Source organism: Desulfatibacillum aliphaticivorans DSM 15576, from assembly GCF_000429905.1.
Classification (GTDB): domain Bacteria; phylum Desulfobacterota; class Desulfobacteria; order Desulfobacterales; family Desulfatibacillaceae; genus Desulfatibacillum; species Desulfatibacillum aliphaticivorans.
The window spans coordinates 115,344-173,014 of sequence record NZ_AUCT01000003.1; the positions used below are offsets into that span (position 1 = coordinate 115,344).

The window sequence follows — 57,671 nt, forward strand, 5'->3', positions numbered from 1 at the left end:
ATTCTGTGGCAGTGAGAATAAAGGGGGGCATGGAAAAAGTCAAGAATCTATTTAATGTTTTGATATTAAGAATAGACAAATACAATACAATCCCTTCCTTCCAAAAACGAATCTCAATACCGGATTTTCAACACGATCGTATAACTCGTCCTTGCAATCGAAAGGGCCTTGATATTATGATGCGGCTTGAAACGCATGGACAGGATGAACAACCTAATTTTGACGACTCAGGAGGAGACGCATGGCATTTATCGAGCCCACCGGGCGGCAGTTGAAGGAACTTTCCGAAATGAAGCACGAAGGCCCCATTGTGATGGTCAACCTGCTTAAGCTGAAGAAAGGCGGCGGCCAGGAGTCCTACGCCAAGTATTCCGACGCCTCGCTCAAGCTTGTGCAGAAGATCGGCGGCCGGGTCATTTATTTCGGCAAGTACATGATGCCGGTGATCGGGGACGGCGATTGGGACGGGGTTTTGCTGGTGGAGTATCCCTCCATCAAGGCTTTTTTCGAGATGGTGAACTCGCCCGAGTACAAGGCGACCGTGCATCACCGGAGCGAGGCTTTAGAGGACTCCCGTTTATGGGCCACCAAGCCCATAGCCTGATTGTTTTGATCAACGAGACACGTTCTTGGCGTTCAGAGCGCGTCCTTGGGCAGGCGCGGGGGGCCTGCAGAAAAGCGAAACCGATCCTTGAAACGGGTGGCCCAGGCAGCGTCGTTTGCTGCCTGGGTGCGACAGCACACAAGGTGCGGCCCGCAAAGAATCATGAGATCGGGGAAGGTCGGCGGGCGGAGATGGTTGATTAAGATCCTTTATTTGTTTGGTCTTGGATAGATCATCCGTCAACACGATGATTCCCAGCGTCAGATACTGAAAAGGTTTGAACAAAATGCGCTTGCGCGCCCCGGCAGGAAACTGCTCTGCCGCGGCCACCCATCATCTGCAAAGGATTAATTGCCCCATGGCGATGGATTCTCCCCGGCCAGCCTCCTTAGGGCCTGGGCGTATTGCTTTTAGGGTGGCACTGGCAGCGTCCTTTGCTGCCAGTGTTGCGAAGCAACAGTAGGCGCGGCCGGAGGAAATTGCAGGAATTAGGAACGGTCGGCGGGCGAACAGCGTTGGTTGAAATCCTGCCTTTATATCAGCCTTTAAACCGCTCCTTGTTTTCCATGAGGGCCTTGACCGGATCCAGGCCGTAGGGGGAACCTTCCTCAATGGCCTTCAAGACCGTGCCGCCGCCCGTGAAGAAATAATACTGGGCGCTGTCCATGGCGGCCAGGTACAGGCCGGGGCTGAGGTTTTTGAATTCCTGGAGGGTGTCGCCCCCGCCGTAAAACTTTTGGGCGCCTGTGTTGGCGTCGATGGTGGCGTCCAGTTTTTGGGAGCCTTCATAAAAATGAGGGGTCAGGCCCATGACTGCGTTGACGAAAATGGTCTTTGCGCCGGCGATGGCCTGGGCGACCTGGGGCGTGTCAAAGGATTCGGGCGCGATGTCCAGGAAGTACCCCCGCTCCTGGCCGGGGGCGAAGTCGGAAGCGGACACGGTCCGGTACTTGCCCTCCACCCGGCCTTCGATGGTGTCCGACTCCACCAGAAAGGGCAATTCCACGATTTTACCCGCTTCCTTGTCCTGCGCTACCAGCTCCCGGGCCGCCTTGACGTCCGTCTCGCTCACGCCGCCCACGGTGATCCCGTATTTGGCGCACAGGAAGGCGTTGTAGATGACGCCGCCCAAAATCAGGTGATCCACCTTTTTGTAAATCTCCTGCAGGGGGCCTATTTTCGTATCGTACTTGGCGCCGGCTACCACGGCCACAAAGGGCTTTTCCGGATCCAGAACATGGCGCAGATTGATCAATTCCTTTTGCATGAGAAAGCCCGCATAGGAAGGGAGATGCTCGGCCACGTCAAAGGTGGATGCGTCGGGCTGCCACGATCCGAACGCGTCGTTCACAAACACATCGGCCAACCCCGCAAGCTGCCTTGCCAGGCGCTCCCTGGCGTCGCCCTTGGCCGCCTCTCCGGAGAACCAGCGGGTGTTGGGCAGATAAATCCCGCCGATGCGATGTTCGTTTAAATCCCGGATGTGCCAGTTGATGGAGGTGTCTATCTGGCGGATGCCCTGGTCCCCGTCCACGGGAAACTCGGGAATGGCGAAGGTAGTGTACAGCTTGCGCTCCAGGTATTCCACGATGGGCTGGACCGATGTGCCTGCGTCCACCTTGATGGTCCCGGTCTTCTTGTCCTTGGGGCGGCCCACGTGGGTCATGAGGATGGGCCTGCCGCCGCGCTCCACGATATTGTACAGGGTGCCCAGGGTGGCGTCGATCCGGTAGGGATCGTGAATCACGCCCTTTTTGACCACGTTGTGGTCCACGCGGACCAAAACCACCTTGCCGGCCAGGTCGGCGTCCTGGATCAGGGGAAGCCTGGAATCAATGAGATGTCTGTTCATGACGCGCTCCTTTGAGTTGAAAACAGGGGTTGCCCAATAATGGCACAGGGCGCACGTAGTGTCAGCAAAAAATATGGGCCGAAGAAAATGGAAACTAAGTTAGCTTTAGGGCTTGCCCTGCTTTGGTTTTTGGGTGGCCCAGGCATGCAATGACTGGGGCCGAAGGCCAAAAGGCGCGACCGGAAAAATTGTAGGAATATAGAAAGGTCGGCGGGCGGAGGGAGTTGGTTGAACCCATACATTTGTTTGGTTTTGGATAGATCGTTCGGCCGCTTGAGAGACCAGGATTCTATCGTCGAGGAAGGTCGCACCTTTTGCGCTGACGCGCCCTGGCAAGATACTGCTTTGCCTGGGCCATCCATTTTCTGGCCTCGAGCGAGGTTAAAATATTATGGAAATGATTTGATTTCAGATAGTTCTATATGCATTCCCACGCGAAGCATGGGAACGAGAAGTCGGATGAGCAAGGGACGAAGTGTAGACTCAAGGCATGGGGACGGGCTTGAAATTTTTTAAGTAAAATGAAGAAACAGGTTATAAAATTTTGTCAGCGCGCTGCAGGTTTCGGCTTTAAAAATGAACCGTAAATCCCAGGGACATGGAGTAGCCGTCTTTGTCAAAGTTGTTGGGGCAGGATTCGTCCTTGCGCATGGTCATGCAGGGGTCTTCTTCGCTCAGGTCCATGCCGCGATACAAAAAATCCAGGCCGAAGCGGACCGGCGCGTCGGAAAAGGAAAATCCCACGCCCAGTTCGTAGCCGGATGCCGCCGGCAGGCTGGGGGATACGCGGCTTTCTGAGTCGCGGCCTCCATAGATGATGCCGCCGCCCAGGTAGGGCAGGAAGCGTTTGCTGACGTGAAATTGCAGCCTGGAGCCCATGCTCAGGAAACTGGTGTTCAGGGTGTCGGAGAGCATGCCTTCAAAGCCGGGGCTGTTTTCGCGACCGCTTCTGTCCAGAAGGCCCAGGAGGGCTTCGCCGTCGTCCAGCATGGAAAACAGGGAGCGTCTGTCGTTGTTTGCGGCTCCGTCCATGGAAAAACGATAGGTGGAATTGGCGCCGGGGTTGGATTGATAGCTGGATTGAGGGTCGATGGTGACGGGTACGGGAATAATGGCATGGCCTGTCTCGCGCAGGTCTTCCACCCAGTCCCAGGACCATTGGGGAACTTTGGCGGGGCGCGGGGAGGCCGTGACTTGGGGCGCAGGCGTCTCCTGCCCGCACAGGGCGGGCGTGCACAGGGCGCAAACCCACATGGCCGCAACAATAAATATCAATAAAGCCCTGTAAGAGCCTTTGGTGTTGTTGAAATGGTTGGAGCAGACAGGGGCCTTACGGTTGGCGGCATTTGTGGAATCTTTCATGGTTCATTCTCCCGGAGCCTGACGGCGGCCCCTTTTTATTGATTGAGAATCACAGCCCTATCAAATAGAACAAGCCCGATCCTGAGCCGAAAAAGCGCCTTGGAACCGGCGGAGCTGCAATCGCCCCCACCGTAAGTACACGTTGCGTGCCAAGCATTGCTTCTCGGCGAGAGATTTAGCAATTCCCCAAAAATAACAGCTAATTAAAGAGTCGGAAAAAACCTTGCTTGCATCCAGGGTCTGACAGGGAAAAACCCCATACAAACATCAATCCGCCTGTCCGGACGCCCCGGTCGGCGGAGGCCGAAACACGCTTCTTTAGCTGGAATAATAAATACTTGGGAAAAAGCAACCAGTCCCTGATCGGGACGAACCATTTGCCCTATTGAGCGCCATCCCCATGCAGCAGACTTTTCCTAGGCGGAAAAATCTTCCTGCCCCCTTTTGGTAATGGTTGACGGAGTATAACAAAAAGCAAGTCCTTTTGTCTTTAAAAAACCGCCAATAACAATCCTTTGTGCGGATAATGGAGGCGTGGCACGACATTTGCTTGATTTTGGGAGGTAACGGGCGCCCCGGATCCGGGGAATTTTTCATAGCGTCCGGTAATATGGAGGATCAGCATCATGAAAAAAATCTATGTTTTTTTGTTTATTCTGGGGGCCGTCGTGGCCTTGTCCGCATGCTCCCACGGAAAATCCAAGGATGTATCCGGGGCTTCCATGCCTGAAGAGATATACGCCTCGCCGGATTACAATATGTACAGAAACGCCAAGGTCGGGGTTTTTCCATTTATGTCGCCCGAATACGCCCGGGGCGCGGGAAGCAGCGCGGCTTCGGTCTTTTGCAGGCAGTTGGAGAAAAACCGCGTGTTTTCCGCCGTGCATCTGGAGGCGGACGTTCCTCCCCAGGCCATCGCGGAAATAGCCAAGGCCAAAAGGTACGATCTGGTCATCACCGGAGCGGTCTTGTACTGGTTTGAAGGCAGCACGTTGGAGCCCTCCCGGGTGGAGCAGGAAATCACGGTTTTCAAGCCCTCGTCCAAGGGAAATAGGGTTCTGTGGAGGGCCCGCCTGATGGAAACCGGTTGGCCGGTGCAGCCCAAAGATTACTTGCTGGGACAAACACATGCAGTTCCGGCGCCCTCGGCCATGACGCTGGTGCAGAAAAACGCAGGAAAATTTTGCAAGATGCTATTGGCCGGCAGGTAAAACGCCGGTTGGATTCATACTCAGGAGAATGTCCATGACTTCCACGAAAAGAAAACTTGCCGCAGCCGTGCTGGCGCTTGCCGCAGCCGGTCTGCTTTGGGCGTGCCGGTCCCAGGCGCCTTATCCGGTCACCTATTCCATTAACGCCCAGCAGAAAATGCAGGCCGTCCATCATTGGGACATTCTGGCGGAAGACGTGGCCAATCAGGTAATGATGACCATTGAGCAGCATCCGGGAATCGAAACCCAGCCTGTTTCCGTGGCGTCCCCGGACGAGACTACCGCCTTCTCCCTGATGTTCCACGATCTGCTGGTTTCTCATCTTGTAAACCGGGGTTTGGTGCTGACGCCCTCCAATGAAGGAAGCCTGATCCTTGGCTACAGCGCCCGCATCCTCCAGCATGAGGACCGGATCATCCGAAAAAACCCGGTCAAATGGACCATGTTGGCGGGCAGCATGCGCGTCGCCCGGGCCGCTTATGACTGGGCCACGGAAGACATTCTGAATATGGGCATCGGCGTGGGTATTTTGGGGGATCTGGCCCGGGGCTACACCACGGGGGACAAGCCGGCCAAGGAACTGTTCATTACAACGACCCTGGCGTACGGGGACCGGTATCTTATGCACGCCAACGACATTTACTATATCAACGACGGCGACTGGTGGCAGTACGACGCCAACCCCATCGCCATGGGAAGCTCTTTGGACGCGGGCGGCCCTGGGCAGGCAAAAACCTATCGCACTGTGTCTGAGTGATCGTTATTGCGAACCATTGGGAGGGCCGCATGCGTTGCCAACATCGGATCATCAAAAAAAATCTTTTCAGCGCCCGCGGGAAAGGCGCGCTTTTTCCGGCCGCCGCTTTGATTTTAGCGGCCGTCCTGGCTTTTGGGGGATGCAGCTCCAACAAAAGAAACAGGCCCGTCGACGACGGGGTAAACCCGCTAGTCATTCCCCATGAAAACCTTTTGGAGTCCAGCTATAACGCCGGCGACATTTTGGCCCAAGCCCTGAAAAGGCAAAGCCTGCCCATGAACCGGCCCATGCTGGCTTCCAGCCTGGTAAATATTGACAACCTTGAGGAGTCGTCCACGTTCGGACGCCTGGTTTCGGAGCAAATCGCGTCCCGGCTGGCCCAGCACGGATACCCCTTTGTGGAATTGAAATTGCGGCAGGACTCCGTGTTCATCAAGGAGGGCCAGGGGGAATTTCTCCTTTCCCGCGAATTGAGGCATTTGGGCGAAACCCACGACGCCGCCGCCGTGCTGGTGGGAACCTATGCGGTGACCGAAGATCTGGTTTTTGTGAGCGTCCGGCTGGTCAGGACCCAGGATAACACGGTGATTGCAGGGCATGACTATCAGCTTTACAACTCGGATATCGTAGAGTCGCTGCTGCGGTAACTTGATTGGAGCAAAAGGAAAAATTCCGCATTTCCGGCATTATTGGCTTGATTTTCCATTAGTTGGTATATTATGAAGAATTTTCACGATTGGCTAAGACGCCGGATCAAAGCCAAAGGGATTATTCATGCTGAAAAAAAAGCGGCTGGCTCAATATGTAATCGTCCAGGGCCTGAGCTCCGACGAGTTGGATGAAGTTATCCTGTGCTGCGACGTCCTGGACTTTAAGGACGGAGAGCCCATCATCAAGGAGCACTCCATCAACTCCTCCCTGTACATTCTGGAGGAAGGCAGGGTGAGCGTCCAGATAGAGGTTTGCCGGAAAGAAAAAGAGTCCATGGAGGAAATAGCAATCCTGGACTCGGGAGATGTGTTCGGAGAAATCGCCTTTTTGGAGGAATGGCGGAGATCCGCGTGCGTCATGGCCGTGGGAGACGTGACGGTGCTTAAGCTGGACGGAGACCGGCTGCATTGGCTGTTTGAAAGGAACAACCACATCGGCTACCTGATGATGCGCAACTTGGGTCTGGTGCTGGCCCGGCGGCTTATGGACACCAACTATTTGCGCAAGATTGATATAGAAGACGGCTCCGAATGCGTGGATCCGTCCCTCCACGCATAACTTGCCCGGTTTTTCAGGGCGCGGCAAATCCCTTTGCGCCGCCCTATCCTTCCCCTAATATCCTATTTATCCTGTCGATGATTTTTTGCGAAACCTGGTCCGCATTTTCCATCTGAGAGGCCGAAGTCACGGAATCCACTCCCGGCGCTTCGATGTTCAGGTCCGGATCTCCTGTCGTTGTCAACAGCACGATTTTTTGCTTGTCCGCCGTCTTTTTCACAAAGGCTTCGATTTCCGGCTCCACTCTCCAGGCCATGCAGGTATTGATCAAAACCACGGCGTCATAGCCTTCGGCGTCGATTTTGTCCAAAGCGGGAACGCTTTCCACCTGAATAAATACGTCCTGACCTTCATAGGCTTTCACCACGTTTTCCAGGATGACGCTTTTAAATGCCGTATCCTCCGTTGCGAACAGCACCTTGGTTTCAGCCGAAGGGCTGCCGTATTGGACCGAGGAGACTCTTTTGGGGCCGCAGCCGGCGGCGAGCAGGAGTAGGACGGCCAAAGCCGCATAAAACCGCATTAAACGCATGGCGAATTCCTTTCCCAAAGGATAAAAAAGGCGAGGCGCCCCGGCCGCACGCCGGATACGCCTCGCCTTTTTTTATAGCATAAAAGCCTATCAGTCCGTATTGTTAATGGTGAAAAACCTGCTGCCTATGCCGTCCGAGTTGCCAGCGTTGTCCCGGGCGGTCCACTGGATGGTGTGCACCCCGTTGGTATAAGCGGTGGTGTCCAGATAAAAATAACCGGCCGCGCCATCCGAGTTTGCATAGCCCGGGAATAGGTTTGCAATGTCCTCCCTGTACTGATCGTACGTGGGATGCCCTTGATACACTCCGTCCACGTACACGTTGAGGGTGGAGCCGTCCGTGGGTATGCTGTTGGGCTGGGGAGTCAGCGCCCAGCCCCAGTTTGCGTAGCTGGAACCCGAGGCGGTCCCGCCTTGGACCGGAGCGTCCAGAGCGCCAAAGGGCTTCACCGCATTGGCGTTGTCGCAGATAATGGTTTTCGACCCCAAGGAGGTCTGATTGCCCTCGTAATCCGTGGCCACGGCTTCGATGATGTAAGTCCCGTTGCCGCCGTTGGGCAGGAAATTCGTAAGCATCATGTAGCCCCAGCCGGCCTGGGAGTTCTGGGGATAATCCGGGTATTGATTCGCCACGTCCGGTCTGGCGCCTTCCACCATGACGGCGTCGCCGATGTAGATCTGGCCGCCGCCGGTGGTGTTGTATATCTTTACGCTGTCCACGCCCACGTCGTCCAAGGCCCAACCGGTGACCGGGATGGAGCTTCGGACCGTTGAGTTGTCCAAGGGCGTATCAAAGGAGCCGAAGGGGGGATTCAGGTTTTCCGGGTCTCTTTTGTTGACTCCGACTTTTACGTTGCGCGTATCCCCCCCGGTGTCGCTGATGGGTACGTTGACCCATGTGGTTCCCAGGGAAGAGGAACTGTAGCAGACGTAAAAATGCATATACGCAGAGCCCGTTCCGCTTTCCGGCCAGACGCTCAGCCAATCGGGCAGTTGGCGCGTTTGCACATACCAGCCCACACGGGAGTTTGCCGTGTTAATCCAGGTATGGCCCACCCAGGGGCCGCCGCCCTTTCTGCTTAAATCGACTTCCGTGCCGCTGACCAGCATTTTATCCGGGTATACGGTGAAATGGGGAATTCCGTAATCAATCAGTCCGGGAGCGCCGGGGTCCAAAACTTCCCCGTTCTGAAGCGCATCCAGGTCGCCGTCGAGGCCGTCTGTCAAGGTTATGGTGACCTGATTGCCGGCAAACACGGCGTTGGCGTATAAAACCCAGCCGTCGTCCGTCACTTTATAGTACTGGCTTCCAGCCGGAAACTCGGACGGAAAGGTCAAGACGGCCGAGATTGTATCGCCCAAATTCAGGCCCGTAACCTTGAAGGTTATGAGGCCGTCTGGAAAGGAAAACCCCGGAGGAAATCCATTTTGGGTGACTTGGTTTACGTTCAGAATGTCTATGGAAGCCGGATCCAGGACGCCGCCCTGGCCCGTAATGTCGATTTGATAATGCCTGCCGTTGTATTCGATGTCGGCGATCTCTCCCGTTGCGTTCAACGTAACCTTCACCTGAATCTCGTCATCCCGGGGAGGATCCATGTCATCGTCGTCGTCAAAGGGGCAGCCCAAGACCGATAGGAAAAAAACCAGTAAAAGGGCCCATAAGGCCCAGCGTTTGCCTTGGAACTCGGGAACCTGGTTAGCCATGCCAATTCCTCCCTGCTAAGGATGAACAAAATTAATTTTATATACTTGATTTTATGAGATGAATTGCATCTCAAGACTACCCTGATTCCTGGGAAAGAGCAATAGAAAAGTAAGGGCGCCCCCCTTAGTTTTCCTCCCGAAATTCGGCCAAATGCTCCAGGAGTTCGTCCAACAACTCCCGGGGATACAGGACTCCGGCCATTTCGTCCCAGACCGGTCTGGTGCGCTCGGCGATCATCTTCATGTCGTCGTCCGAGGCCTGGGCGAGAATGAGGCCGTATTTCAGCATGGCGTCCAGGCATTTTTGATTGTCCACCCGAACCCGCTCCGTGAATTGCCTGACAAACTTGCTGCGCTCTTCCAGAATCGCCTCTTTATATGCCTTGACTTCCTCCGAGGCTTCGAAGTCCTCTTTCCGTTGAATCATCAGGGCCGGAGAATAGCGGATTTTGGAGGTGTTGACGTATTTGTACACCGAGTACATCTGGGAGCCCACCTGCCAGATGGCCGGGCCGATGTTGGCGTCAACCACGCCCTGACGCAGGGATGTGCTGATTTCGGGCACATTGACCGGCACGGCGGAAGCGCCCAGAGCCTTAAGCATATTGGCCTCCAGGTCTCCGTACCAGCAGGTGAATGTGGATTTCTCGAAATTCTCCAGCTTGTTCATGGGATATTTGACCGAGTAAATCTGGTCAAAATCCTGATCAATAAGACCTACGAGAAACAGCCCGTGCTTTTCGGCCAAGCTGTCGAATTCCGGCATCATCTGCTCGCGGATATAATCCACCTCGTCGTAATTCCGAAACAAAAACGGCAGTTCCAGCACCGTCATTTCTGGCACGGCCATGGTCACGCCCTGGCCGGACAAGCCCGCGCCGTTCAACTGGCCGATGCGCATTTTTTTCAGGGTGTCCTCGTCGTCCCCCATGACGCCGCCCCAGTATATCTTCACCCGCACCTCTCCGTTGGTGCGTTCCTGCACCATGGGCAGAAGCAGATCCTGTATGTGGACCGCCCACCCGATTCCATTGGGCGCCAGGGTGGCGTATTTCCAGACGTACTTGGGCTTTTCAGCGCCTGTTTCGGCGCGGCCCTGTCCTATCCCCCCCAGCAGCAGCATCGCCGCTGCAACAGACAACAAAAGTCTTTTGCAAAGCATGGCTTTTCCCTCCAAATTGATAGGGCTCAAAAGGAATTCCGGCCGGCTTGCATCTCTTCAGGACTATGCGGGCGCATAAGGAGCAGGGAGCAATCCGGGAAGCGATCAAGGCCAGGGCAAGTCCGGCGCGGAGCGATTTTTGAACTGACATGTCAGTCTTTTTTCCCCGTGAAATAACCAATTCTTCACCCGGTGTCAAGATCGAATTTCACCTCCCGCAAATTCGGAATAAACAATCCTTTCGGAGCCCTGTCCTTGCATGACGCCGAGTTTCCGGGTATATACTCCGGTACCCGGAGGTTGAACGGATTTTAATATTTGTTTAACTATTCAAGAATAGCTGATAGCTAAAGAATGTTGGATGCGTATTCCTATTAACTTGATTTGGCGAATATGACAAAAGAGACGTACAAACCCGGCAAGGAATGCATCAAGTGCGGATCGTGCATGACCGTGTGCCCGGTGTTCCAAAACACCCATATGGAGGCCGACGTGGCCCGGGGCAGGCTGGCGGTGCTCAAGCAGGGGGAAAAGGACGAGAAGCTGGCCCGTTCGGCGATCATGCGGGACGTCCTGACCCGGTGTCTGCTGTGCGGCGCCTGCGAAAACGTGTGCGCCAATAAAGTTCCTGCGCCCAGCCGGGTGATCCAGGGCCGGGAGATCGCCCGCAAGCGCTTCAACCTGCCCAAGCAGGTGCAGCTGGCGGCCCTGATGGATCAGGGCTTGAAAGGAGGCCTTTTGCGGACCGGCGGCAAGCTGGCCCAGGGGCTTTTGGGCGGAAAGATCGACAAATCCAGCGGCCTGTACCTGCGTTTTCCCGCTTCCTTTTTTACGGGCCGCAAGGTCATCCCCGCGTTTACATCCCCATCGTGGCTGGAACAAAAAAAGGGCGCGGACTTTTCCGGCCCGGGCCTGAGGATCGGCTTTTTCGTAGGATGCGGAACCGATCATCTGTTTCAGCAAAACGCCCAGGCTTTGGAACGCTTAGGTAAGGAAGCGGGGTTGAACATCATCACGGTTCCCGGCCAGGGATGCTGCGGCCTGCCCGCTTACGCCGGCGGAGACCGGGAAACGGCCATCGCCTGCGCCAAACGCAACCTGGACGCCTTTTCCGCCCTGGATTTGGACGCAGTGGCCACGGTATGCGCCTCTTGCGGCAGCCAGATTCAAAATCTGCCTCAACTGTTTGAGGACGATCCGGAATATTTGGCCAAGGCGGAAAAAATGGCGGCCATGCACCAGGACGCCGCCCAAATTCTTTTGGACGCCCCTGGCTTTCAGGATTTGCTGAAGCAAATCAATGCTGCGGCCCATGATGAAACACCGCGCATCTACTACCACACGCCCTGCCACCTTCGGTTCGGCAAAGGCGCCTCCTCAGCTCCTTTGGACTTGCTAAAGTCTCTTGATCAAAGAATCGACCTGATCCCCCCCGGCGGTCTGACCCAATGCTGCGGCCACGGCGGCGGCTTCAATATCGATCACCATGACCTGTCCCTGAAAATCCACCAATCCGGGCTCAATCCCATCCTGGAGCAATCGCCGGAAAAAATCGTGACCGGCTGCACCGGCTGCCTCATGCAGTTCATGGAAGGCGTGTTCACGGCGAAGCGCCCGCACGTGGAAATTTGCCATCCCCTGGTTCTGGTTGATACACTGCTGAAATAGCCGGACGCAATCCCGCGGACGATCATACTTTTTTCAAATAACGAGGCCTCGTGAAAGTTCTTCTCATTTATACGGTGACGGAAAACGTCAACATCCCGGTGTTGCCTTTGGGCCTGGGCTGTATTGCAGCGGCGGTTGAGTCCAAAGGGCATGAGTTTTCGCTCTTTAACGCCACGGACGCCCCCGACTCCCTGAAAGCCTTAAAAGAGCGCATCCGTGAATTCCAGCCTCAGGTCATGGGCCTGTGCGCCCGCAACGTGGACAACCAGGATCGCACCAAGCCCCTGTTTTTGATCGAGCCGGTGAAGGGAATTGTCGCCGCGTGCAAGGAGGCTTCGGCCGCGCCCGTGGTCATCGGCGGGGCCGGGTTCACCATGTTTCCCGACGAAATCCTTGCGTTCTCCGGCGGGGACTTGGGAATCGCCGGACAGGGCGAGGAAAGTTTTTGCGAGCTGCTGGATCGCCTGGAGCAAGAGGCAGCTTTGGACGGCATTCCCGGGTTGGTCGTCCCGGACAAACCCTTTGACGGCAGGCTGGCGGCCGTCCGCAACCTGGACGCTTGGCCCCTGCCCCTGCCGGAAAAGCACATGATCGTGCCCGAACACTGGGACCTGAAAAGCGTCATGGTCCCCATCCAGTCCAGGCGGGGCTGCGCCCTGGATTGCTCGTACTGCTCCACAAAAAACATCGAAGGCCGCATCCTGCTCAAGCGATCCCCCGAAACCGTTGCGGAGAACGTCCGCCAATTCATGGACAAAGGCTTCCGTTACTTCTTTATTGCGGACAACACCTTCAACCTGCCGCCCTCCTACGCCCGCGCGCTCTGCACGGCCCTGGAGGAAAGGGCGCCCGGCGCAAAATGGCAGGGCATCATATACCCCAACATGCTCGGCGACGACCTGGCCCAAGTTATGGCCAAGGCGGGGTGCAAGGCGGTGTCTCTGGGCTTCGAGCATGGAGACGAGGACATGCTGCGGACCTTCAATAAGAAATTCGGGCTGAAAAAGGTGCGTGAGGTCTCGAAAAGGCTCAAAGCCCACGACATAGGCCAAAGCGGATTTTTGTTGCTGGGAGGCCCCGGTGAAACCAAAGAAAGCGTGAAAAAGGCCTTTGCCTTTTTGGAATCCCTGAAACTGGACGCCGTGCGCATCACCCAGGGGGTGCGCATTTATCCCAAAACCGCCGTCTACGAACAGGCGGTCGCCAAAGGGATCATCAAGCGGGATCAAAATATCCTGCAACCTGCCTTTTACGTGGAGCCCGGTCTGGAGGAATGGTTGAAAAACGCCGTGGCGGAATTTCAGGCAAGCCATCCGGATTGGATGTTTTTATAATTTTGGAAAGGCGTTGGACAATAAGGGGGGCGGAGGGAGTTAGCTGGATTTCTGGTTTTGTTCGGTTTTGGAATGGCCGTTTGTCCGCCGGGGATATATGATTTCCTCCAACGAAAAGGGTCGCAAACCTAATGTTGGGTTTCGTTTGGGTCTTTTCGGGCTTCCAACATTCTTAAAAAGGGGATTTCATCCAAACGCCCTGTTTAACGCTGTGCAAACTCTACCCAACCTGCTATCTTTATAGCAAAAACTTAGGTTGGGTAGAGCATGGAAAGGGCATTTTAAAAGCCCATCATCTGCCTCTTGCCGGGTCGCTTTTTATTGGCTTTCCCTTTCCGCGAAACCCAACAAATAAATCACCAAATCCTCTCCAAAAATCCCGCGCCGGGGCTCAAACGTCAAACGTAGATTTGACCCCATTTCCCCGGGCTATTTCAGAGAGAACACTGCGCGGCAAAGGCTGGTTTTATCGTCCAGGCCGTCCAGGGCCGGAGGCTCCACAATGAAAACGCGGGCCGGATCGATCTGCTTTTCGATAAGCAAAACGTCCTTGGCCGCCTGAGCGCGCTGCCAGGCAATTTGCACCAACTCCTCGTCCGGCGGCGTAACCGATTTTATGAGCATGGCTTCCATGTCCGGGACTTCAATTTTCCTGACCAGACCCAGGGCGGTTTTCTCTTTTTCAAAATCCGCGTCTTTATAGGCTTTCCAGATAATATCCTGACGCTCTTCGTCCGCGATTTGAATCTGATCCAGCGGGGTTTCCTGGCCGGCCTTGCCCATGGAGGCTTTTTTGACGGAAGCCAGAAGAGCGGTGTACCGAGCCTGGGTGATGGCCTCCCTGTCCGCATCGGGATTGGTCAGCCCCTGGATGTCCAGCTTGAGCAGGGGACGCTCCTTAAGCGCCTTGGACAGCTTGTCCAGTTTATCCAAGTCATCCGGGGAAAGCGCGGCGGAGCCCGGCTGGTATTCCAAAAAGGCCAGTTCCTCGCCGCCGCCCACCAGGGCGCCCAAGGCGGCGAATGGAGACGTAATGACCTTGATGATCACGTTTGCCAGGGCCTTGCTGATGACTTTGCCCAACTTGAACTCAGGATTGTTGGGGTCGCCCGAAACCGGCACCGGCAGTTCGATCCTTCCCTGGGGATCTTTCAGCAGGGCCAGGGCCAACTCGATGGGCGCCTTGATGGCGTCCGGGCTGTCCACCTTTTCCCCCAGGGTGAGTTGGTCAATGACAATCAGGTTGTCGCCGTCGATCAGGCCTCCTTCGTAGAGGTATTCGTGGGCCAGGGTCAGCTTGCCTTTACTCAGGCGATATCCGATGTACTTCGCCGTGTATGGGGAAAGCGGCGCCATTTCGATATTTTTAAACCCGAACACCACCTTGCCCGAAGGGGGGATGGTCAGGGGCTTGGCCCAGCCGGTTATGTTCAACGGCGCATGATTATCCAGCTTGCCGGTCATTTCGATGGTTGCCTTGGCGTCGGGATTGCTGCTGACGCTGGTGATGGTTCCGTTCAGGGCGGCCAACTCCGTGGTAAAATGAGGTTTTATGCTTCGGTCTTGAAAATAGACCACGCCGTTTTCCAGGACGATGCTTTTCACCTGGATGTCCGGCAGCTCCAGGGGCTGGGCCTCTTCCTCGGACGGAGACTCTTCCCGGGCCTGCTCCTGGGGCTGGGCCTCCTCCGTCTCGGGGGCGGCCATCTCCTGAGCCACATCCTCGGGTTTTTTCATGAGATTGGCGTAGTTGATGCTGCCGTCCTCCTCCAGGATGACCCAGGATTTGAGGTCTTTCAGATGAATCTCCTCGACGCTGGCGCTAAGAGGCTCGGTCTGCACGGATATGCCTTTGATGGACAGGACGTCCCAGTCGGCCAGGTTGGATTCCTTGCGGGTTTCAAAATCAAAGCCCGAAACCATCACATCGCCCTGAAAGGTTGCAAGGGGAACGTCGTCCTGCATGGCGAAGGTCGTCTTGCCGGTCAGCGTAAAATCCGCTCCTTTAAGCAAAGCGTCCACGTATTCCTGGAGATAGGGCGTGAGAAAGACAAGCCCCGTGTTTTGGCAACGCACGTCCATTTCCGAAGCGATGGGATCCAGGCTGATCTCCCCGGTTCCGCTGATTACTCCCCGTTCGTTGACATTCATAAAAAAAGACACGCCGGTTTTGGCGCCGGGCGCCGTGGAAAAATCCCGCACCTTGACGGACATGCCGGCGACCTCCAGGCTGACCGGGTCCGCCAGGGAGAGATCCTTAAAGGTGAAGTTGTAGTCATCCAGGTTTAAAGCAGCCAGTTCCGCCGTCCAGACCGGGCCTTGTTTTACGGGCTCAGGAGCAGGGGCGGGCTCTTCCGCGGGGGTTTGATCCGGCGCGCCCTCCACAACAGGCTCCTGCGAGGCTTCCGCAACGGCTGTTTCGGCGGCGGCGCCCTCCTTGACTTCCTCCGCGGGAGGTTGGGAGGCATCCATTTGAACATCCTGCTGGACTTCCTCCGGGGCGGCGTCAGACGCCGCTGCAACGATTTCCTCCACCGCTTCCTTTGCCGAAAGCTCGATCATCCGGGTGATGTTTATCCGCTTGGTCGGCTCCAGGGCGGCGGCGAACCATCCGCCGTTGGTGTTTACCGCGCCCACGGAGGCTTTCAGGGCGGCCATGTCCGCGTTGGCGTCCTGGACGTCAAAATGTTCCACGCCCGCCAGCTTCAAAGCGCCGTTCTGGGCGAACAGCTGCAGGTTATCCAAGGAGACGTCTGCATCTTTCATCAGAACGTCCATGACCGCCGGGTCTTTAACCAGCACGTCCAGCCCCAGGGAAAACTTGCCCAGAGAAATCTGGTAAGGCCCGCGGATTTCCGGCTGTTCCGGGTCTTTAAAGGGATCCTTCCACGCCAGGAGCGTATCCGAAACCTTGAGATTGCGAACAGCCAGGTTATGGGCGCCCGACTCCTCCATGGAGTATTGGATCGCCGCATACACCCCGGTCTTGGCTGTGACCAGGGTTCTGCCCTCTATGGTTGGGATATACGCCTTGTAGGGCGCCGCGCTGATATCCCGGAAAGAAATGCCGGCCGAGGATTTCAGCTTAGGATCGAAAATAAGGCTTTCGGCCTCAACCGTCAGGGGGGCGCCGTTGATGCTGGCTTCCAGGTTGATTTCCACGGGATTGTCCAGATCGTCGGGCAGGCCGGACAGGCCCCGGACCGCTACAAACAAGTCGATAATCTTATGGGTGGCATCTTTTTGCTTATCCACAAAAACAATATTGCCGCCGCTGACGGAAAGGATGTCCAGGGAAAACCTGGGCGGCTTTTTTTCCTGCTCTTCGTTATTTTCTTCAGGGGCATTGGTTTCAGGATTGCTTGCGGGAATCAAGTCGGCAAAGTTAAACCCGCCGTCCTCATTCATGGTTATGCGGACCAGGGGGTTTTCCAGGTCCACTTCCCCCACCACAACAGCCATGCTTGTAATGGAATCCCAGACTTTGACGTCCACGGACAGGCCGCCGAAGGAGACAAAAGCGGTTTCGTCCGGGTCGAGAATGGTGAACCCGTCCACCCTCAGGGTCAGGCCATAGGGGTTGAAAGCGACGTCTTCAATGGAGGCTTTTCGGCCGTAATCCTTTTCTACAGTACGGACCACGCCCCACTTTATTATAGCAGGGACTAAAACAAAGCCTATAATCGTGTATGCGGTCACCAGTCCTAAAATGATAATAAAGATTTTTTTAAGTCGGGACAATTGTTTCCAGCGGGCAATGGGATTCATGGCATATACCTTTATTGGAATGGGAACCGATAGTTGCGGAAAAATGCTCCGGCTGGCGGCGAGCGCCGGCGCGTCATTGAAAAGAGAAAAGGGCAGGCTGCCCGCGGACGCGCAACCTGCCCTGAAATTATGCAACAAAAAGGTCTAATTAAAAAACGGGAGTCAGTTGGACCCTTCTGTTCCGGGCGCGTCCTTCTTCCGTATCATTGGAAGCCACGGGCTTGGAGAAGCCGTAACCCTTGGCGGATAGGCGTTCCGGCATGATGCCTTTGCCAACCATGCTGTCGATCACTGCATCGGCGCGATACAGGGAAAGCTGCTCGTTGTAGGCTTTGGAGCCCTTGTTGTCCGTATGGCCTTCCACAATCAGCTTAAGGCCGGGGTTGGCCCGGAGAATGGCAACGATCTTTTTGATGCAGGACTGGTATTCCTTTTTGATCTCATAGCTGTCGAAATCAAATTCCAGGTCTTTGATGATCCAGCAGCCCACTTTGTTGACGTCTGCGCCCTTGGGAGTGCCGGGGCATTTGTCAGCATTGTCGTACACGCCGTCGCCGTCGCTGTCCAGAGGCTGGTTGGATTCTTTCAGGAAGACCTTGGTCACGAAATCGCACATGGCGTCGCCGTCGGCAATGTCAGCGGCGTTGACGGAAAAGCCGCATCCGCCGGCCTTGACGATTTTGTCCAAAATGGCTTTGCCGGTAGGGTCGGAGCCGATCTGGATAGTGTAGATGCACACCTTATTCATATAGCGGCTTTTCAGCTCCTTAGCTGCAGCAACAGCCGCTGCAGCATCCATGGCGTTTTTGTAGCCGTCGCTGACCAGGATCACGGCGGTGGAGCCGTTGGTTCTGGCAAGGTCGTCCGCGGCGCCCGACAAAGCCAGATCCATGGGGCTGTCGCCGCTGGCTTTTTTCTGAGCCGCCAGAGCGCCGCACATTTCCTTGGTCACGTACTGGGTCATGCCGTATTCCAGCTTGCTGACCTGGGAAAAGGGGCAAATGCTTCCAAAGGTGCGCAGGCCGGCCTGCAGATCCAGGTCGGGAATGGTCTGGTTCATGTGCCGCAAGGTGTTAACGGCTGTTCCCAGCTTTCCGCCGCGCATGGATCCGGATTTATCCAGGATCACCAAAAAATTGTCCACTTTTTGCGTGTACTCGCCCATTTTGGCGTTCAGGTCGCACACCTTAAAAGGGGCGGGGGCTGGCTGTTTAACAGCGCAGCCGCTTACCATAGCCAGCACGACCAGGGCGATCAACGGCATCCACATCAGCTTCTTCATAATCGGTCCTCCTCTAAAAAACCGTTTTTGGGGGGTAGATAATTGCGTTTACACGCGTTTCTTGCTTCAAAAATATAAACGAGTTCGTCCGTTAATATTTCGTATCGCATCATTCAGCATAGCATCGTCTATTTTAGGCCCCAAAGACCTGAAAGGTCAAGGCACTCTTTTTAAGAAGGATTATTTTTTCCAAAATTGCAGGCAGTCCCCTATCACAAAAAAAAACGTGCAACCTCCCTTTACTTCACATAAAATCAGAAAAATTCTCACAAAACCATAATTGATGAAAATTCCATCAAATGTCAAATTTTATCAAATCGGGCCTTTTCATAACCCCGGTACTTGGCCTATATTAGGGCGAAGGCTCCCGCTAATAATTTTTTTTAGAAAGGATAACATACCATGGACATTGAAGTGATCCTCGCCAAGGCTCAGGAGTTGCTTACTTTATACGGCTTGAAGATTGTTGCTGCGCTGTTGATTTTCATCCTGGGGCGCTGGATTTCCAAATTCCTGCGCAAGGTGATCGTCAACCTCATGACAAAAGCCAAAGTGGACGCCACCCTGGTTTCCTTTGTCAGCAACATTTCATACATCGGGCTCCTGATTTTCGTCATTGTAGCGGCCCTCAACCAACTGGGCATCCAGACCACGTCCTTCATCGCCATATTAGGCGCCGCCGGCCTGGCTATCGGCCTGGCGCTTCAGGGGTCCTTGTCCAATTTCGCGGCCGGCGTGCTGATGATCATCTTCCGGCCATTTGAAGTGGGGCACAGGATTGATGGAGGCGGGGTTTCGGGCGTTGTGGAGGACATCCATATTTTCACCACCAAGCTGAAAACCGTGGACAACAAAACCGTCATCGTTCCCAACTCCGTCCTGACAGGCGATAACATCATCAATTATTCCGCCAAACCAACCATGCGGGTGGATTTTGTCATCGGCGTCAGCTACGACGCGGACGTGGATCATTGCAGGAAGGTCTTGACCGAGGAAATCCTCAAGGATGACAGGGTTTTGAAAAATCCAGAGTTGTTCGTGGGCGTCCTTGAACTTGCCGACAACAGCGTGAACTGGGTGGTTCGGCCGTGGGTGAAAACCGAAAACTACTGGCCGGTTTACTTTTCCTACATGGAAAACATCAAAAAGCGCCTGGACGCGGAAGGCATTGGCATTCCGTATCCCCAGAGGGATGTGCACCTGTATCAGCACGCGCCAGAATAAATCCATGCTGGTTCACGGGGAAAGGGGCTTGGGCTCCTTTCCCCCTATCTTAAGCGCTTTTCGGGTAATCCCGGTTTTTCCCGCCACCTCCAAACCTATGGGGTCTACGTTTGACCCCATTCCCCTAATTGACAGCACTTAACGCGGCGCCTATCTTTTCACGAAGAAGGGAGGACGACTATGAGCGACAATTCCGTTATTATATCGTGCAGTTCCTGCGGCGCAAAAAACAGGGTTCCGGTTTCCCGCCTGGAGGATCGCCCGGTCTGCGGAAAGTGCAAAACCCGGCTGCCCGCGCCCTCCGCAGCAAACCGCCCTGTGGATGTGACCGACGCGAGCTTTCAAAACGAGGTCCTTGCCAGTCCGATTCCGGTGCTCCTGGATTGCTGGGCGCCCTGGTGCGGCCCCTGCAAGATGGTGGCGCCCGTCCTGGATGAAATCGCCAGGGAATACGTCGGCACAATCAAGGTGGCGAAGCTGAACGTTGACAATAATCCGGCCACGGCGTCCCAGTTCAGAACCCAGAGCATCCCCACCATGATCCTGTTTAAGAACGGCCGGGAGGTCGACCGTTTGGTGGGGGCGGCGCCCAAACAGCAGATCATTAACTTTGTCCAGAATCAACTGTAGGGCGGCTGGAAACGTACTTTAGCATATTTTCCGCTCCCATGCCTGGCATGGGAGCGGACCTTAATAGATGCGCAGCCCGTTGCATTCCCATCATCAAATCCGATTTTCATTGACTTACCGGCCAATTAGGACCATACCGATCAGGACGATATAATTACGACCTCTCCACGGACAGGAAGAAAAGACTCTCGTCCCGCCGACCGCTCCGTCCAGGGGCCCAACCTTTACCCTGGCGGACTGTTATGCACCTTAAACCATATTTTGATCCTCACTCCCCTTTTATGAGCCAGTACACGCCCAGGTTCCTGGAGCGTTTTGACCTGTCCTTCCATGACGAAGGCTTGTGCACCGAGTATTTTATCGAAACCCTGGACGAGCATCAGACCATATCGTCCGCCCTGGTGCTTTCGCAGAACACCTTTGCCAACAACCTGCACGTCTCCCGGTTTTATCCGGAATTGGCCAAACGGACCAATTGCAAGTATATGTCCGCCGTGGCCTTTTATCTGATGATCCACCATTTTTCCCAAACCCACCATCTTAACAACCAATGCCGGATTTCCCTGGACACCACCAACAGGGTGTTTGATCAATTTTACTCCCATTTGCTGGATTTCAATTTTTGCATCCGCCGGCAAATGGCGGGGGGAAACGTGGCCTTGATCAGCGATTACTGCCACGATAAAATCAATCTGGCCATGATTCATCCCCACGCGGAGCAGGACGACGGGCCGGCCTTTTTGTATACCTGAACGCCTTGCCAGGGGAGTTGCGTTTGAGGATTGATTTGCAAACGAACGGCTCAAACGTCAAACGTAGACTTGACCCCATTCTGGGTTTATGGGGTGGAGCATAGCCCCGCCCCGGTCTGAATTACCGATTTCCGCCCCTAAGTTGAATCCCGCCTTGCAGCATGGCCTGAACCAGGTAGAGGCCTGCCAGGATGCGAAATCCCGCCGGACCTCCGGCTGATCCCAGGCAGGCGCCCAGGATAATGGGGCCGCCAAAATACCCCAATCCCCAAAACAGATAAAAGGCCCCGGAAGCCGTCCCTTTTAACGAATCCCCCACGGAGTTGTTCAGCCACGCCAGGGAGGAGACACAGAACATCCCCAGCCCCCAACTGGCTAAAAACAGCCAGGGGTAAACCATCCACCCGCTTTTTGCGGGAAAAATTACCAGGCCTGCGGCGGCTGCGGCCAGGCCGCAAAGCATGATTTTGCCGCTCCCGCACCGGTCTGACGCCTGGCCGGCGACGATCTGGGACAGGCTGATCGCCGCATAGAAAAACATAAAGAACCACCCCACCCCAGCTTGGGAAAAGCCCTTGTACTCCATCAAGAAGCCGGGCAGCACCGTCAAAAAGCTGCCGTATCCGGCGCCGTACAGGATGATCCCGCCGAATACGGCCAGGGTTGCGGGCTTTTTTAAGAGCAATAGGAACTCGGCGGAATCCATTTCGCCTTCGGGCGCCAGGGTCCTGGATTCCGGTTCTTGAACAAACGCGATGATCAGAACTGCTCCAAGGGCGCATAAGACGGCAAACAGCAAAAACGGCTCGTTATGCAGCCAGCGGGAGGAGATCACAATTCCGAAGCCGCTGCCCAGAGTGAGCCCCAGGTGCAGGGAGGCGTTGTATACGCCGATGGCCTTTCCCTTGGATTCGGGCCGCAGGGTGCAAAGCAAGGCCGGGGCCAGCGCCCACAAGGGCGCCTCACCCGCGCCTTGCAGCATGCGTCCGAAAAATACCGTTTCCTGGCTTTGGGAGAACCAATATAAAAGCCCGGAAAGCGAGCAAATCAGATATCCGCCCGCTAAAAAGCGCTTGAATCCGTAGCGGTCGGACAAGCGGCCGATGGGAAATTGCAGCAAGACAAACGAGACGGCGAAAAACGAGGCCAGCCAGCCCACGGTCTTAAAAGAGCCTGTCAGGGTGAAGATTTTTTGAGGCAGCAGGGAGACGATGAGCCCGACTCCGAACATGATTAAGAATACAGCTATATTGAGCGCAATAATGCACCGTTGATTTTCCATAACAAATCCGCCTGTAACATCTAAACCAAGTTGGCTTCATTCCAGTAAGTTCGGTGTATTTCCGGCAAAGGACGCAGCCGCCGCTTTGTTACTTGAGTAAAGCTGCTTGGGCGTTTGCCGCCGTGAGAGCAGTTCCTCCAAAGAAGGGCTGGGCGCAAAGACGCACCGGCGGCTTCTTTCGGACGCAACTCAAGGGAGCAATTTAGTATTGATTAAAAATGGCCTGGCAACGCTTAGACGTTACAGGGCGGAGGAGGCAGAATTTGTTGTAAGAAAATCATGATGAAAATCCTGATTTGAATTGTTTTTCCCGGCGAGGGGCGCCCGCCGAACTTCTTCTTGTTTATATAGGCCGCCGCCCTCCAAGTCAAACGCAAACAGGAGGGCTTCAGGTTGCGTTCAAGCATATGAGATCGAACGAAGGCCTTCTTTGATCGCACCGCGTATTGAAACTGATAGTCATTATTCTCCAATCTTTGTAATTTAATTATATTTTATCAATACCTTAAATCACTAATAGGAAAGAATAGCCTTTAAAAGGTTGCCAAGACCCCCTTCATGGAATATCTTTTATAAACTCGGCTTTGGAGATTATAAATTAACAACCTCGTACGCGGGGGGATGGAAGGTTTTATTTAATGAAGAAATGGCTGCAAAACGATCTGGCTTGTCCGGAATGTTTTTCCAATAAAAATCTTTTGGATTTAATAGTTAAAGAAGAAGTTGACGACGACGTCCTGGAGGGGAGGCTCGTCTGCACGGATTGCGGCGCGCAATTTGAGATTTCCGGCGGCGTGGCTATCCTGCTGCCCAAGAAAACCCGGCACATATTGTCCGAAACCTCGGGATACAATTCCCAGAGCATGCTGTCCGCGTACTTGTGGAGCCACTTTTCCGAATTTTTCAACGGCCCCAATGCAACCGAGGCCTACACTATCTGGTCCTCTTTGTTTGACGGCAAAAACGGCTACGCCGTGGACATCGGGTGCGCCGTGGGCAGGCTCTCCTTTGACCTAAGCAGGACCCATTCCCGCGTTATCGGCCTGGACACCTCCCTATCCTTTATTAAGCGGGCGCGGCGCATCATGAAGGAAAGAAGCCTGCATTTTGACATGATCCTGGAAGGCAACATCACGGAACGGCAGGTTTGCGAACTCAACCCGGATTGGAACTACGACCGGGTGGAGTTTGTCGTGGCCGACGCCCTGGCCCTGCCTTTTCACGAGGATTTGTTTTCCACGGCTTCGTCCATCAACATTTTGGAAAAGGTGCCTCACCCGATCCAGCACTTGCAAGACGTCAACCGGGTTCTTAAAAAGAAGGATTCCGTGTTTGTGTTTTCCGATCCCTTTTCCTGGGACGCTTCCGTCTCCACTCCGGACCTTTGGCTGGGAGGCCGCAACCAGGGGCCCTTCCAGGGCCGGGGGGTGGATAACATGGAACGCCTGCTCAGCAATGGGGACGGGGTCTTTACCCCTCCCTTTGAAGTGAGTAAAAAGGGGGACGTTTTGTGGAAGATCAGAAAGACGGAAAATTTGTGGGAGTATATTCACTCCCAATACCTCATTGGCGTGAGATAGCAACCCCCTGACAGGAAAGAGTTATGACGCAAACCAAACATGGCATTTGCGGCCTGTGCTTCCACAGCCCGGGCTGCGGCGTGATTGTCCATTTTGACGATGAAGGAAAGATCGACCATCTGGAGCCGGACCCGGACGTCCCCATGGGCGAGGTCCTGTGCCCCATATCAAAAAGCGCCCGGGATATTGTGTACTCGGACAAAAGGCTGTCCACGCCCCTTCGGCGCACCGGCCCCAAAGGGACCTACGAGTTTGAGCCCATCACCTGGGACGAGGCCTACGACGAGATCGCAGCCAAGCTGAACGAGTTAAAGGATAAACACGGCCCGGAATCCGTGGGCTTTTACGCCGGCACCGGAACCTACGAGCGCTCCTTTAAAGACGCGTACCAGTTGAAGGGCTCGGAGATTTACCTGGCCTCCAGCGTGTTGTTCCCGTTTGGGTCTCCCAACACCTTCGGCGTGGGCGCACCCTGCTACACGTCCTTAGGCGTATTGGCGCCCAAAGTCACCATGGGCTGCCTGCATATAGACATGTACTCCGACCTGGACAACGCGGACCTGATCCTGGTCTGGGGCACGGACCCTTCCACGTCCACCCCGCCGGCGGCTTTCAGCAAGCTGGAGCGGGCCGCGGAGGAAGGCGCGGAAATCGTCGTCATCGATCCCCGGCGCACCAAAAGCGCGGACCTGCCCGGCGCCGAATGGCTGCCCATCCGTCCCGGCACGGACGGCGCCCTGGCCCTGGCCCTGGCGCATGTGATCATCCGGGACGATCTGCACGATGTGGAATTTACGGAAAACTGGTGCCAGGGCTTTGAGGAATTCGCCGAATACGTAAAGGATTTCACCCCGGAATACGTCTCGGAATTGACCGGCATTGACGCGGATCGCATCGAGGAGCTGGCCGAAAGCATCGCCGAGGCCGACGGGGCCACCTACGTCATGTACACGGGCCTGGAATACACCAAAAGCGGCGTCCAGAACATTCGGGCGGTCATGGCTTTATGGGCGGTGGCCGGCCAATTGGACGTGGAAGGCGGCCGCAACTTTTTGCATCATGACGCCTTCATCTCCCTGAACAAGTCCATCCTGAAGGAATCTCCGGGGATGGATAAATCCATCGGCAAGGGCAAATTTCCGGTTTATGCGAAATATTGCGGGGGAGAGCCTCACGCCATCCTCCTGCCCAAGGCCATCATTGACGGCGCCCCCTATAAAATCCGGGGCCTGTTCATCCAGGGCGCTTCCATCCTCACGGCGTGGCCCGATCCCAAGGTCTGGCAAAAAGCCATGGAGGAGCTGGACTTTTTGGTCTGCATCGACCTGCAAATGACCAAGGACGCCGCATTTGCGGACATTGTGCTGCCTGCATCCACAGCCTTTGAGCAGGAATCCTATTGCTATTACGGCAACGCTATCCGCTACCGGGAGAAAATGATCGAACCCGTGGGCGAGGCCAAGCCCAATCACCAGATCCTTGCCGAACTGGCCGAACGCCTGGGCTACGGGGACTTGTACGCCAAAGATCCCAAGACCCTGCTGGGCTCCGTCCTGGAAGGCTCGGGCTACAGCCTGGACGACCTGTTGAGCGCGGAAAATTACGTCATTAAGAAGCCCGGCAAGCCCATGGAATACAAAAAATGGGAAAAAGGCCTGCTCCGAAAAGACGGCAAGCCCGGATTTGAAACCCCATCCGGAAAATTTGAAATCAAGTCCACCGTCCTGGAAAAGCACGGTTATGACGGCCTGCCCAAATACGAGGAATCCTTTGAAACTCCGGTGAGCGATCCGGACCGGTTCAAGAAGTTCCCCCTGATCCTGGGGACCGGACCCTTTAAGCCGGACATGAAGTCCTGCTTCCGGGCCATCCCGAGGTTCATGAAAAAATTCCCCTCCCCGGCCATCCAAATAAGCCCGGCGGACGCGGCGGAACGCAGGCTGGAAACCGGCGATCTGGCCACGCTCAAAACCGCCCGGGGTTCGGTGGTCATGCGGGTTTTCGTCACGGATAAAATCATGGAGGGATTCGTCTACGCTCCGGTGGGCGGCGGCGGCCCCCTGGGAACCGAGGAATGGCAGGCGGCGAACGTCAACATGCTCACCGACCTGGAGCAGTTCGACCCCATTTCCGGCTTTCCCGTGTACAAAACCCTGCTTTGCCAGATAAAGCGCAAACGGGACAAGCGCCATAAGATCGAAGTCCCGGACCCCACCCTGGGGTGCGTGGGATAAGATCCTTCCAACATCAAAAATCAGCTAACCATGATTCCAATGGGGCGGCCCGGAAAGTACGGGCCGCCCCTTTTTTGTGCATTGCGGGCGGCAGACGGATAGACTTGGTTGAATTCATGCTTTTTGTTTGGCGTTAGGTGGGGTATCCGTCCGTTGGATATGCCAGGATTCCATTATCGAGAAAGGTCGCACCTACTGCGCTAACGCGCCCAGGCAAGATACTGCTTTGCCTGGGCCACCCAACATTGGCAACGGCTTTCAGTTGCTCGGGCGGCGCTGGCAGCGTCGTACGCCGCCGTGCTGCAAAGCGACAGTAGGCGCGGCCGGGTCAGGTTGTTTTAATTGGGGATGGCCGGCGGGCGGATGGCAAAGGGAGACTCTGCAGTCTATAAAATGGGCTGCTCCTGCGGCAGGCCCTGCTGAGAACTCCGAATCTTTCTTTCAGCAAGGGTTCCCCTGACTCCATTCATTGCCAGGACTACGGCCAATATTTTTAAAAGAAACAAATCGGAGCCGGAATCCATGATTGTGAGGATAACCTCGCAGACCATATAGATCAGAATCAGAATGGCGCTTATGAAGCAATTTTCTTTCCATACTCTCCAGGTGAGGAAGCCAGGTATCACGATTATATAAACAAAGAGGCGGAACAGGATAAACTGCAGGACAATGCTCTCAATGTTGGCGGCTGGAATCTCTAAAGTAGACGAATTAATAAACAGGATGAAACAAAACGACAGCGTTATCCACAACCCGGCCCAGGCCCCTTGATCAACGGCCTTCTTTCTTTGTGTCGGATCGCTTGTGTCCGGCCAAAACCATTTATACTCTTTTGAGGCATCTTCTTTTCCCATGTGGTTTTACACCTTTTTTAATGCCGTCGATTTTAGCCGCCATAGGACAAAACAAACAGGGATGACTCCAATCCTCATGAATTGGCTTTACGATGGTTCTCGTATTCCTGCACCAGCTTTTGCACGGCCTGGGTGGGGGAGAGGTTTCCTTCCACCACGTCGGATTCAATGCCGGGAATCATGGCTTTCACCGTGGGATTACCATAGAAGGCCGTCCTCAGATAATCGTCCACCATGGAGTGGACCCACCGGACCGTCTGGGCGTTGCGGCGGCTTTGAAACACGCCGGAGGCCATGGTATTGGCCTTGAAATCCTCCACGGTTTTCCACACGTCGGGGATTTTATCGCCGGTCAGGGAAGATGCGGTCAGCGCTTGCGTGGTCCAACCTTCCGTCGCTGGCAGCAGATAGTGGATGATGCGTTCAAATTCGGACCGGGCCATCTCGGCGCGCTGCTTGTTGTCGCCGTCGGCCTTGTTGATGAGGATGGCGTCGGCAAGCTCCATGATGCCTTTTTTCATGCCCTGGAGTTCGTCGCCCGCCCCTGCTATCAGCACCAGCAAGAAGAAATCCACCATGGACCGGACTTCGGTTTCGCTCTGGCCTACGCCCACGGTTTCCACCAAAATCACGTCGAACCCGGCGGCTTCGCAGATCAGCATGGTTTCGCGGCTTTTCCGGGTGACGCCGCCCAGGACTCCGCTGGACGGGCTGGGGCGGATGAAGGCGTTTTTGTTGCGGGATAGGTTTTGCATGCGGGTTTTATCGCCCAGGATGCTGCCCCGGGTGAGGGAGGACGAAGGGTCCACGGCCAGAACCGCCACCTTGTGGCCCCGGTCGCACAAAAGGGAGCCCAGGGCTTCGATAAAGGTGCTTTTACCCGCGCCCGGCACGCCCGTAATGCCCACCCGGACGGAATTTCCGGTGTGGGGGATGAGTTCCTTGAGCATGCGCTGAGCCCGCTCCATGTGAGCGGGGACGTTGCTTTCCACCAGGGTGATGGCCCGGCCTAATACGGTCCTGTCCTGCGCCAGAACGCCTTGGACGAAATCCTGCACCCGCAGGTTTTTGCGGCGAACCACGGGCGCCGCGGCGGGTTTGGAGGAGGCGCCGGGCATGCCGTCGTGCCCGCCTTCCACGCCGTCTACAACCAGGGAAGCAAAGCCTTTGCCGTCACAATCTTGGGGCGCCCATTCCGGGCGTTTGCCTGAACTCATGCGCACTCTCTATGCAATGAAAAGGGGCGCAACCGGGTAAAACGGCCGCGCCCCTTCCGGTTATTAGTAGACTGGATTATTCAGCCAGCCGTTTGTTCAACTCCACCATGACCTTTTGGGCGGCCACGGGAATGACCGTGCCGGGGCCGAAAATCAGGGATGCTCCGTGCTCTCTGAGGAATTGGTAATCCTGAGCCGGGATAACCCCGCCCACGATGACCATAATATCCTCGCGGCCGTGTTTTTTCAACTCTTCAACCAATTTGGGCAAAAGGGTTTTATGACCGGCGGCCAGGCTGCTCATGCCAACAATGTGGACGTCGTTTTCCACAGCCTGGAGGGCTGCTTCCTCGGGCGTCTGGAACAGAGGCCCGATGTCCACGTCAAAACCCAGGTCGGCGAAGGCCGTGGAAATGACCTTGGCGCCCCGGTCGTGCCCGTCCTGGCCCATCTTGGCGACCATGATGCGGGGACGGCGGCCTTCGGCCTCCTCGAATTCGTCCGTCATCTTACGGACGGCGGCCACTTCTTCCTCTTCGCCGAATTCCGTGCTGTATACGCCGGATACGCTGCGCGTCACTGCTTTATGCCTCCCGGTGACCTTCTCGATTGCATAGGAAATTTCGCCCAGGCTGGCCCGGACCCGTGCGGCCTTGACGGCCAGATCCAGCAGGTTGCCGTTTTCGGTTTCCGCAGCCTTGGTAATGGCTTCCAATGCCTGGGATACGGCGGCTTCGTCCCGGCCGTCCTTCAACTGAGCCAGACGTTTGAGCTGGGATTCGCGTACGGCCGTGTTGTCCACTTCCAGGACTTCCATGGGATCTTCCGTCTCGGGGCGATACTTGTTGACGCCCACGATGACTTCCTTTTTGGAGTCGATGCGCGCCTGTCTGCGGGCCGCCGCTTCTTCAATTCGCATTTTGGGAAGCCCGGTGTCAATGGCTTTCGCCATGCCGCCCAGGGATTCGATCTCGCAAATATGGCCCCAGGCGCGATCCACGATCTGGGAGGTGAGGCTTTCCAGATAGTAAGACCCGGCCCAGGGATCCACCACCTTGCAGATTTTGGTTTCGTCCTGGAGAAACAACTGGGTGTTCCTGGCGATCCGGGCCGAAAAATCCGTGGGCAGTGCGATGGCTTCGTCCAGGGAGTTGGTGTGCAGGCTCTGGGTATGGCCCAAAGCGGCGGACATGGCCTCGATGCAGGTCCTGCAGACGTTGTTGTACGGATCCTGTTCGGTAAGGCTCCAACCCGAGGTCTGGGTGTGGGTGCGCAAGGCCAGGCTCTTGGGATTCTTGGGATCAAAGCCCTTGATGAGCTTGGCCCAAATCAAACGGCCTGCACGGAGCTTGGCCACTTCCATGAAGTGGTTCATGCCCGTGCCCCAGAAAAAGGACAGGCGGGGCGCGAAGGTGTCCACGCTCATGCCCGCGGCCACGCCGGTTTTGACATACTGATAGCCGTCGGCCAGGGTATAGCCCAGCTCGATGTCAGCCGTGGCGCCCGCTTCCTGCATATGGTAGCCCGAGATGCTGATGCTGTTGAACTTGGGCATGTTCTGGCTGGTGAACTCAAAGATGTCCGCGATGATCTTCATGGAAGGCGTGGGCGGATAAATATAGGTGTTCCGCACCATGTATTCCTTGAGGATGTCGTTCTGGATGGTTCCCGTAAGCTGCTCGTGGGATACGCCCTGCTCTTCGGCGGCCACGATATAATAGGCCAGGATGGGCAGAACTGCGCCGTTCATGGTCATGGACACGGACATCTGGTCCAGCGGAATGCCGTCAAACAGGATTTTCATGTCCAGGATGGAGTCCACAGCCACGCCGGCCTTGCCCACGTCGCCCACCACGCGTTCGTGGTCCGAGTCATAGCCGCGATGGGTGGCCAGGTCGAATGCAATGGACAGGCCCTTCTGGCCCATGGCCAGGTTGCGGCGGTAAAATGCGTTGGATTCCTCAGCCGTGGAAAAGCCCGCGTACTGACGGACGGTCCAGGGCCTGGTGACGAACATGGTGGGGTAAGGCCCGCGAAGATAAGGCGGAATGCCGGACACAAATCCGGTGTGCTCCAGATCGGCGACGTCTTCCCCTGTATACAGGGCCTTGACCGGAATCTGCTCGTTGGTCATCCATTCAAAATCTATAGCGTCGGCGGCAGCCTGATCCAGGGCTGCCTTCCATTCGGCCAGTCCCGCCTTGGATTTGGGCGGGTTGTAAGCCATGGCAGTAAAATCAGGTGTCTTATTCATGAGTCAGTCCGCTCCGTTTTTGAAGGTTTAACAGCAGGGTGTAGCAATCAGCCCCCATGAAGATGTAATCGTCCATGCCTGCGTCCCTGTAGGATTGCTCCAGGTCCTTGGCGGGCTTGCCGGCAAGGAGCACAAAGGCGTCGGAGACTTTTTCCTTGAGCAGCTTGGCCAGGGGCGGTACGATTTCGGGATAGGCTTTATCCGTGGAGCAGATAATGGCGATATTCGCGCCGGAATCGACGAACGCCTGGGCGCAGTCTTCGGGAGTCTGGAATCCGGTGTTTTCCACCATTTCAAACCCGCCGGGCTGAAAAAATCCGCCGGAGAAGTCGGCCCGGGCCTTGTGCTGCGGAACGGGGCCCATGTTGGCCAAAAAAATCTTGACCCGTTCGCCGGTTTCCTTCACATGCTTGTCCATGGCGGCGCGAAGGCTTTCAAAAGGCTCCGAGCCCCGGTGGATGGCCAAGGGCGTCACGCTTCCGGAACCGGCTTCCATGGCTCCAAAGATGGCGCTCAGGCTGGCGCCAGCCTGGGCTGCGGCCACGGCTTTGTCCATGGTTTCGGGCGCCGCCGGGCTGTCTTTCATGGCCTCTTCCAGGGCTTTCAGCATGTCGCCGCCGTTTCCGGCCGCCTTGCAGAATTCCTCCACCTGGGCCGCCCTTTTGGATTGCAGCGCGGCATGATCCACCGCCGGGACTTCCAGGGGCTTTTCCGCCAGGTTGGCGTACATGTTGGTTCCCACAAAGACATCTTTGCGCTTTTTGATGTTCTTGGCCTTTTGCTCGGCCACATCCACGCACATGCTTTGAGGCAGGCCTTGCTCCAGGGCTTTGGCCATGCCGCCGGCCTTTTCGATTTCCTGAAAAATTCCCCAGGCTTTTTCGGCCACCGTATTCGTGAGGGTTTCCACATACCAGGAGCCGCCCGAAGGATCCACGGGTTGGGTGAACCGGCTTTCCTCCTGCAAGACGATCTGCAAGTTGCGGGACACCCTGCGAGAGAACTCGTTGGGCTGACGGGCGACTTCGTCAAAAGGCGCCACGTAAATCATGTCCGCGCCGCCCATGGCGGCTGCAAAGCATTCGGTGGTGTTTCTCAGCATGTTCACGTAAGGATCGCACAGGGTCTTGGTCCAGGCCGAGGTGCGGGCGAACATAAACAGCTTTTGCGATTCTTCATTGCCGCCGAAAGCGTCGGCGATCTGGGTCCAAAGAATGCGCGCCGCCCTGAGCTTGGCGATTTCCATGAAAAAATGACCGCCCACGGAAAAGGAGAAGCAAACCTTGGGAGCGATTACGTCGAATTCCACCCCGCGGTCCTGCATGGCCCTGATGTATTCCACGGCCGTGGCCACGGCGAAAGCCAGTTCCTGAGTGGCGCTGGCGCCCGCGTCATGATAGGGCGAGCCGCTGGCGATGATGGTCCGCACATGGCGGGCGTTGGACTTGGCCCACATGAGCAAAGCGGTCATGGAGTCGTAAGCCGCATTCAATGAAATGGGGATGGCGCCCTTGGCGGCCAATTCCCCCAGAGGATCGGCGCCGACGCATCCGGCCAGGCTGGCGGCGAACTTGCCGCTCACCAACTGCCCGGCGGCCATGAGGCTGGCGATGGGAAGAGCCGTGGCCCCTGCATTGACGAACATGGGAATGTTGGCGGTGTCCACTCCGGCCAGGGCCTTGGCGAAATCGCCCGCACAGGCCGCGGAAAGGCCCATGGCCCCCACGTCTTCCGCCTTGGCCTGCCCCGGATCCTGACCCAGCTTGACTGCAGGGTCCAAAACCACCTGCAGGCCGGTCTGGCCCCTTTCCAGATCATGCACCGCCGCCTTGTTGAACTCCTCAGGCATGGAGCACGAAATAGCCTGGCAAATATTCCAGGGATTGATAAGGAAGCCGTCCGCCTTGGTTCCGCGCACAAAAGGGGCGCTTCCCGGCATGGTGTCAATGTGCGGCAAATCCTTGATTTCATGCTGCCAGTACATGGGCTGAAGATCAATGTCCTCATAGGTTTTGGTGATGACCTTCTTTTCAAAGGGCGCGCCTTTGAGGCTGGCCACCGCCGCATCGTACCATTCCTGATAGCTGGGGAAGGAAAACTCGGAAAAGAGCTTCTCTCCTTCACCCCTCGGGGTTAGGGTCGGTGCATTGTTTGACATGGTAGACATCCGCTCCGTTGGTTATGGGTAAAAATAAAAAAAGGGCCGCCCCTGAACAAAATTTATTCCAATCGATCAATTTTATGGTCGAACGGATTGGAACCAGGAGCGCGTCTCGCATCGCCAGGCAAAAAAAAATCAGGCCGCGCCCAAGCCATGAAAGTAAAAAGAACCAAGCAGCTTTCTATTATTTTCAAGAACTTGTAATTCTGCGCCGCATAGCGCGCCGGTTTTTTCCATCATGTTATTCCAGCGCTTGATGTAAATTTATCATAGCCCGAATAAATATGCCATATTTTTTTATAAAAGGAAAAGGGGGAATCGCCTGAAAATGGGCATTTTTTGAAGGGGGAATGGCAGAGGGACTCCCTCCGGCCCAAGAGCCGGGCCGGAGGAGGCTGAAAGCGAAGCGCGGCGGACCGCCGCACGAACTATGGGCCTCAGGAAAAGCCGCCGGGAGGCCCGCATGAGGACTTTGCAAAGGAACCGCCCCGCCGGCTGGAAAAGCAGGACATAAGGCGTTCGGTTTCCTTGGCGCCGCATTTGGGGCATGGGGGAGTTTCCTTGTCGGACATTCCCACGATTTCCTCAAAATCCCGGCCGCATTTTTTGCAGTTGAATTCGTAAATGGGCATAACTTCCTCCGTTTGATGAATTGCCATCCTTAATAAAAATAAGGCAAAGAATAAGGGACGTCAATACTTGGAGGAAAGAGGAGTGGGCGCCGCTGGGATATAAGCCCATGACATTGCATGTTTGAGCTGGTTTGGAGGTATCCACCGCCGCAGAAATTTATCCGCCATTGATGTTGGGCGCCCCAGGCAGAGCAGTATCCTGCCTGGGCGCGTTAGCGCAGCAGGTGCGACCTTGTTTGACAATAGAATCATGGCATCTCCAACGGCCAAAGGCTCCATCCAAAACCAAACAAAAAGCACGAATTCAGCCAAGTCCACCCGTCGGCCGACCTTTCCTGACTTTGACAATCTTTCCGGCCGCGTGAAAAGAAAGCAGGGCAAGCCCTGAAGTTACATTGCCTCTTTAAAACCGTGATGGCTAAATTCGGTGTGTAGCGACAGGCCCCCGGGGCCTGTCCTTGAACGCGCTTTGCGCGTTCCATAGGCGCCCACAGGGGGGCGCAACTACATTGCATATTAATCTGTAAGTTTGTATTCTTCGTCTGCGGCAGGGATTTCCCCGCCCAGAAGGACGCGGAGATACGGTAGTTGGGAGGCGGTGGAGGGCCCGATTTGCCGCCTAAATCACGGCCAGGACCATGGTGGCGTCGTCCGTGCTGCCGTCGTCGCGGACGTGTTTGAGGATGGCCTGGGCTTTGTGCTCCAGGCTTTCCGGGCCGGACAGGATGGCTGTCAGGGCCTTGGGGGTGATGTGATCGTGCACGCCGTCGGTGGTGAGCATGAACAAGGCGCCGGGGCTGAACTCCAAGGCGCCGGTCACGGGCTCGCAGTCCCCTGCTCCCACACACTGGTCCAGGAGCCGAAGCCCGGGATGCCTGCGGGCCTCTTCCGCCGTGATTTCGCCTTCGTCGTATAAAAACCAGGCCATGTTCTGGTCCTTGGTGACATAGCGCAGCCTGCCGTTTTCAAACAGCACCAGGCGGCTGTCCCCCACGTGAACCCATTGGGCGGAGGAGCCTCGCACCACAACGGCGGTCAGGGTGGCCCCCATGTCCTCAAAGCACGCATCCTCCGACGCCTTGCAAAAGATGGCCTGATCGGTCTGCTGCACCAGTTTTTCCATAATCCCGCCGGCTGTAAGATCATGATCCGGCATGGCGTCCAGGCCGTCCATGATCATTTGCGCGGCGATGCCTCCGCCGGCCGAGGAGCCCATGCCGTCGGCAATGGCCAGAAGCACGGCGCCGTCCGGGGTTTCCTTGACAAGGCGCCGGTCCTGGTTTTCGTTCCGTTTCAGGCCCATGTCGGATAAGGCGAATGATTCCACGTATTGTATTCCTTTTTCTATATGTCCGGAAAATTGGCGGCTTTGAGGGTTACACCCAGTTTTTTCATGGCTGAGGAAAACTCTTCGGTCAGGCGCCCCACTTCCTTTTGCTTGTCTTCTTCATAAATCAAAAACAACGAGGTCATCTTCCTAACCGGCGGTGCGCACTCCAGGGGTAGGTCGCACTGGGGCAATATCTCGGTCAGGGCCTCGATGATCTCCCCGGCCTTGTTAAACCGCTCGTCCGGCGCACGCTTCCCCGCCTTCATGATCACCTGGCGCAGGGCCGGAGGCAGGTCCGGGGCCTTCTCCGCCGGGTCCGGGACGTCCCGTTCCAGGTGGCCGTCCAACAAGGCCATGATATCGTTTCCGGGAAAGGCGCGCTCTCCGGTGACCATTTCGTAGGCGGCCAGACCCAGGGAGTATATGTCGGTTCTTTCGTCCACGGGATCTCCGTCGATCTGCTCGGGAGACATGAACGCCGCCGTGCCGGTCTCGCCGAAGTCTTCCGTGCCGATTTTGCAGGCGATGCCGAAATCCATGATTTTCAGCCGGTCTCCGGTTTGTATGAACAGGTTGGAGACGTTGATGTCGCGGTGGATGATTCCGAACTTATGGGCGTATTCCAGGCCGCGGCAGGCCTGGACCATAAAATCCGCAGCCAGGAGGGGCGAAAGCCTGCCCAGGCGCTTAATCATGTCGGACAAAAGCTCGCCTTCCAGATACTCCATGATAATGAAAACGGTCCGGTACAGCTCCTCGATGTCAAATACCCTGACGATGTTCTCGTGGTTGAATTTGGCGATGCTTTCGGCTTCGTTGCGGAAGGCGGCCAGAAAATCCGGGTCCAGGGCCTTGTCGTGATGGAGCATCTTGATGGCCACGGGCATTTCCAGGGCGGTGTGGATTCCCTTGTACACCATGGAAAACCCGCCCTTGCCCAGAACCTCCCTGGCCGTGTACCTGCCCACGGCCCGGTCCGCCATGGGGCGATCCGCGCTCAGGCGGTCAGCGACCAATTCGGTCAAAAACTCCATGAGGTCCCGGTCTTTTTCCACCATGGCCTCAAACTGATCCCGGCGGATCACCCACAGGCACATGGGCGTTTCAGCCTCCACGTGGGCGGAATACGGCGCGCCCGTAAGAAGGGCGGTGACGCCCACCACCTCGCCCAGGCCCCGGCGTCCAATGGCGACAAGCTCGCCGTCCTTCTCCACAAGAATTCTGCAGGAGCCTTTTTGGATGATGTATCCGGCCTCGCTGTTCGCATTCTGGATTATAAAACGCTCTCCTTGTGCGACGTGCTTGATTTCCAGGCCCTGCATCAGGGGCTTTTTTCCGTCCATGGTGACAAAACGGAGGAATTTAGTGCGCAGGTCCCCTTGGTCCTCGGCTTCCTGAACCTTTTGGAAGAACGGGCACGAGATGCAAGAGGAGATTTTATCCTCTTCCGGGCCAGGGGTTTGGTTATGGCACATGGTTCCGTCCACGGCCCAGCAAAGGCGGCCGGCGTTTTTCCCGTTGTTTACGCCGTCCAGGGCGGTTTTCAACGCCGCTTGGCACGGACCGTTTTCATCCACGTTGGCGCCGCCCGGCTCCTTGCCGCACTGGGTGTATTCCCAACAATTGGGTGGTTCGATTTTTTCAGTCATGAGATGTCTCCCGCAACGATACGTTTGGCTTGGGTAAAATCATAATGAGCGGGGTTTGGCAAGTCAATCAAAGAGGACGATGGTGTTTACAGCAGCGGGATTTTGCCTAATTCCATTCCTTGACAAGGGCGCGGCGGAGGTAGGTGCGGTATTCTTCCGGGTGTTCATTGAGGATGAACCGGAGATAGGCCACGTTTTTCTCGATGGCGGCTTCATAAAGGTCTTTATCAATGTTCCAGCGTTCGCGAAAATGAGCCCGGACGTAATGGCGCACGCCGTTCAGATCATTGTCCAGGCGCACCTTGGCCATTTCGTAAAAATCGGCGGTTTTGCGCAGAAGATCCAACTCGCTGGCAAATCCGGGAACGCCGGCCTCTTCAAACTCGTAATAAAGAAAGATGAGTTTTTCCAGGTAATTCCTGGCCGCCATCTGCCCCAGGAGGTCGGCGGTGCCCAGCATCTGGCCCAACATGCGGTAGGACTCGTTGGAAAAGCAAATATCGCAGACTTCCACGTCCAGGTCCGTGCATTCCAGAAAGCAACTGCAGATTTTAAAGTCCCTTTCGGAAAAGCCTCGGGAGTTGAAGTACAACTTCATGAACTCCACGCTCCGCTGCACGTGGATGAGGGTGTAGCGTGCGCCCGTACCCCGGTGGTCGTCTTGGCGTTGGATGTAACCGGTGTCGTGAAGAAGAGCGGCGATGAGGCCCAGGAACACGTCGGTTTCGTTCAGAGGCTTGCCTTCCACAACGGCGCCGTGCATAAGGCGAGCCATTGCCAGGAAAGCATCCGTGGTGTGCTGGAGATCATGAAAACGGGTGTTGCACCGTTTGAAATCGGGATATTTTCCGGCGAACAGGGTCAGGATATCATCAAAAACGCTGCGGATGAAGTCAAAGCTGGTTTCGTCAAACATGAGCCTGACGATATTCTCCGCCTCTTTCAGGACTTCCCGGGGTTTTTCCATAGAAACCAAGTCGTCAATTTCAGGAAGCACCACGACAGGCGGTTCTCTGGTAACAGACTGATTTCTCATTAATCCCCCTCATCCCCTTGTACAAAAAAAAAGCTAAAGAGACTGCGCATAGTGGACATTAGATCATACTAAACCATGACCTTTAGCAGGTGTCAAGTCATGAGATAGACTTAAGGTGCAAAATCGGTGTGAAGTTGCAAAAAACAGGCTGTGCTTTGGCGGGCTCAAAAAAAAGAACCCCCTGAGACCGTTAATCCCAGGGGGGTCTTATGATATTAGTCGACCGGGCTATGCCGCGCTTTTTTGCGTCTTACGTTCCGTGTCCTTGTCATAACAGGTGCGGCAGCACCTGAGGCAGCGGCCGGACTCCCGAAGTGCGGACTCTTCGTCCAATACCTGATCCACTTCGATGAAGGAATAAATTCTCTCTTGCACCGGAAGTTCCGGCATGGGCGCGCGGGGCGATTGGATAATGCCGGGCACGGTTTTGAAATCCGATTCGGGGATCAAGGGTTTTTTCAGGTCCTTGGGCGCGGCCTTGACTTCTTCGCCCATGACGAACTGATGGATGGACCTTGCCGCCTTGCGGCCTCCGCCGATGGCGGAGACGACCAGATCGGGGCCCGTGGCCGAGTCGCCGCCCACAAAGATGAACGGGATGTCGGTCTGCAGGGTGTCCTCGTTATGGTCCATGGTGTCCCAACGTGTGGTCTTAAGGTCGGCCAGGGCTTTTTCCGGATTATCCATAAAGGAGATGTCCGGGCGTTGGCCGATGGCGGACACGATCATGTCGGCGTCCAGGATGGTCTCGGAGCCTTCCACAGGGACAGGCCTGCGGCGGCCGGAAGCGTCGGGCTCGCCCAGTTCCATTTTCTGGTATTCCAGGCCGATGACCTTGCCGTTTTCATCGCCGACCACGCGGGTGGGCGCGGCCAGGAATACAAAATCGCAGCCTTCGTGCTCGGCGGCCACGATTTCCACTTCGTTGGCGGGCATTTCAGCCCGGGTGCGGCGATAGGCCAAGGTAACCTTGGAGCCCATGCGGATCAGGGTGCGGACGCAGTCAATGGCTGTATTTCCGCCGCCGACGATGATCGGGTTTTTGCCTATTTTCACCTCTTCGCCGTTAGCCACGCGAGCCAGAAAGTCGATGCCGGTGAAGCAGCCTTCCATGTCTTCGCCTTCGGCCCGGAGCTTCATGTCCTTCCATGCGCCGATGCCCATGAATACGGCGTCAAAGCCTTCTTCCATGAGATCGGACAGGTTGAAGTCAAAGCCGAAGCGGGCGTCGGTCTTGGCCTCGATGCCCAGGTCCAGGATGCCTTGAATTTCCCAATCCAAAATCTTTTTGGGCAGACGGTATTCGGGGATGCCGTAGCGGATCATGCCGCCCAGTTTGGGCATGGCCTCGTAAATGGTTACGGAATGCCCCAAGCGGGCCAGGAAAAACGCACAGGACAGGCCGGCGGGGCCGCCGCCGATGACCGCAACCTTCTTTTCCGTGGCCGGCGCCTTGGAAATGGGGAACCGTTTGCCGGAATGCAATTCGTAGTCCGCCACAAAGCGTTTAAGCTGGTTGATGGAGACCGGCTCGTCCTCCACACCCCGGCGGCATTTGTCTTCGCAGGGATGAGGGCAAACCCGGCCGCAGGAAAGGAGCAGGGGGTTTCTTTCCCGAATGGTGTTGACCGCGCCTTCGTAATCCCCCTTTTTGATCTGCTCGATGTACAAAGGGATGTTGATCTGAGCCGGACAGATCTGTTGGCAGGGCGCCAGAGCGTCGTCCGTTTCATTCATGGCCAACAGCCTCTGGGACATGGTCATGACTTCCAGAACGCCCTTGGGGCAAGCCCTTTCGCACGCGCCGCAGCCCACGCAGTTGTCCGCGTTCACCACCGGATATCCGTTGGGACCAATGGAAATTGCGTCGAACAGGCAGGCCTTTACGCAGTCGCCCAAACCCAAACAGCCCACCGAGCAGAAACGCTTGCCTTCATACAAGCGGGTCAAAGCCGCGCAAGTGGGCACGCCCTGATAGATGAATTTGTCCTCGGCCCTGTCGCCGCCTTTGCAGGGGTTGTAGGACAGAATCGGCTCCGCGCCTCCCACATCCATTCCCATGACTTCGGCAACGCCCTGGGCGGATTCCATGCCTCCCACGATGCAGACGCTGGCCGGGGCTTTTCCCGCCACCACAGCCACCGCCGCCGCGTTGCAGCCTGCATAGCCGCAACCGCCGCAGTTAGCCCCCGCCATGCGATCTTCCACTTCCGCAATGCGAGGATCCTCGTAAACATAAAAAACCCGGGACGCTACACTCAGCAAGATTGCGCAGGCCCCGCCCAAGCCTAACATGAACAAAAATGCGCCTATCATGGTGTCTCCAAAAAAATATAAACGTTAACGATATGTTAATACCGGCGCCTACAAAACCGCCCCTCCCGTACCACAAAGTAGGAACGGGATCAAGGAAAACCGCCTATTGTTCCACGCCAAAGGCCCTCAATATAAAAGGCAGGGCCACAAAGGTGCCAATCATGCTGCCTACGTTGGACAGTACGGTCACCAGCAAAATCCGCGTAACCTTGTTTTTCCAGAAACCTCGAAACGTTACAATGTCCGACGAAAGGCTCTCCAGATCTTTCACCTGGGGCTTTCGCAAATACGCCTCGGTGAGCCCCGAAACCCAGCCTGCCGCTATCATGGGATTGAGGGAGGTCAGGGGCGCCGCCGCCATGGCGGCCAGGATGGTCAAGGGATGGCCCAAAGCCAGCAACGCCCCCAGGCCGGCGAAAAACGCGTTGACGCCCACCCACCAGCCGACCATTTCCACGCCCACGGCTCCGCCGCGGCTGAGAAATCCATATGCTATCAAGGCTATGATTGCCGCGGGGATTCCCCATTTAAAAACCTTGCCCAGCTTGCCCTTGGGAGGCAGGCTTTCCAGCTCTTCTATGTCGATTTGCTCGTCAAAATGCTTTTTGATGCCCGGCACATGCCCGGCGCCCACCACGGCCACGACCTTGTCGCCCGGAGCGTGGTTTATGGTGTGGACCATATAGAGGTCCCGTTCGTCGATGAGCACGGTCCGCACCTGGGGCAGCATCTCCCCCAGCTCCTCCAGGACCATTTCCAGGGCGTCCTTGTCCTTCAAGGCTTCCACGTCCTCTTCCGTGATCTTGTCCGCCTCGTCCATGGCGCCCATGACGTCCAAAAGCAGAGAGAACTTGGCCTTCAGGCCCATAAGCCGCCAGCACCGGGCCAGGGTCGTGCGAATGTCCCGGTCTATGGGATGGACCGAGGCCTCGATGGCCGCAGCCTCCTGGATGGCGGTCATCATCTCCTGGCCAGCCTGGATTTCCAGCTTGTCGGCGATCTTTTTTTGAAACGAGGAAAGAAGGAGATGGGAAAGGAGCATGTACGCCCTTTTCTCCTTGATGACGGACACGATGTCCATTTCCTTCCAGCGGTCGGGATTGTTGATGGCTTCCAGGCGGGAGGGGCAAAGCTCCACGCACACCGTGTCAGGCTTTTCCCGTTGAATGACCTGGGCGACCAGGTCGGCGCTCGCCTTGGACACATGGGCCGTGCCCAGGATAACTATTTCCTTGCCGTCCAGTTGAAAGCGGTGAATGTCTTTATCATCGGGATAGCCTGCGCCGTTGTTTTCCGATACTGCTTCTTCCATGTAAAAAAATCCGTTCCTTGCTTCAGGGAATAGGCAAGAACACCTTTTCCCGGTAATAGCGCAATTCGTTTATGGACTCCATGATATCCGCCAGGGCCGTGTGTTCGTGCGTTTTCACAAAAGGCGCCATGTCAGGATACCAGCGTTTGAAAAGCTCCTTGATGGTGCTTACATCCACCATGCGATGGAGGAGGAAATCCTCCAAAAGGGGCATATACTTTACCATAAACCGGCGATCCTGCCACACGGAATTTCCCGCAAGGGGGCATTCCTTTTCCGCGCAATATTCTTTGATGAAGTCCAGGGTGAGCTTTTCGGCCTGGGCCGTGTCCACGTCCGAGGCCTTCACCCGGTCCAAAAGCCCGGATGCGGTGTGCTGATCCAGGCTCCATGGGTCGATGTTTTCAAGAACGTGGGGAGGGTGGAAAATAGCGAGCTCCGGTCCTTCGGCCACAAGATTCAAGTCCCCGTCCGTGATCAACGTGGCGATCTCCACAATCACTGAATTGTCCGGATTCAACCCGGTCATCTCCATGTCAATCCATACCATCCTGGAGTCCATCGCACCCCCGTTTTTATTATAGATTAATGTGGGTTTGAGGCAATTTAGGGGACTGTACTAAGATAATCCGTGAACGTCAAGGCGCAGGCGCCGGGAGAGAGTGCAGCTTAAAGAAAACAGAAATCTTAAGGAGCAATTTACCTCAGCGCTCTGATTACCTTAACTCCGCCTTCGAGATTGCCCTTAAAATGCTGTCGGATGAACCTGCGAACAAAGACAAGGGCTCCAAGCAGAAGAAGCAGTATTTCTCACGCCTATCCATTAGGCGGGAAAAACCTGATGCAGAACCAACCGACCTACCCTTAGGCCGGAGGCATATGTATTTAATTCAGGATATTTCGAAGGTTGGATGGTTCTGCACATAATGCTCTTTATGGAAAATCCATGCATTCCACTTTATCGAAATTCATTATACAAGGAGAATGCCTGTGCGCAGGTTCATCCAACACAATAGGCTATCAGCCGTTCCCGAAAGCTAAGGCCTTAACAATCTTATTTCCACCACGGAAGGCGACGAGACGCGGAAAGAAACGCTTTCGGGAGTTGAATTCTGTTGTGCCATGCTATTAATCCATTTAATGTTCTACAGATAATCCCATCAAGAGTGCTCATAAGGGCCAAGAAAGCGTATCCCATTAAAATGAATCAAGTGCGATGGAGCATCTGCAACCCACACTTCAGTTTCCCACGCTATTTCAGAAAGATACTTTCCCATTATGGTCCTATTAGGAAAGGCCGTCACATATACCAGCCCGACGGTTGACCCTGAAAAAAGTTCGGCGAGCTCTGCGTGCCGCTTGCCGTCTACTGGGCCATGGCTCGTCACAGCTTCAACAAGCAGCAGCCAATTTCTCTTTCCATAATATAAAACGACATCAGGCATTTTCCCATGGGAGTCAACAATCACACCGAGTTTAGTCAAAAGGGCTTTGTCAAAGTACCCCCATTTTTCTCCAGTATCTCCTGCGTAAACTAACTCGCTTCCTGGAGCAAAGCGCTCAGCAAAATCCTCAATAATATCACGAATTAGTTCACTGTGTTCCCCTGGGCTTATTGTAATCTCCTTACAAGGCGCAATCTTAACGGGAATTCGATTTTGCTCTCGCTCCTTCGCATACTGAACAATCAGCGTTTCTCGCCCAGATAGATAGAGGTTCAATGCGTTACTCCATCCCCGTGTTCTAAATAGTCGTATTAATTCCAAAACTTTTGGTTCTATCTGATAGACTGCCTTTGGGCTGTTAACAGGGCGATCGGGTTTGTCTGGGTTGTAAAGAGCGAGTCCGGCTATACAGAACTGATGCATAGATTGTCGCCGAAACGTTTCACGGGTATTTGGCGCATATACTTTGCCGTAATGGTCACGAACCCAATTCATTATGGGCGTTATTCCCATAAGCGGACAATCTGCATCCGACCATTTCTTGTTGGGCGTGAGATTCAATAAAGCGAGCAAACAAAGTGCAGACCTCTCATTTTGCTGCGCTTTTGGGAGGCCTAGTGCAGTGATGATCTGAATTGCCGCAAAAATTTTGCTCTCACTTTTTTTCATTTGCTGATTATTCCCATTTTTGAGTCAATCATAGCCTGAGTAAGCTCCGTATGTTTATTGGCCCATTTCCCGAGGTCTATCAATGCCTTACGGCTTGGATAGCTCATTCGTTTCAAGTCCGTTGCATTGACTTGTGTATGGCCATTAAATCGGCGAAAATATTCATCAACCTCAGTCATATTGAGGAAAACAGCCAAGCCTCTTGCCAACTCAGATGGTAAGCCGGACTTATTTTGATGAAATACGTTTAAATGATTTTCAAAGCCTAACATGGGCACACCAGGAAAGAAAGTGGGATCAACTACGCTGGCAACAATCCTGCGTTTTTCTTCCTTGGCCGTGAAACGGCGAACCACGCAGTAAAACCCGTTTGGGTAAAGCCATTTTTCTGTTTCTGCATTTCGGATAATTGCATTTGACTTCTTAATATCTTCAATAGGCCAATTAATTCCATTGGTATTAAAATGGGCAGGGTAAAGCAGAGGCACAGTTCCAGGCTCTGGCATCTTCTTCAAAAAACCTTTTAACCGGAAGTCAACCACAGGCCCTGTGGACACCTGAACGCCTATGTCACAGATATTATTTCCTTGTGCTTGAAAGTTTTCAATAGTGTTTACCTGGGGCGAAGTAGGAACATGTATAAATTGTTCAGAATCATTGGAATGAACAATCCTGTTGAAGGGATACTCGTGGACCTCAATATTATCAAAGGAATCATCCGTTGATGTTGAAATGATCACAGGCCCTTGATAGCCGCCACGCTCCAAATGGATAATAATATTTTCCTGGAGGACCTTTTCATCTTTAAATGCTTTGCTGCGCGATTCAAATAAATGAATGCGCCGAATAACAGAATTCTCTATTAAAAATTTTCTAAACGGACGATAATATGGCCCATTGCAAAAGCTACGAGGAATAATCGCCACTATGTGCCCTCCGTGCTCAACAAGAGCAACAGTGAGAGCTACGAAAGCTGAATATAAATTGACCGTTTCAATGCCAATGCGTCGCAGGGCCAAACGATGGCCGGAATTGCTATTAATTTTTTTGTACGGTGGATTTATGATTGCATGTGTGTATCTATCAATATGTTCTGCAAATAAATCCCCGGCGAGTGATTCAACCGCAATCGAAATAAAATCAGCTTCTCGAATACTAAAATGAAAGTTGTTTTCATCTTGATATTTATTTAATGCCTGGGACAAGTATGGATGTAACTCAGAATCAATTTCAAAAGCGTCTAACTTAACATTGTCGAAGTTAAGGCCACCAGCCCTCCACCTTTTCAGAAATGCTTCGGAAAGTGCACCTACTCCAGCTCCAGCATCAAGCAGTCTACAATTGCCCCTGGAATTAGGAAAAAGATGAGCCATGAAAGCCGCAATGTTCTCCGGTGTAAAATACTGACCAAATAGAGATTTTTTCTTTGCTGGGGTGTGCCTTGATACTATTAGCCGATTTTTTTCTGCTGTCGATAACATTTCTTAATCCCCATATTTTCTTCTAATCATATCAAAAGGGACAGAAAAAAGCCATCACTGCATAAAATCGTAGATAGCCTCTGATATTGCACATTTCACATCATTACCCATGGATCATTATGAATAGACACCATAACCGTGGTCAGCTTATTGGACATAGCATATCCGGCCTGGAATAAAACGAGGAATAGCCTACGAATAGGCGATACGGAAGGAGGTAAACTCTTCGTCCGCGGGTTCGTCCTGGATGACGACGTCATCCACCCGGCCGAAGGAAGGGCCGATCCAGCACCAGTCAAGGACCGCCCTGACGGCCTTGGGATCTCCCTGGAAGACCGCTTCCACGGAGCCGTCCGGCATATTCCTGACCCAGCCGTTCACGCCGTGGAGGTTGGCGGTCTCTTGGGTATGGTAACGAAAGCTGACGCCCTGGACAACGCCGGTGATTCTGGCTCGCACGCATTTTATATCCGCCATGGCAGCCCTCCGTGAATAGTGGTTTTGGGAATTTATATAAAAGCATGAAAATAACTGGATTTCAACAAGTTCCATATACCTTCCCACGCGAGGCATTGGAAAGAGACGGAATGGGCGAAGCATAGGAACGAAAAAAACCTGGATTCCACTTGCCCCTCGGGGCCGCAGGCCGCTATGGGATTCCACTCGCCTCACAGGCCGCCCTTATTGGACTTCGTCCCCCGGCATTGCATGCCGCGGCTGGCCGGATAACGAAGCCGTATAGGTTGAATTTCAAGCGTAGCGGCGGGGCTTGCCCTGCCCGGAGCGCACTTTGCGCGTTCCAAAGGCGCCCACAGGGGGGCGCAACTACATTGCGTTTTTACTCTTCAACGGTTGAATTCGAAGCGTAGCGGCAGGGCTTGCTCTGCCCAAGGCGAGCTTTGCGCGTTTCTAAGGCGCCCACAGGGGGGCGCAACTACATTGTATTATAGAGGCGCCAAGCCTTTTTTCGTTGGGTTTCGCAAGCTCTACCCAACCCACATTTTTGCAATAAAGACTGTAGGTTGGGTAGAGATATTGGCGACCTGCATCAAGACCGGTGCAGGGCATCTTGCAGAGAACCATCCGAAGCCGGGCCGTTGATATCGAAACCCAACAATAATGGTCCATCAAAAAACAGGGAGTCAACAGTCTCCATACGCCCGCCGGACATCCTCGAATTCTTCTATCTTTCCCGGCCGCACCTTTTGGCGCCGTGCAACCCGGCGCCGGAGCTGCTGTGCCTGGGCCACCCGAAAAAATCGGATTTGAACAAGGCATGCGCCGCCATCCCTTTAATCGTGGATGACGCCCATTTTGACCGGAATCCACCAGGTAAGGCCGAAGGCCAGGGTTTTCAGGGCGGAGATTCCCTTTTCAAGGCCGGCGCGTTCGCCCACCTTCATGCCGATGGGAATTTCCAAGGGATGGATAACCAGGAAAATCAAAGCCAGGACGATCCAAAGGCTTTTGAATGCGCCGCCCGCGCCCAGCAGCAGTCCTAAAACAAAAATAATCCAACCAAAAGCAGTCACAGCCATACTGACATACCAGAATAACGGATTTTTAGACATTTCCCCTCCAGTGTGAAATTAAATAAACTCCATATCGTGCAAAAAGCCGTACCACGCCTGGCCCCGGAGCTTGCCGTTGAAGACCATCCAATGCCCGCCCGTCATGAAGGTGCAGCGAATTCCTTGCCATTTTCGGCAGAGGGCTTCCACGTATTCAAAGGGGCAAATCCTGTCCCCCTTGGAAGCGATGACCAGGATGCGGTCCCGGGGTATTTTCGGCGTGAGGTGTAAGGGAGAGTGAAACTCCCACACTTTGTTTACCTTCTCCTTCATGGATTTGTCCATAGCAAAGGGCATGGAAACCGTGTCCGGGCCGATGGGCTTGGAAAAATTCACGGCCGGCACCATCATGGCTGCAAAGGAATGCATGTCGCTCAGGCAAGAGAACAACGAGGCGGTGTAGCCTCCCATGCTGGCGCCGATAAGCCCCAATTCCCCGGCGTCCATTTTCTTCAGCAAAAGCAAGGCGCTGGCCAAGTCAAACATGATCTGCCCCATGAACTCAGCTGTCATGGGCACGTTGTCCGGCTGCAGGGCGATGTTGGCCGCCCCCGGGCCGGAAGGCGCCCGCTCCCAATGAAAGGGAGCGATTAACAATGCCACGTCCAGGCCCATGTTATAGAGTTTTTTGACCTTGAACATCCTTTCCGCCTGATCCGGCTCGCCCAGCATGAATCCGTGGAGGCAGACCACGGTCTTGCGGCCGGGCTCTCCGTGGGTCCAGCGCAGCATATGGGCCGTGCGGTTTTCCAGGTAGGAGGCGTATTCCTCGCGGAGGAGCGGATTTTTCGCCTCAAACCCGCTTTCCCAGGTGATGTGCTCCCGTTGGCCGTCCAAAAACGGGTCCCGGTTTACGGAGGGATATTCGGGCGGCGCCTCCGGCAGATCGAAGAACGAGGCCGGATCGTCCGCGTATCCCTGGTCCAGGTAGAATTCCACCTGGGCCATGTAGGAGTCCTTGTCCACAACCTTTGATTTGGCGAAGGGCTTCAGTATTTTGGGCAGCATCAAAAAGACGCCGTCCACGCAGCCGCCGGCGAAGTCCAGCGGTTTGGATAGTTTGTTTAGCATGGTTTTTTCCTGATTAATTCCTGAACACCCTCAGGCGGTTTTTTTCCAAGGCCAGGCAAACCTCCCCCTCTTCCTCCAGGACCTGCAGGTGCGTGTACACCTCGGATATGGCCAAATACATTTCCATGGGAAAGCGGAGGTTCAGTTCAATATTGGGAAAGAGCCTCCGGGCGATGGTGAACACGGATTCGTCCCTTGGGCGGATCGAAGACAATACCCTTTTTTGCCTGGCCGTAAAAGCCTTCCGGTACATGTCGATCACGGATGCCAGGTCGCGGATTCTCTTGCCGTGACCGGTGTGAAGCACGGCCGGATCCAGGGCCTCGATGCGGTCAATGGAGTCGTAAAACTCCATCTGGCTTTTCCGCTCGGGCAGGCCGGGCCAATCCTCCAGCATAGGCAGGGCGTTGGGCGTAATGTGCTCCAGGACGTGATCGCCGGAAAACACCACGCCGTCCTTTTCCAGGTACAGGCAGACCGATCCCCGGGTATGGCCGGGAGTGCGCACCACCGTGGCTTCGTGCCGGCCCATGTCCAGCTTTTGCCCGTCTTCCATAATTGCGTCCACGGGGCAGTTGTCGGCCATGCGGGCGAACACGTAGTTCAGGGCGATCATCAGGGGCGGAAAAATTTTCGGCACGCCCATGGTCTTCAAAAAATAGGTCATGCTGGAATTGGGAACCGTGCTGCCTTGTTCCACGCCGCGGATGTCCTCCTCCGCGGCCACCAGTTCGATGTCGTACCGCGAGGCCTCCTTGATTTTCTTGGCCCCGCCGTAATGATCCAGATGCCCGTGGGTGACCACAATGCGGTCGATATCCGAAAAACTGAGCCCCAGTTCGCCCATGGCGGCGCCCAGGAGGCCCACGGTTTTGGAGGTTCCCGTATCCAGCAGGGTGACGGTGTCGCCCACAAACACATAGGCGTTGACCGGTCCCGGCTGCTTTCCCGGCAGAGGCAAAGAGATTCTATGCACGCCAGGCATGATTTCCCGGCTGAGTCGAGGCATTGTCATGAGGATTCGCCCACGCTTTTGTCGAACCGATGATAGCCCATGGACACCAGTTTATACCAGATTTCCGGACACAGGCGCTTGAGGGTCCAGACCAGTTTGCCGTCCCAGGGCGTGACCACGTAGAGCTTGTTCTTTTTCAGGGCTTTCATGGCGGCCTTGGCCACCTTTTCCGCCGTGGTCCGGGACGTGCTGAAAAATTTCTCCGCCATGTCCCGCTGCCGGTCGTCCGTGGAGTTGAACTGATCCATTAAGTTGGTTTTAAAAAAGGTGGGGCAAACAACCGTAACGCCGATGTTTTTGGTGGAAAGCTCGCTCCGAAGGGTTTCGGACAGGGCGATGACCGCCGCCTTGGTCACGTTGTAACTGGCCATCTCGGGCAGGCAGGCTATGCCTGCGTTGGAAGCCATGTTGATGATGTGCCCTTTGCCCTGCTTTTCCATCAAGGGAATAAAGGCGCGGCACCCGTGGATCACGCTTTTCAGGTTCAGGCCGATGATCCAGTCCCATTTGTCCATGGGAATCTTTTCCATGAATCCGGCCGCGCCCACGCCCGCGTTGTTCACCACAACATCCACGCCGCCCCATTCCTTTTCAAGCAAAGCGGCGGCGTCTTCAAGCTGCGCGGCGTCCGTGACGTCGCACAGGATTTTAAGGCCCTGGCCGCCCTTTTGGGCGACCAGGTCCACAGTTTCGTCAGCGCGTTCTTCGTTGATGTCAGCCACGCCGATTTTCCAATTTTCCTTGGCGAACTCCAAGGCCAGAGCTCTGCCGAATCCACTTCCCGCGCCGGTGATGATCACCCGCTTGCCAGGAAATTTCCTCATATCCCCCTCCAGTTTTTTTTATCAGCCGCCGAAGCAGGAGTCTGCTATCTCCAATGCGGCCGGGTTGGTTATGGTGATGGAATCCATCTTGCCCATGGTCACGGGGAGCATGTTGAAAATAAAGAACTCCGCCGTTTTGACCTGTCCTTCGTAATATTCCTTTTCCACGGCTTTTTTCTGCTTTTCGATTTTCGGGGCGGAAATGACCGCACGCCACAGAAGCATCCAGGCCATGATCACGTCGCCCATGGCTTCCAGGAAATGGGTGGAATGGGCGAAGGCGGCCTTAAATTGCGGGCTGACCGCGGTTTTGCCCAAATGCATGGCGGTTTCGCCCAGGCGGTTGCACGCGGCTTCCACTTTGGCGGCCATGTCTTCCAGGCCGGGAACGGCCTTGGCTTGGGCCACGGTTTTGGCGACTTCACCCATGAATGACATGAAGATGGCGCCCTTGTCCATGCCCAATTTGCGGCCGATGAGGTCCATGGCCTGGATGCCGTTGGTGCCTTCGTAAATGCTGCCGATCTTGGCGTCCCGTAGGATCTGCTCCATGGGATACTCACTGATGTAGCCGTAGCCGCCGTATACCTGTATGCCGGTGGAGGCCAGTTCAAAGCCCTTGTCCGTGCAATAGGCTTTGATGACGGGCGTGTAAAGCTGAATGAGCTTGTTGAAACGGTCGGCTTCTTCCGGGCTTTCGGCCAGTTCTTCTTTGTCGAACAGGTCGGCCACGTAATAGATGAAGCTGCGCATGCCGTCGGTGTAGGCTTTCATGGTTAGCAGGTTGCGCCGTACGTCCGGATGGTTGATGATGGCCACCGGCTTGGCGTCCTTGTTGGCGCTGTCCTCCAGGGCCCGGCCCTGGATTCTTTCCTTGGCGTAGTTGCAGGCGTACATGTAGGCCACGGAGGCGGCGGAAAAGCCCTGGAAGCCCACGTTCAAACGGGCTTCGTTCATCATGAGGAACATGACTTTCATGCCCTTGTTTTCCTCGCCAAGCAGGTAGCCGCGGCACTGGCCCTTGCCGCCGAAGGCCAGGGAGCAGGTGGCGCTGGCGTGGATGCCCATTTTCTCTTCAATGCCCGTGCAGACCACGTCGTTGGGTTCGCCCAGGGAGCCGTCGTCGTTCACCCAGATTTTAGGCACAATGAAAATGGAGATGCCGGCGGTTCCTGCGGGAGCGCCTTCAATCCTGGCCAGGACCGGATGGATGATGTTTTCGGTCAGGTCGTGCTCGCCGTAGGTGATGAAAATCTTGTTGCCGGTGATGGAATATGTGCCGTCGTCGTTTTTCTTGGCCGTGGTGGAAAGGTTGCCCACATCGGAGCCGGCTTCGGCTTCGGTCAGAACCATGGTTCCGCCCCATTTCGCCGAATACAGGTTCTTTAAATACAGTTCCTTTTGCTTTTCCGTGCCAAAGAGTTCGATCATCTTGCCGGTGCCGTGGCCCATGGTCACGTAGCCCAGGCACACGCCGCAAGCGCCCATGAGGTATTCGATGATGGGCTGCATGATCAGGGTGGGAAGGCCCTGTCCGCCCAGTTCGGGATCTTCGGTCACGGATCCCCAGCCGTCTTCGGCCAAAATCTTAAACGGCTTGTGAAATACTTCCGGCACAAAAACCTGATTGTTTTCAAAACGCAGGCCGGTCTTGTCCGCTTCCGAGTTGATGGGCAGAAGCTCTTTCAAGGCCAGGTTCCTGGCTTCGGTAATGATGAGGTCGAGCGACTTTTTGTCCAGGTCCGAGTATTCCTTGTGCTTGTTAATCTTATCGGCTTCCAGTTGCTCGTACAAAACAAATTCTATGTCTCTGCGGTCGGCAATTACTTGTGCCATGGATAATACCTCGCTTGCTAGGTTAATAAATACTGGGGTGAAAGAGGGCGTCAAAAAACGCCAGCCTACAGTAATTCCCGGCGGGGAACTGTGTCAACCCAAAAACCGAGCAATCATTCGATTTCCTGGATGAAAATGCAAGCCGCAGACTACTCGGCCTTTGATCTCAGGCGGCGCAGGAACAGACCGAATCTTAGTGAAAATTTCCACAAAGTCCGTCACTATGGTTCGGCTTGATTTTTGCTATGGACATCAGCATAAAGCCGATTATAATATGAAGCTGTGGGTGCGAAAGTCCAACAGCCAGACCGAAGTACACTCCAACTCAAACCAAAGAGGGCCGTGTGGCGCCATTTGTAAATTCAGACAGGGTTGATCTTCATCTAAAAATCATACAAGAGATCAGCGAGTTAATAAACCATGCCCAGGGATTGGATGCGGTCCTTTCCCAGGTGGTGGAGAAGATCGCCAAGTCTCTGCACTTTGACGTCGTGTCCATTTATATCTGGGATCCCACCCTGGAAAAACTGGTCATGCGGGGAAACTGGGGGCTTAACTTTGATCCGGGGACGTCCATCATGCTTTCGCCGGACGAGGGCATCACCGGCTCGGTTTTTTCCAGGCGCCGCGCCATTGCAGCCATGCCGGCCTCCAAGCATCCCGACTTTAAATACTTCCCGGATTTGGGGGAAGATAAATACGAAGTATACATGGGCGTGCCCATTTTGCTCCAGAGAAAAGCCCTGGGAGTTCTGGTAGCCCAGACGGCCAGCACCCGGCCCTTGCTGCCGGCTGAGCAAACCTTGTTCGAAATCGTGGCCTCCAGGCTGGCCGGACTCTTGGAAGTGGCGGACAGGCTGGAAAGGCTGGGGACGGCCCCAGGGGCGGTTTCGGCCCGGAAGACCCTGCAAGGCAAGGGCGTGTCCGGCGGCCCGGGTATCGGCCCTGTGTACCTGTTTCGCGGGCTTCTGCACAAAGTGCCGCTAAGCGGCTTCGCCGGCCAGGGCGTGCAGGAGGAAATGGACCGGTTTAAAATAGCCGCCAACGTGGCCAAGCAGGAGTTGAAAGATCTCTCCGCCGTCATGGCCAACGAGGGCAAGATTTCCTCCCACGACGCCGCTATTTTCGAGACCCACAGCATGATGCTGGAGGACGGCCTGTTTCTCCGGGAGATCGAAGGCCTGATCACGGAAGGCAAGCTGTCCGCCGAGGAAGCGACGGCCAAAGGCGCGGAAAACGTGGCCCTTCGGTTCGAAAGCCGGGGCAATCCCATGCTCATGGAACGGGCCGTGGACGTCCGGGAAGTCGGAGAAAGAGTCCTGGCGGCCCTGTTCAAGCTGAGCGGCCGGAAAATCAAAATGGAATCCCCGGCCATCGGCTGCGTTGTGGTCGCCAAAGACCTGGGGCCCGCGGCCGTGGCCCGGCTGGAAGGGAACAAGCCCGCGGCTATCATCACGGAGCGCGGCGGGGAAAACTCCCATACCACCATCCTGGCCAGATCCATGGGCATCCCGGCTGTCGTCGGAGTGCAAGGCGCCACCAAGCTCTTGTCCTCGGGCCAGCAGGTCCTGGTGGACGGCGATACGGGTTTCGTCTTTGTGGAGCCCAACGCCGGGCTTATCGAAGAATACGAAAAAACCTTTGAAGAAAGCCGCCTGATTCAGGCGGAAATCATCGCCAAGGCGCAGGAGTCCGACCTGCCCTATGGCTATCAGGTGGACGTGAACGTGGGCTTCCCCTCGGACGTGGCCACGGCCAAGGAACTGGGCATCGAGAATGTGGGCCTGTTCCGCACGGAATTCTCCTTCATGCGTTTTGACGGCTGGCCCACGGTGGAGGAGCAGATCGCCGTTTACCGGGAGGTGGGGGATCTTTTCCCCGGCGACATCACCGTGCGCACCCTGGATATCGGCGCGGACAAACGCCTGCCCTATTTCGCCTTTCCCGACGAAGCCAACCCCCTTTTGGGGCTTCGGTCCATCCGGTTTTCCATGGAATATCCGGACCTGTTCCGGGAGCAGATAAAAGCCATCCTCTCCCTGGTCAAACAAGGGCATCATTTTAGAATTCTGCTGCCCATGATCTCCCGCATCTGGGAAGTGGAGACCGCCCGGGAAATCCTGGAGGAAACCGTGACCGACCTGGCCATGCCCCCGGGCGCGGTCCCGCCCATGGGAATCATGGTGGAAGTGCCCGGCCTGTTCCACCAGTTGGAGGATTACAAGGACCTGGTGGACTTTTTCTCCGTGGGCACCAATGACCTGATCCAATATCTGCTGGCCGTGGACCGGGATTCCAGCGTGGTGGGGCATTTGTATTCCGGGTATCATCCTTCGGTTATCAGGATGATGAAAAGCCTCAAGGAAAAGGCCGACTCCCTCAGAAAGGACATCGCCGTGTGCGGCGAAATGGCTTCCATCCCCGGCGGCGCCCTGGCCCTATGCGCTCTGGGCTATAGGCATTTTTCCGTGCCGCCCTTCCAGGCGCCGGGCGTCAGGTACCTGATCCAAAGCGTCACTCAGGACGTCCTGGATCAGGTGGCGGACACCATCCTGGGCCTGTCCCACGAAAAGGACATCCGCGCCTACCTGGACCACTGCATCGAACAGATCGATCCTCTGCTGTTGGAGATTTAAAAAGCATATTTAGGCTGCAAAGCCTTCCTGTTTGCGTCTTATTCGCCGCACGAAAACCTTGTCTTTAAGCAGGGCAAGCCCTGGCGCTGCATTGCGAATTTATTCTCTCAGACAAGGCAGCGGCATAGGCGCACAGAGGCTGTGCTTTCAGGACGCGCGGAGCGCATCCTGGGCAGGCACGGGGGCCTGCAACTACACTGCAAATAAAGCTGTTACGGCGAGAAGTGGATCTATTGGATCCCCATAAGCCTACGCGTTTCAGGTAGGGGTTGGGTCTCCCAACCCTAAGGGCGGCTTGCCGCGCCGTTTTTCGGGTAGCCCAGGCACAGCAGTATCGTGCCTTGGTTGCTTTAGCAACAAAAGGCGCGGCCTAAGGGATTTTGAATATTGGGGAAGGCCGGCGGACGGAAGGTGCGGTTTAAGCCTATAGTTTTAATTGGATTCTTAACACCATGAAAATATTTCCATTTCAAATACTTATATATGCATTCCCACGCGAAGCGGGAGAACGATGGCTGGGTGTTGGGAAGGCCTTCCCTCCGATGGAGATTGTGGAGTTCTATTGATTTTAATGGTTTAAACTACATGTGCTTTGCACCCGGGCAGGATACTGCTCTGCCCGGGCTATCCACAAACATTTTCAATAATTCAAAATAGTTGGTTATATGAAACATTGTTACCGCACAACTGGCTGTGCTTTGAACCGCTTCTGCCGCTCGGGCGTCCATAGCTAATCCTTGCTCGGTCCTTCGCCTCTGTTCGTCATTCCCGTGGAGGGATTATGGCGGGATGATTGCTGCAGTTCGTAACCATCATGACATAATTCCGGAAACGGGAACCCAGCGTCATATTTTCAAGCGCCTACAGCGATATGAGGATCAGCGAAGAAAAGACTTTCCAAGAAGCATTCTCTAAATCCGAAACGTCAACCCCCAATGCAGGCCGAAATCCGGGCTGTTGTCGTAGGCGATGATGTTTTCCAGGATTCCCAATTCCCAAACCAGGCGTCTGGTCAGGCGGCCTTTAAAGCCCAGGGTGACTTCGTGGGAAGGCTCCTTGAATCCCCAAAGATTTTTACACGATCCTTCGGAATAAAGGTATTGCACCAAAAGGGAGGCGGACTCGTGGAAGCTCCATTCCAGGCCGGCCAGGAAGGAGGTTTGGGTGCGTTTGAATTCGATGGTTTCCATACGCGTGGACCCGTACCAGAAAAATCCGGGTACCAGGTAGCCATGAAACCGGCCCATCTTTTTGGCCAGGGAAAACGAAACGCCCATGTCCACGGGAAAATCCCGCTCCATGTCAAAGGCGTTCCAGATATCATACCGAAAAGACAAGGAATAGGAAAAGGCGGGCCAGACCTTTCCGCCGGGGGTCAGGTTATGCTGCATGACCAGGGCTATGTTCTGGGAAAAGGCGCCTTTGCCGCCCTCCCAGGCTATTTTCTCCCTGCCGTCGGGAGTCCAGACGTCCACGTTCACCTCGCCGTAGGCGGCCTTGTCCCGGCCATCCTGGTCCAGATTCAGGGCGTCGTGAAAATTTTTAATGAATCCGTCCAGCATGCCGTTCAGCATGCGCTGTTCTTCAAAGGAAAACTCAAACAAAATCTCGTGGAAGCGTCTGGAAACCGAAGCCGTGCTGTGCAGAGTTTCGTAATCCATGAAATATTTATTGGGCTCGTTCACCCAGGTGTTGGCCAAGGTTTGAGTCAGCCGGAATTCCCAGCTATGCACGTCCAGGGTGCTGGGGGTGCGGGGCAGCAACGCCAGACGCAGGGATTGAAACGGCGACTGGGAGGGCATGCGGAGCAGGCCGTAGCCCACGTTGGGGCCGGCCCAGGGTTTGAGGCGTTTGCTTGGCGTCGCTTCAGTTTTTTGAGAATATTCAGTTTCTTCCGGATCTGAGCTTTGGCCGGCCAAAGCCGTCTTAACCGGGCAAAGGGTAAGAAAAAGCGCGGCAGCAATGGCGGCAAAATGAAAAAGAAGGGGGCGTCCTTTGTATATATTCCGATAGGTTAACATGCTTTATTAATATACTGTGAAGACGATTCCAGGCAAGAAAAACAAAGTTTTGATGGATAGATCAAAACGCTGCAGCAGTTTGCAGTAAAATTACTATTTAGCGGGATTGTTGAATTAGATCTTACAAAAAGGAGAAAAATGGCGCGCCCGGTAGGAGTCGAACCTACGACTTCCAGTTCCGGAGACTGGCGCTCTATCCACTGAGCTACGGGCGCGTGAAAGGGGTTATATATGTCAGGAAGCCTTGAAAATCAAGCGGAAAATCAACCCGGCCCCAGATTTCGCGGGGAAAGGGAGCTGAATGATTCATCCTGGATCAGCCCCATGTCCTGCAAGGTCTGACGCGCTTCCCCCACGATGTAAAGGGAGCCTGCCACGACGATCACATCCGTATCCCTGGCGTTTTCCAGGGCGTATTTTACGGCTTCTTCCACGCTGGGCTTTTCCACGAACCGGTCCTTTTTGTTGCGGATCAGGGGCGTCAGCTCTTTGGTCTCAACAGCCCGGCCTATTTTGGGGCGGGTGATGATGATCTTGGCGGCCAGGGCTTCCAGCATGGGCAGCATTTTCTTGTACGGCTTGTCGTCCAAAAAACCGGTGATGACCGTGACGTCCCGATCTGCAAAAGTTTCGGCCAGGTATTTGGTCAAGACCTTCATGGCTGCCAGGTTGTGGGCGCCGTCCAAAATCACCATGGGGGATTTTTGGATGGTTTCCAGACGGCCGGGCCATTTGACCTGCTCCAGGCCGGCCTTGGCCTGCTCTTCCGTAATCTTGGCGCCCCTTTTCGTGAGCGCCTGGCAGCCGGCCAGGGCCAGGGAGGCGTTGGGAATCTGGTACTCGCCCTTCAGGCGGCATTGCAGGCCTTTCCAGGCGTGATCCTGACCGTAGAAATTAAAGCCCCCGCCCTGCAGGCGGCGGGTTTTGAAATCTTTGCCCATGCGATACAGGGGCGCCTCGTTCTCCGCGGCGGCCTTTTCCACGGCCTTGATGGCGTCGGGCTGGCGCACGCCCGTGACCACGGGGACGCCCGGTTTGATGATCCCGGCTTTTTCGTACGCGATCTGGGCGATGGTATTGCCCAGATACATTTCGTGCTCCACGGATATGTTGGTAATAATGCAGAGTTCCGGCTTCAGCACGTTGGTGGCGTCCAGGCGTCCGCCCATGCCGGTTTCCATGACCGCGTAATCCACGCCGGCTTTATCGAACGCATACAGGGCCATGGCCGTGGTGTACTCGAAAAAGGTGGCGTGCCGCTCCAGTCCGGACACGCTTTTGACGGCCTGATAAGCCTCCAGCACCTCGTCATCCGAAATGGGCCTGCCGTTAACCGTGAAGCGTTCGTTGATGTGCACCAGATGGGGCGAGGTGTACACCCCCACCTTGTATCCGGCGGCCTGGAGGATGGACGCCGTATTCTGGGCCACGGAGCCTTTTCCGTTGGTTCCGGCTATGTGGATGCATTGGATGCGCAGATGGGGATCGCCGATGCCTTTCAGCATGGCCGAAATGGTTTCCAAGCCCAGCTTGATGCCGAAGCGGCCCAGGGAGAATAACTCTTCCATGGCCTGATTGAATGCATTAATGTCTGTCATTACTCAATATCCGATTAACTTTTTTTAAGTCCGCCAACAAAAAAAAGCAGGGGCGCAAGGCCCCTGCTTGAGTGTGCTGCACTTGGCGTCGCAGGTTTAGCGGCGGCCCCTGGACCGGGCCTTTCTGGCTGCGGAGCGAAGACGCCTGACCGACTCGCGCTGCTTGCGCCGGCGGCTTTCGCTGGGCTTTTCATAGGCTTTTTTCATTTTAAGCCTGCGGAAAAGCCCGTCATTTTGAATTTTTTTCTTCAAAACGCGCATGGCCTTTTCCAGGTCATTGTCAAAGACTTTGACCTCAAGATCCTTCACGTTTCCCAAGACTCTCAACCCCCTTTCATATGGAGATTATCAGTCTGAGCGCCATAGCACGGCGCTAGATTGAAAACAACAAAAAAGGGCGGGCCCAGGATGGCCGGGGCCGTTTTTTCGGGCGCGATGCTTCCGCCCAGCCCATTTTATTAGGAACGGGCCGAATCGCTCCCGTCAGTTAGGGAAAAATCCCTGAAAAACCTGCTTATCCCAGTTTGCCGACC

The 57,671-nt window shown here is 55.2% G+C and carries 45 protein-coding genes and 1 tRNA gene (2 of these 46 cut by a window edge); 14 read left to right on the top strand and 32 right to left on the bottom strand.

All coding sequences use genetic code 11. From position 1 onward, the window contains the following. Window positions 1-275, top strand: the 3' portion of a protein-coding gene (locus tag G491_RS35305; protein WP_157467980.1) for a hypothetical protein. The gene continues 70 nt to the left of window position 1, outside the view; only the last 275 of its 345 coding nucleotides appear in the window; its start codon lies beyond the left edge, outside the window; it ends in the stop codon at window positions 273-275. Continuing rightward, window positions 242-604, top strand: coding sequence for a DUF1330 domain-containing protein (locus G491_RS0104805; RefSeq protein ID WP_028313775.1), 363 nt, complete (start codon window positions 242-244; stop codon window positions 602-604). Before G491_RS35305 ends, G491_RS0104805 begins: the two co-directional genes overlap by 34 nt. A gap of 538 nt (window positions 605-1,142) precedes the next feature. On the opposite strand, the gene G491_RS0104810 is transcribed toward G491_RS0104805, so the two are convergent. Further along, window positions 1,143-2,456, bottom strand: a complete 1,314-nt coding sequence (locus tag G491_RS0104810; RefSeq protein ID WP_012609393.1) for a phosphoglycerate kinase — start codon at window positions 2,454-2,456, stop codon at window positions 1,143-1,145. Window positions 2,457-3,026: 570 nt separating this feature from the next. Next, on the bottom strand, window positions 3,027-3,818 hold the full coding sequence (locus G491_RS0104815; RefSeq protein ID WP_012609392.1) for a hypothetical protein: 792 nt from the start codon (window positions 3,816-3,818) through the stop codon (window positions 3,027-3,029). 626 nt (window positions 3,819-4,444) lie between these two features. Between G491_RS0104815 and G491_RS0104820 the strand changes: the two genes are divergently transcribed. The 4 genes from G491_RS0104820 (at window position 4,445) to G491_RS0104835 (ending at window position 7,055) form a co-directional block, all read left to right on the top strand. Next, window positions 4,445-5,029 carry a lipoprotein gene (locus G491_RS0104820; protein WP_028313776.1) on the top strand — a complete coding sequence of 195 codons (585 nt, stop codon included), beginning with the start codon at window positions 4,445-4,447 and terminating at the stop codon, window positions 5,027-5,029. A gap of 34 nt (window positions 5,030-5,063) precedes the next feature. Next, window positions 5,064-5,786 carry a hypothetical protein gene (locus G491_RS0104825; protein WP_012609390.1) on the top strand — a complete coding sequence of 241 codons (723 nt, stop codon included), beginning with the start codon at window positions 5,064-5,066 and terminating at the stop codon, window positions 5,784-5,786. Between the two features lie 29 nt (window positions 5,787-5,815). Further along, window positions 5,816-6,433: a FlgO family outer membrane protein gene (locus G491_RS0104830; protein WP_051327040.1), complete on the top strand. Its 618-nt coding sequence runs from the start codon at window positions 5,816-5,818 to the stop codon at window positions 6,431-6,433. 127 nt (window positions 6,434-6,560) lie between these two features. Next, window positions 6,561-7,055: a Crp/Fnr family transcriptional regulator gene (locus tag G491_RS0104835; RefSeq protein WP_028313778.1), complete on the top strand. Its 495-nt coding sequence runs from the start codon at window positions 6,561-6,563 to the stop codon at window positions 7,053-7,055. Between the two features lie 43 nt (window positions 7,056-7,098). On the opposite strand, the gene G491_RS0104840 is transcribed toward G491_RS0104835, so the two are convergent. The 3 genes from G491_RS0104840 to G491_RS0104850 form a co-directional block, all read right to left on the bottom strand. After that, the gene (locus G491_RS0104840; RefSeq protein WP_028313779.1) at window positions 7,099-7,587 is read right to left on the bottom strand and encodes a hypothetical protein; all 489 of its coding nucleotides are present in this window, start codon (window positions 7,585-7,587) and stop codon (window positions 7,099-7,101) included. A 90-nt stretch (window positions 7,588-7,677) separates the two neighbouring features. Further along, window positions 7,678-9,294 (bottom strand): choice-of-anchor U domain-containing protein, encoded by a 1,617-nt coding sequence (locus G491_RS0104845; RefSeq protein ID WP_028313780.1) that lies wholly within the window; start codon window positions 9,292-9,294, stop codon window positions 7,678-7,680. A 124-nt stretch (window positions 9,295-9,418) separates the two neighbouring features. Beyond that, complete coding sequence (locus tag G491_RS0104850; RefSeq protein ID WP_028313781.1) at window positions 9,419-10,456, bottom strand: TRAP transporter substrate-binding protein; 1,038 nt, start codon at window positions 10,454-10,456, stop codon at window positions 9,419-9,421. A gap of 393 nt (window positions 10,457-10,849) precedes the next feature. Here G491_RS0104850 and G491_RS0104855 point away from each other — a divergent pair, with 393 nt between their 5' ends. Continuing rightward, window positions 10,850-12,124, top strand: a complete 1,275-nt coding sequence (locus tag G491_RS0104855; RefSeq protein WP_028313782.1) for a (Fe-S)-binding protein — start codon at window positions 10,850-10,852, stop codon at window positions 12,122-12,124. 50 nt (window positions 12,125-12,174) lie between these two features. Beyond that, window positions 12,175-13,458, top strand: coding sequence for a B12-binding domain-containing radical SAM protein (locus G491_RS0104860; RefSeq protein WP_028313783.1), 1,284 nt, complete (start codon window positions 12,175-12,177; stop codon window positions 13,456-13,458). Window positions 13,459-13,887: 429 nt separating this feature from the next. On the opposite strand, the gene G491_RS0104865 is transcribed toward G491_RS0104860, so the two are convergent. Together G491_RS0104865 and G491_RS0104875 are read right to left on the bottom strand one after the other, a co-directional pair. Beyond that, window positions 13,888-17,226, bottom strand: coding sequence for a DUF748 domain-containing protein (locus G491_RS0104865; RefSeq protein WP_028313784.1), 3,339 nt, complete (start codon window positions 17,224-17,226; stop codon window positions 13,888-13,890). Between the two features lie 148 nt (window positions 17,227-17,374). Beyond that, window positions 17,375-18,508 carry an OmpA family protein gene (locus G491_RS0104875; RefSeq protein ID WP_051327041.1) on the bottom strand — a complete coding sequence of 378 codons (1,134 nt, stop codon included), beginning with the start codon at window positions 18,506-18,508 and terminating at the stop codon, window positions 17,375-17,377. 402 nt (window positions 18,509-18,910) lie between these two features. On the opposite strand from G491_RS0104875, the gene G491_RS0104880 reads away from it, so the two are divergent. The 3 genes from G491_RS0104880 (at window position 18,911) to G491_RS29465 (ending at window position 21,114) form a co-directional block, all read left to right on the top strand. Further along, complete coding sequence (locus G491_RS0104880; RefSeq protein WP_012609378.1) at window positions 18,911-19,732, top strand: mechanosensitive ion channel family protein; 822 nt, start codon at window positions 18,911-18,913, stop codon at window positions 19,730-19,732. A gap of 180 nt (window positions 19,733-19,912) precedes the next feature. Further along, window positions 19,913-20,362 (top strand): thioredoxin TrxC, encoded by a 450-nt coding sequence (trxC, locus tag G491_RS29460; RefSeq protein ID WP_028313786.1) that lies wholly within the window; start codon window positions 19,913-19,915, stop codon window positions 20,360-20,362. A gap of 242 nt (window positions 20,363-20,604) precedes the next feature. Then, entirely contained in the window at window positions 20,605-21,114 is a 510-nt protein-coding gene (locus G491_RS29465; protein ID WP_012609376.1) for a hypothetical protein, read from the top strand. Between the two features lie 121 nt (window positions 21,115-21,235). Here G491_RS29465 and G491_RS0104895 read toward each other — a convergent pair whose 3' ends face one another. Then, window positions 21,236-22,396, bottom strand: coding sequence for an MFS transporter (locus tag G491_RS0104895; RefSeq protein ID WP_028313787.1), 1,161 nt, complete (start codon window positions 22,394-22,396; stop codon window positions 21,236-21,238). 638 nt (window positions 22,397-23,034) lie between these two features. Here G491_RS0104895 and G491_RS0104905 point away from each other — a divergent pair. Continuing rightward, complete coding sequence (locus G491_RS0104905) at window positions 23,035-23,976, top strand: methyltransferase domain-containing protein (protein WP_028313788.1); 942 nt, start codon at window positions 23,035-23,037, stop codon at window positions 23,974-23,976. A 23-nt stretch (window positions 23,977-23,999) separates the two neighbouring features. Then, window positions 24,000-26,210, top strand: coding sequence for a molybdopterin-containing oxidoreductase family protein (locus G491_RS0104910; RefSeq protein WP_028313789.1), 2,211 nt, complete (start codon window positions 24,000-24,002; stop codon window positions 26,208-26,210). Window positions 26,211-26,596: 386 nt separating this feature from the next. Here G491_RS0104910 and G491_RS0104915 read toward each other — a convergent pair whose 3' ends face one another. The 19 genes from G491_RS0104915 to G491_RS0105015 all read right to left on the bottom strand — a co-directional run bounded on the left by G491_RS0104915 (window position 26,597) and on the right by G491_RS0105015 (window position 50,883). Beyond that, complete coding sequence (locus tag G491_RS0104915; RefSeq protein ID WP_028313790.1) at window positions 26,597-27,064, bottom strand: hypothetical protein; 468 nt, start codon at window positions 27,062-27,064, stop codon at window positions 26,597-26,599. A gap of 74 nt (window positions 27,065-27,138) precedes the next feature. After that, the gene (gene meaB, locus G491_RS0104920; protein WP_028313791.1) at window positions 27,139-28,281 is read right to left on the bottom strand and encodes a methylmalonyl Co-A mutase-associated GTPase MeaB; all 1,143 of its coding nucleotides are present in this window, start codon (window positions 28,279-28,281) and stop codon (window positions 27,139-27,141) included. A gap of 76 nt (window positions 28,282-28,357) precedes the next feature. After that, window positions 28,358-30,535, bottom strand: a complete 2,178-nt coding sequence (scpA, locus tag G491_RS0104925; RefSeq protein WP_028313792.1) for a methylmalonyl-CoA mutase — start codon at window positions 30,533-30,535, stop codon at window positions 28,358-28,360. Further along, window positions 30,528-32,693, bottom strand: coding sequence for a methylmalonyl-CoA mutase family protein (locus tag G491_RS29470; RefSeq protein ID WP_035217779.1), 2,166 nt, complete (start codon window positions 32,691-32,693; stop codon window positions 30,528-30,530). The genes scpA and G491_RS29470 overlap by 8 nt, the downstream gene beginning before the upstream one ends. Window positions 32,694-33,133: 440 nt before the next feature. Further along, complete coding sequence (locus G491_RS0104935; protein WP_012609368.1) at window positions 33,134-33,328, bottom strand: FmdB family zinc ribbon protein; 195 nt, start codon at window positions 33,326-33,328, stop codon at window positions 33,134-33,136. Between the two features lie 619 nt (window positions 33,329-33,947). Further along, complete coding sequence (locus tag G491_RS0104945; protein ID WP_028313793.1) at window positions 33,948-34,655, bottom strand: PP2C family protein-serine/threonine phosphatase; 708 nt, start codon at window positions 34,653-34,655, stop codon at window positions 33,948-33,950. A gap of 17 nt (window positions 34,656-34,672) precedes the next feature. Beyond that, a complete protein-coding gene (locus tag G491_RS33375) occupies window positions 34,673-36,307 on the bottom strand; it encodes a protein kinase domain-containing protein (protein WP_051327042.1) in 1,635 nt (544 codons plus the stop codon). A gap of 106 nt (window positions 36,308-36,413) precedes the next feature. Continuing rightward, window positions 36,414-37,343 (bottom strand): hypothetical protein, encoded by a 930-nt coding sequence (locus G491_RS29480; RefSeq protein ID WP_012609365.1) that lies wholly within the window; start codon window positions 37,341-37,343, stop codon window positions 36,414-36,416. Between the two features lie 228 nt (window positions 37,344-37,571). After that, a complete protein-coding gene (locus tag G491_RS0104960) occupies window positions 37,572-39,659 on the bottom strand; it encodes an FAD-dependent oxidoreductase (protein WP_028313794.1) in 2,088 nt (695 codons plus the stop codon). Window positions 39,660-39,762: 103 nt separating this feature from the next. Next, the gene (locus tag G491_RS0104965; protein ID WP_028313795.1) at window positions 39,763-40,971 is read right to left on the bottom strand and encodes a TraB/GumN family protein; all 1,209 of its coding nucleotides are present in this window, start codon (window positions 40,969-40,971) and stop codon (window positions 39,763-39,765) included. Window positions 40,972-40,993: 22 nt separating this feature from the next. Then, window positions 40,994-41,533 (bottom strand): oligoribonuclease, encoded by a 540-nt coding sequence (gene orn / locus G491_RS0104970; RefSeq protein ID WP_136360544.1) that lies wholly within the window; start codon window positions 41,531-41,533, stop codon window positions 40,994-40,996. Between the two features lie 598 nt (window positions 41,534-42,131). Continuing rightward, window positions 42,132-43,085, bottom strand: coding sequence for a BsuBI/PstI family type II restriction endonuclease (locus G491_RS0104975; RefSeq protein ID WP_028313796.1), 954 nt, complete (start codon window positions 43,083-43,085; stop codon window positions 42,132-42,134). Beyond that, window positions 43,082-44,566 carry an Eco57I restriction-modification methylase domain-containing protein gene (locus G491_RS0104980; RefSeq protein WP_028313797.1) on the bottom strand — a complete coding sequence of 495 codons (1,485 nt, stop codon included), beginning with the start codon at window positions 44,564-44,566 and terminating at the stop codon, window positions 43,082-43,084. Before G491_RS0104980 ends, G491_RS0104975 begins: the two co-directional genes overlap by 4 nt. Window positions 44,567-44,758: 192 nt before the next feature. Then, complete coding sequence (locus G491_RS0104985) at window positions 44,759-45,043, bottom strand: acylphosphatase (RefSeq protein ID WP_028313798.1); 285 nt, start codon at window positions 45,041-45,043, stop codon at window positions 44,759-44,761. Window positions 45,044-45,858: 815 nt separating this feature from the next. Further along, window positions 45,859-46,137 carry a hypothetical protein gene (locus G491_RS0104995; RefSeq protein ID WP_157467985.1) on the bottom strand — a complete coding sequence of 93 codons (279 nt, stop codon included), beginning with the start codon at window positions 46,135-46,137 and terminating at the stop codon, window positions 45,859-45,861. An 18-nt stretch (window positions 46,138-46,155) separates the two neighbouring features. Beyond that, window positions 46,156-47,208 (bottom strand): alpha/beta hydrolase family protein, encoded by a 1,053-nt coding sequence (locus G491_RS0105000; protein ID WP_028313800.1) that lies wholly within the window; start codon window positions 47,206-47,208, stop codon window positions 46,156-46,158. Between the two features lie 13 nt (window positions 47,209-47,221). Beyond that, entirely contained in the window at window positions 47,222-48,223 is a 1,002-nt protein-coding gene (locus G491_RS0105005) for an MBL fold metallo-hydrolase (RefSeq protein WP_028313801.1), read from the bottom strand. Further along, window positions 48,220-49,047 carry an SDR family oxidoreductase gene (locus G491_RS0105010; protein WP_028313802.1) on the bottom strand — a complete coding sequence of 276 codons (828 nt, stop codon included), beginning with the start codon at window positions 49,045-49,047 and terminating at the stop codon, window positions 48,220-48,222. The genes G491_RS0105005 and G491_RS0105010 overlap by 4 nt, the downstream gene beginning before the upstream one ends. Window positions 49,048-49,068: 21 nt before the next feature. Beyond that, on the bottom strand, window positions 49,069-50,883 hold the full coding sequence (locus G491_RS0105015) for an acyl-CoA dehydrogenase (RefSeq protein WP_028313803.1): 1,815 nt from the start codon (window positions 50,881-50,883) through the stop codon (window positions 49,069-49,071). A 344-nt stretch (window positions 50,884-51,227) separates the two neighbouring features. Here G491_RS0105015 and ptsP point away from each other — a divergent pair, with 344 nt between their 5' ends. Next, a complete protein-coding gene (gene ptsP / locus G491_RS0105020) occupies window positions 51,228-53,519 on the top strand; it encodes a phosphoenolpyruvate--protein phosphotransferase (protein WP_028313804.1) in 2,292 nt (763 codons plus the stop codon). 911 nt (window positions 53,520-54,430) lie between these two features. Here ptsP and G491_RS0105025 read toward each other — a convergent pair. The 5 genes from G491_RS0105025 to G491_RS0105045 all read right to left on the bottom strand — a co-directional run. After that, window positions 54,431-55,438: a DUF3187 family protein gene (locus G491_RS0105025; protein WP_169829388.1), complete on the bottom strand. Its 1,008-nt coding sequence runs from the start codon at window positions 55,436-55,438 to the stop codon at window positions 54,431-54,433. Between the two features lie 241 nt (window positions 55,439-55,679). Beyond that, a tRNA-Arg gene (locus tag G491_RS0105030) sits at window positions 55,680-55,755 on the bottom strand. 48 nt (window positions 55,756-55,803) lie between these two features. Continuing rightward, the gene (locus tag G491_RS0105035; RefSeq protein ID WP_028313806.1) at window positions 55,804-57,138 is read right to left on the bottom strand and encodes a bifunctional folylpolyglutamate synthase/dihydrofolate synthase; all 1,335 of its coding nucleotides are present in this window, start codon (window positions 57,136-57,138) and stop codon (window positions 55,804-55,806) included. Window positions 57,139-57,234: 96 nt separating this feature from the next. After that, a complete protein-coding gene (gene rpsU, locus G491_RS0105040) occupies window positions 57,235-57,447 on the bottom strand; it encodes a 30S ribosomal protein S21 (protein WP_012609352.1) in 213 nt (70 codons plus the stop codon). 205 nt (window positions 57,448-57,652) lie between these two features. After that, a protein-coding gene (locus G491_RS0105045) for an adenylate kinase (protein WP_028313807.1) crosses the window boundary here: on the bottom strand, window positions 57,653-57,671 show its final stretch. The gene runs 659 nt beyond the window's last position; the window shows 19 of its 678 coding nt (coding positions 660-678); the start codon falls outside the window, past its right edge; its stop codon occupies window positions 57,653-57,655.

Coding starts and splice junctions, on each gene's coding strand:
- G491_RS0104805 (WP_028313775.1), top strand. CDS start 242: ATGGCATTTATCGAGCCCACCGGGCGGCAGTTGAAGGAACTTTCCGAA.
- G491_RS0104810 (WP_012609393.1), bottom strand. CDS start 2,456: ATGAACAGACATCTCATTGATTCCAGGCTTCCCCTGATCCAGGACGCC.
- G491_RS0104815 (WP_012609392.1), bottom strand. CDS start 3,818: ATGAAAGATTCCACAAATGCCGCCAACCGTAAGGCCCCTGTCTGCTCC.
- G491_RS0104820 (WP_028313776.1), top strand. CDS start 4,445: ATGAAAAAAATCTATGTTTTTTTGTTTATTCTGGGGGCCGTCGTGGCC.
- G491_RS0104825 (WP_012609390.1), top strand. CDS start 5,064: ATGACTTCCACGAAAAGAAAACTTGCCGCAGCCGTGCTGGCGCTTGCC.
- G491_RS0104830 (WP_051327040.1), top strand. CDS start 5,816: ATGCGTTGCCAACATCGGATCATCAAAAAAAATCTTTTCAGCGCCCGC.
- G491_RS0104835 (WP_028313778.1), top strand. CDS start 6,561: ATGCTGAAAAAAAAGCGGCTGGCTCAATATGTAATCGTCCAGGGCCTG.
- G491_RS0104840 (WP_028313779.1), bottom strand. CDS start 7,587: ATGCGTTTAATGCGGTTTTATGCGGCTTTGGCCGTCCTACTCCTGCTC.
- G491_RS0104845 (WP_028313780.1), bottom strand. CDS start 9,294: ATGGCTAACCAGGTTCCCGAGTTCCAAGGCAAACGCTGGGCCTTATGG.
- G491_RS0104850 (WP_028313781.1), bottom strand. CDS start 10,456: ATGCTTTGCAAAAGACTTTTGTTGTCTGTTGCAGCGGCGATGCTGCTG.
- G491_RS0104855 (WP_028313782.1), top strand. CDS start 10,850: ATGACAAAAGAGACGTACAAACCCGGCAAGGAATGCATCAAGTGCGGA.
- G491_RS0104865 (WP_028313784.1), bottom strand. CDS start 17,226: ATGAATCCCATTGCCCGCTGGAAACAATTGTCCCGACTTAAAAAAATC.
- G491_RS0104875 (WP_051327041.1), bottom strand. CDS start 18,508: ATGAAGAAGCTGATGTGGATGCCGTTGATCGCCCTGGTCGTGCTGGCT.
- G491_RS0104880 (WP_012609378.1), top strand. CDS start 18,911: ATGGACATTGAAGTGATCCTCGCCAAGGCTCAGGAGTTGCTTACTTTA.
- trxC (WP_028313786.1), top strand. CDS start 19,913: ATGAGCGACAATTCCGTTATTATATCGTGCAGTTCCTGCGGCGCAAAA.
- G491_RS29465 (WP_012609376.1), top strand. CDS start 20,605: ATGCACCTTAAACCATATTTTGATCCTCACTCCCCTTTTATGAGCCAG.
- G491_RS0104895 (WP_028313787.1), bottom strand. CDS start 22,396: ATGGAAAATCAACGGTGCATTATTGCGCTCAATATAGCTGTATTCTTA.
- G491_RS0104905 (WP_028313788.1), top strand. CDS start 23,035: ATGAAGAAATGGCTGCAAAACGATCTGGCTTGTCCGGAATGTTTTTCC.
- G491_RS0104910 (WP_028313789.1), top strand. CDS start 24,000: ATGACGCAAACCAAACATGGCATTTGCGGCCTGTGCTTCCACAGCCCG.
- G491_RS0104915 (WP_028313790.1), bottom strand. CDS start 27,064: ATGGGAAAAGAAGATGCCTCAAAAGAGTATAAATGGTTTTGGCCGGAC.
- meaB (WP_028313791.1), bottom strand. CDS start 28,281: ATGAGTTCAGGCAAACGCCCGGAATGGGCGCCCCAAGATTGTGACGGC.
- scpA (WP_028313792.1), bottom strand. CDS start 30,535: ATGAATAAGACACCTGATTTTACTGCCATGGCTTACAACCCGCCCAAA.
- G491_RS29470 (WP_035217779.1), bottom strand. CDS start 32,693: ATGTCAAACAATGCACCGACCCTAACCCCGAGGGGTGAAGGAGAGAAG.
- G491_RS0104935 (WP_012609368.1), bottom strand. CDS start 33,328: ATGCCCATTTACGAATTCAACTGCAAAAAATGCGGCCGGGATTTTGAG.
- G491_RS33375 (WP_051327042.1), bottom strand. CDS start 36,307: ATGACTGAAAAAATCGAACCACCCAATTGTTGGGAATACACCCAGTGC.
- G491_RS29480 (WP_012609365.1), bottom strand. CDS start 37,343: ATGAGAAATCAGTCTGTTACCAGAGAACCGCCTGTCGTGGTGCTTCCT.
- G491_RS0104960 (WP_028313794.1), bottom strand. CDS start 39,659: ATGATAGGCGCATTTTTGTTCATGTTAGGCTTGGGCGGGGCCTGCGCA.
- G491_RS0104965 (WP_028313795.1), bottom strand. CDS start 40,971: ATGGAAGAAGCAGTATCGGAAAACAACGGCGCAGGCTATCCCGATGAT.
- orn (WP_136360544.1), bottom strand. CDS start 41,533: ATGGACTCCAGGATGGTATGGATTGACATGGAGATGACCGGGTTGAAT.
- G491_RS0104975 (WP_028313796.1), bottom strand. CDS start 43,085: ATGAAAAAAAGTGAGAGCAAAATTTTTGCGGCAATTCAGATCATCACT.
- G491_RS0104980 (WP_028313797.1), bottom strand. CDS start 44,566: ATGTTATCGACAGCAGAAAAAAATCGGCTAATAGTATCAAGGCACACC.
- G491_RS0104985 (WP_028313798.1), bottom strand. CDS start 45,043: ATGGCGGATATAAAATGCGTGCGAGCCAGAATCACCGGCGTTGTCCAG.
- G491_RS0104995 (WP_157467985.1), bottom strand. CDS start 46,137: ATGTCTAAAAATCCGTTATTCTGGTATGTCAGTATGGCTGTGACTGCT.
- G491_RS0105000 (WP_028313800.1), bottom strand. CDS start 47,208: ATGCTAAACAAACTATCCAAACCGCTGGACTTCGCCGGCGGCTGCGTG.
- G491_RS0105005 (WP_028313801.1), bottom strand. CDS start 48,223: ATGACAATGCCTCGACTCAGCCGGGAAATCATGCCTGGCGTGCATAGA.
- G491_RS0105010 (WP_028313802.1), bottom strand. CDS start 49,047: ATGAGGAAATTTCCTGGCAAGCGGGTGATCATCACCGGCGCGGGAAGT.
- G491_RS0105015 (WP_028313803.1), bottom strand. CDS start 50,883: ATGGCACAAGTAATTGCCGACCGCAGAGACATAGAATTTGTTTTGTAC.
- G491_RS0105035 (WP_028313806.1), bottom strand. CDS start 57,138: ATGACAGACATTAATGCATTCAATCAGGCCATGGAAGAGTTATTCTCC.